Origin of the sequence: Silvimonas iriomotensis (genome assembly GCF_014645535.1) — a bacterium.
GTDB lineage: Bacteria > Pseudomonadota > Gammaproteobacteria > Burkholderiales > Chitinibacteraceae > Silvimonas > Silvimonas iriomotensis.
In genome coordinates, this window is the sequence record NZ_BMLX01000004.1 from 171,472 (window position 1) to 228,546 (window position 57,075).

50 protein-coding genes, 1 tRNA gene and 5 riboswitches (2 of these 56 cut by a window edge) are annotated in these 57,075 nt (G+C 60.5%); of the genes, 11 read left to right on the plus strand and 40 right to left on the minus strand.

All coding sequences use genetic code 11. From position 1 onward, the window contains the following. Positions 1–44: the end of a hypothetical protein gene (locus IEX57_RS15300; RefSeq protein WP_188705221.1), read on the plus strand. It extends 499 nt beyond the left edge of the window; 44 of the gene's 543 nt are visible here — the last part of the coding sequence; its start codon lies beyond the left edge, outside the window; it ends in the stop codon at positions 42–44. 3 nt (positions 45–47) lie between these two features. Here the strand turns inward: IEX57_RS15300 and IEX57_RS15305 are convergent, their stop codons facing one another. The 10 genes from IEX57_RS15305 to IEX57_RS15350 all read right to left on the minus strand — a co-directional run bounded on the left by IEX57_RS15305 (position 48) and on the right by IEX57_RS15350 (position 8,118). Continuing rightward, positions 48–1,118, minus strand: coding sequence for a CobW family GTP-binding protein (locus IEX57_RS15305; protein ID WP_188705222.1), 1,071 nt, complete (start codon positions 1,116–1,118; stop codon positions 48–50). Continuing rightward, the gene (locus IEX57_RS15310; protein ID WP_188705223.1) at positions 1,085–1,735 is read right to left on the minus strand and encodes a nucleotide-binding protein; all 651 of its coding nucleotides are present in this window, start codon (positions 1,733–1,735) and stop codon (positions 1,085–1,087) included. The genes IEX57_RS15305 and IEX57_RS15310 overlap by 34 nt, the downstream gene beginning before the upstream one ends. Continuing rightward, positions 1,732–2,340, minus strand: a complete 609-nt coding sequence (gene pth, locus IEX57_RS15315) for an aminoacyl-tRNA hydrolase (RefSeq protein ID WP_188705224.1) — start codon at positions 2,338–2,340, stop codon at positions 1,732–1,734. The genes IEX57_RS15310 and pth overlap by 4 nt, the downstream gene beginning before the upstream one ends. A gap of 83 nt (positions 2,341–2,423) precedes the next feature. Beyond that, entirely contained in the window at positions 2,424–3,017 is a 594-nt protein-coding gene (locus IEX57_RS15320) for a hypothetical protein (RefSeq protein ID WP_188705225.1), read from the minus strand. Positions 3,018–3,177: 160 nt separating this feature from the next. Beyond that, positions 3,178–3,756, minus strand: coding sequence for a 50S ribosomal protein L25/general stress protein Ctc (locus IEX57_RS15325; RefSeq protein ID WP_188705226.1), 579 nt, complete (start codon positions 3,754–3,756; stop codon positions 3,178–3,180). A 148-nt stretch (positions 3,757–3,904) separates the two neighbouring features. After that, positions 3,905–4,855, minus strand: a complete 951-nt coding sequence (locus IEX57_RS15330; RefSeq protein ID WP_188705227.1) for a ribose-phosphate pyrophosphokinase — start codon at positions 4,853–4,855, stop codon at positions 3,905–3,907. A gap of 63 nt (positions 4,856–4,918) precedes the next feature. Further along, positions 4,919–4,995 (minus strand) — tRNA-Gln (locus IEX57_RS15335). A gap of 26 nt (positions 4,996–5,021) precedes the next feature. Then, complete coding sequence (ispE, locus tag IEX57_RS15340) at positions 5,022–5,921, minus strand: 4-(cytidine 5'-diphospho)-2-C-methyl-D-erythritol kinase (protein WP_188705228.1); 900 nt, start codon at positions 5,919–5,921, stop codon at positions 5,022–5,024. After that, complete coding sequence (gene lolB, locus IEX57_RS15345) at positions 5,909–6,466, minus strand: lipoprotein insertase outer membrane protein LolB (RefSeq protein WP_188705229.1); 558 nt, start codon at positions 6,464–6,466, stop codon at positions 5,909–5,911. Before lolB ends, ispE begins: the two co-directional genes overlap by 13 nt. Further along, positions 6,463–8,118, minus strand: coding sequence for a tetratricopeptide repeat protein (locus tag IEX57_RS15350; protein ID WP_188705230.1), 1,656 nt, complete (start codon positions 8,116–8,118; stop codon positions 6,463–6,465). Before IEX57_RS15350 ends, lolB begins: the two co-directional genes overlap by 4 nt. A 338-nt stretch (positions 8,119–8,456) precedes the next feature. On the opposite strand from IEX57_RS15350, the gene mutM reads away from it, so the two are divergent. From mutM to IEX57_RS21200, 4 genes are all read left to right on the plus strand, one after another. Then, positions 8,457–9,272, plus strand: a complete 816-nt coding sequence (gene mutM / locus IEX57_RS15355; protein ID WP_188705231.1) for a bifunctional DNA-formamidopyrimidine glycosylase/DNA-(apurinic or apyrimidinic site) lyase — start codon at positions 8,457–8,459, stop codon at positions 9,270–9,272. 113 nt (positions 9,273–9,385) lie between these two features. Beyond that, positions 9,386–11,395 carry a dynamin family protein gene (locus IEX57_RS15360; protein ID WP_188705232.1) on the plus strand — a complete coding sequence of 670 codons (2,010 nt, stop codon included), beginning with the start codon at positions 9,386–9,388 and terminating at the stop codon, positions 11,393–11,395. A gap of 125 nt (positions 11,396–11,520) precedes the next feature. Beyond that, the gene (locus IEX57_RS15365; protein ID WP_188705233.1) at positions 11,521–12,279 is read left to right on the plus strand and encodes a copper homeostasis protein CutC; all 759 of its coding nucleotides are present in this window, start codon (positions 11,521–11,523) and stop codon (positions 12,277–12,279) included. Between the two features lie 266 nt (positions 12,280–12,545). Next, complete coding sequence (locus IEX57_RS21200) at positions 12,546–13,217, plus strand: hypothetical protein (protein WP_229709050.1); 672 nt, start codon at positions 12,546–12,548, stop codon at positions 13,215–13,217. Between the two features lie 63 nt (positions 13,218–13,280). Here IEX57_RS21200 and IEX57_RS15375 read toward each other — a convergent pair whose 3' ends face one another. From IEX57_RS15375 to IEX57_RS15385, 3 genes are all read right to left on the minus strand, one after another. Next, a complete protein-coding gene (locus IEX57_RS15375; RefSeq protein WP_188705234.1) occupies positions 13,281–13,763 on the minus strand; it encodes a GNAT family N-acetyltransferase in 483 nt (160 codons plus the stop codon). A gap of 108 nt (positions 13,764–13,871) precedes the next feature. Then, the gene (gene ahcY / locus IEX57_RS15380; protein ID WP_188705235.1) at positions 13,872–15,338 is read right to left on the minus strand and encodes an adenosylhomocysteinase; all 1,467 of its coding nucleotides are present in this window, start codon (positions 15,336–15,338) and stop codon (positions 13,872–13,874) included. A gap of 65 nt (positions 15,339–15,403) precedes the next feature. Continuing rightward, a riboswitch (S-adenosyl-L-homocysteine riboswitch) is annotated at positions 15,404–15,472 on the minus strand. Between the two features lie 81 nt (positions 15,473–15,553). Continuing rightward, on the minus strand, positions 15,554–16,327 hold the full coding sequence (locus tag IEX57_RS15385) for a hypothetical protein (protein WP_188705236.1): 774 nt from the start codon (positions 16,325–16,327) through the stop codon (positions 15,554–15,556). Between the two features lie 270 nt (positions 16,328–16,597). Further along, positions 16,598–16,694: riboswitch (glycine riboswitch) on the plus strand. A gap of 35 nt (positions 16,695–16,729) precedes the next feature. Continuing rightward, a riboswitch (glycine riboswitch) is annotated at positions 16,730–16,842 on the plus strand. A gap of 48 nt (positions 16,843–16,890) precedes the next feature. On the opposite strand from IEX57_RS15385, the gene gcvT reads away from it, so the two are divergent. The 3 genes from gcvT (at position 16,891) to gcvP (ending at position 21,640) form a co-directional block, all read left to right on the plus strand. Continuing rightward, positions 16,891–17,994, plus strand: a complete 1,104-nt coding sequence (gene gcvT / locus IEX57_RS15390) for a glycine cleavage system aminomethyltransferase GcvT (protein ID WP_188705237.1) — start codon at positions 16,891–16,893, stop codon at positions 17,992–17,994. Between the two features lie 172 nt (positions 17,995–18,166). Further along, positions 18,167–18,553 carry a glycine cleavage system protein GcvH gene (gcvH, locus tag IEX57_RS15395; RefSeq protein WP_188705238.1) on the plus strand — a complete coding sequence of 129 codons (387 nt, stop codon included), beginning with the start codon at positions 18,167–18,169 and terminating at the stop codon, positions 18,551–18,553. Positions 18,554–18,781: 228 nt separating this feature from the next. After that, entirely contained in the window at positions 18,782–21,640 is a 2,859-nt protein-coding gene (gene gcvP / locus IEX57_RS15400; RefSeq protein ID WP_188705239.1) for an aminomethyl-transferring glycine dehydrogenase, read from the plus strand. Between the two features lie 67 nt (positions 21,641–21,707). Here gcvP and IEX57_RS15405 read toward each other — a convergent pair whose 3' ends face one another. Together IEX57_RS15405 and IEX57_RS15410 are read right to left on the minus strand one after the other, a co-directional pair. Next, a complete protein-coding gene (locus IEX57_RS15405) occupies positions 21,708–21,962 on the minus strand; it encodes a Txe/YoeB family addiction module toxin (RefSeq protein ID WP_188705240.1) in 255 nt (84 codons plus the stop codon). Beyond that, the gene (locus IEX57_RS15410) at positions 21,946–22,212 is read right to left on the minus strand and encodes a type II toxin-antitoxin system prevent-host-death family antitoxin (RefSeq protein WP_188705241.1); all 267 of its coding nucleotides are present in this window, start codon (positions 22,210–22,212) and stop codon (positions 21,946–21,948) included. Before IEX57_RS15410 ends, IEX57_RS15405 begins: the two co-directional genes overlap by 17 nt. A 243-nt stretch (positions 22,213–22,455) precedes the next feature. Between IEX57_RS15410 and IEX57_RS15415 the strand changes: the two genes are divergently transcribed. Next, positions 22,456–22,923 (plus strand): DUF1203 domain-containing protein, encoded by a 468-nt coding sequence (locus tag IEX57_RS15415; RefSeq protein WP_188705242.1) that lies wholly within the window; start codon positions 22,456–22,458, stop codon positions 22,921–22,923. Positions 22,924–23,010: 87 nt separating this feature from the next. Here IEX57_RS15415 and IEX57_RS15420 read toward each other — a convergent pair whose 3' ends face one another. From IEX57_RS15420 to IEX57_RS15480, 13 genes are all read right to left on the minus strand, one after another. After that, positions 23,011–24,105, minus strand: a complete 1,095-nt coding sequence (locus IEX57_RS15420) for a sulfate/molybdate ABC transporter ATP-binding protein (protein WP_188705243.1) — start codon at positions 24,103–24,105, stop codon at positions 23,011–23,013. A gap of 54 nt (positions 24,106–24,159) precedes the next feature. Continuing rightward, positions 24,160–25,026, minus strand: coding sequence for a sulfate ABC transporter permease subunit CysW (gene cysW / locus IEX57_RS15425; RefSeq protein WP_188705244.1), 867 nt, complete (start codon positions 25,024–25,026; stop codon positions 24,160–24,162). Between the two features lie 3 nt (positions 25,027–25,029). After that, on the minus strand, positions 25,030–25,863 hold the full coding sequence (gene cysT, locus IEX57_RS15430) for a sulfate ABC transporter permease subunit CysT (RefSeq protein ID WP_188705245.1): 834 nt from the start codon (positions 25,861–25,863) through the stop codon (positions 25,030–25,032). 207 nt (positions 25,864–26,070) lie between these two features. Continuing rightward, positions 26,071–27,081, minus strand: coding sequence for a sulfate ABC transporter substrate-binding protein (locus tag IEX57_RS15435; RefSeq protein ID WP_188705246.1), 1,011 nt, complete (start codon positions 27,079–27,081; stop codon positions 26,071–26,073). Positions 27,082–27,281: 200 nt separating this feature from the next. Further along, positions 27,282–27,497 carry a TOBE domain-containing protein gene (locus IEX57_RS15440; protein WP_184101788.1) on the minus strand — a complete coding sequence of 72 codons (216 nt, stop codon included), beginning with the start codon at positions 27,495–27,497 and terminating at the stop codon, positions 27,282–27,284. Between the two features lie 129 nt (positions 27,498–27,626). Continuing rightward, the gene (locus IEX57_RS15445; protein WP_188705247.1) at positions 27,627–28,430 is read right to left on the minus strand and encodes an ATP-binding cassette domain-containing protein; all 804 of its coding nucleotides are present in this window, start codon (positions 28,428–28,430) and stop codon (positions 27,627–27,629) included. A gap of 18 nt (positions 28,431–28,448) precedes the next feature. Then, positions 28,449–29,228, minus strand: a complete 780-nt coding sequence (gene ssuC / locus IEX57_RS15450; protein ID WP_188705248.1) for an aliphatic sulfonate ABC transporter permease SsuC — start codon at positions 29,226–29,228, stop codon at positions 28,449–28,451. Positions 29,229–30,379: 1,151 nt separating this feature from the next. Further along, complete coding sequence (gene ssuD / locus IEX57_RS15455) at positions 30,380–31,537, minus strand: FMNH2-dependent alkanesulfonate monooxygenase (protein ID WP_229709051.1); 1,158 nt, start codon at positions 31,535–31,537, stop codon at positions 30,380–30,382. Between the two features lie 32 nt (positions 31,538–31,569). Then, positions 31,570–32,502, minus strand: a complete 933-nt coding sequence (locus IEX57_RS15460) for a sulfonate ABC transporter substrate-binding protein (protein ID WP_229709052.1) — start codon at positions 32,500–32,502, stop codon at positions 31,570–31,572. A 9-nt stretch (positions 32,503–32,511) separates the two neighbouring features. Next, on the minus strand, positions 32,512–33,444 hold the full coding sequence (locus IEX57_RS15465) for a sulfonate ABC transporter substrate-binding protein (protein ID WP_188705249.1): 933 nt from the start codon (positions 33,442–33,444) through the stop codon (positions 32,512–32,514). Between the two features lie 45 nt (positions 33,445–33,489). Continuing rightward, positions 33,490–34,083, minus strand: coding sequence for an NADPH-dependent FMN reductase (ssuE, locus tag IEX57_RS15470; protein ID WP_188705250.1), 594 nt, complete (start codon positions 34,081–34,083; stop codon positions 33,490–33,492). 237 nt (positions 34,084–34,320) lie between these two features. Then, complete coding sequence (locus IEX57_RS15475) at positions 34,321–35,601, minus strand: voltage-gated chloride channel family protein (RefSeq protein ID WP_188705251.1); 1,281 nt, start codon at positions 35,599–35,601, stop codon at positions 34,321–34,323. 72 nt (positions 35,602–35,673) lie between these two features. Further along, a riboswitch (Fluoride riboswitch) is annotated at positions 35,674–35,746 on the minus strand. A gap of 27 nt (positions 35,747–35,773) precedes the next feature. Then, positions 35,774–36,694 carry a LysR family transcriptional regulator gene (locus tag IEX57_RS15480; RefSeq protein WP_188705252.1) on the minus strand — a complete coding sequence of 307 codons (921 nt, stop codon included), beginning with the start codon at positions 36,692–36,694 and terminating at the stop codon, positions 35,774–35,776. A gap of 109 nt (positions 36,695–36,803) precedes the next feature. Here IEX57_RS15480 and IEX57_RS15485 point away from each other — a divergent pair, with 109 nt between their 5' ends. Beyond that, positions 36,804–37,820 (plus strand): bile acid:sodium symporter family protein, encoded by a 1,017-nt coding sequence (locus IEX57_RS15485; protein WP_188705253.1) that lies wholly within the window; start codon positions 36,804–36,806, stop codon positions 37,818–37,820. A 6-nt stretch (positions 37,821–37,826) separates the two neighbouring features. Here IEX57_RS15485 and IEX57_RS15490 read toward each other — a convergent pair whose 3' ends face one another. From IEX57_RS15490 to IEX57_RS15520, 7 genes are all read right to left on the minus strand, one after another. Continuing rightward, positions 37,827–38,972, minus strand: a complete 1,146-nt coding sequence (locus IEX57_RS15490) for a Gfo/Idh/MocA family protein (RefSeq protein ID WP_188705254.1) — start codon at positions 38,970–38,972, stop codon at positions 37,827–37,829. Continuing rightward, complete coding sequence (locus tag IEX57_RS15495) at positions 38,969–40,039, minus strand: sugar phosphate isomerase/epimerase family protein (RefSeq protein WP_188705255.1); 1,071 nt, start codon at positions 40,037–40,039, stop codon at positions 38,969–38,971. Before IEX57_RS15495 ends, IEX57_RS15490 begins: the two co-directional genes overlap by 4 nt. Positions 40,040–40,109: 70 nt before the next feature. After that, positions 40,110–41,072, minus strand: coding sequence for a substrate-binding domain-containing protein (locus IEX57_RS15500; protein ID WP_188705256.1), 963 nt, complete (start codon positions 41,070–41,072; stop codon positions 40,110–40,112). 90 nt (positions 41,073–41,162) lie between these two features. Further along, the gene (locus IEX57_RS15505; RefSeq protein WP_188705257.1) at positions 41,163–42,164 is read right to left on the minus strand and encodes an ABC transporter permease; all 1,002 of its coding nucleotides are present in this window, start codon (positions 42,162–42,164) and stop codon (positions 41,163–41,165) included. Further along, positions 42,145–43,632 carry a sugar ABC transporter ATP-binding protein gene (locus IEX57_RS15510; RefSeq protein WP_188705258.1) on the minus strand — a complete coding sequence of 496 codons (1,488 nt, stop codon included), beginning with the start codon at positions 43,630–43,632 and terminating at the stop codon, positions 42,145–42,147. The genes IEX57_RS15505 and IEX57_RS15510 overlap by 20 nt, the downstream gene beginning before the upstream one ends. 33 nt (positions 43,633–43,665) lie before the next feature. Beyond that, on the minus strand, positions 43,666–44,691 hold the full coding sequence (locus tag IEX57_RS15515; RefSeq protein WP_188705259.1) for a LacI family DNA-binding transcriptional regulator: 1,026 nt from the start codon (positions 44,689–44,691) through the stop codon (positions 43,666–43,668). 1,290 nt (positions 44,692–45,981) lie between these two features. Continuing rightward, complete coding sequence (locus IEX57_RS15520) at positions 45,982–46,980, minus strand: sodium:calcium antiporter (RefSeq protein WP_188705260.1); 999 nt, start codon at positions 46,978–46,980, stop codon at positions 45,982–45,984. A 2-nt stretch (positions 46,981–46,982) separates the two neighbouring features. Beyond that, a riboswitch (yybP-ykoY riboswitch) is annotated at positions 46,983–47,202 on the minus strand. A 107-nt stretch (positions 47,203–47,309) separates the two neighbouring features. Here IEX57_RS15520 and IEX57_RS15525 point away from each other — a divergent pair. Further along, positions 47,310–48,440, plus strand: a complete 1,131-nt coding sequence (locus IEX57_RS15525) for a Card1-like endonuclease domain-containing protein (protein ID WP_188705261.1) — start codon at positions 47,310–47,312, stop codon at positions 48,438–48,440. 9 nt (positions 48,441–48,449) lie between these two features. Here the strand turns inward: IEX57_RS15525 and IEX57_RS15530 are convergent, their stop codons facing one another. The 5 genes from IEX57_RS15530 to IEX57_RS15550 form a co-directional block, all read right to left on the minus strand. Then, positions 48,450–49,346 carry a DUF4434 domain-containing protein gene (locus IEX57_RS15530; RefSeq protein WP_188705262.1) on the minus strand — a complete coding sequence of 299 codons (897 nt, stop codon included), beginning with the start codon at positions 49,344–49,346 and terminating at the stop codon, positions 48,450–48,452. Then, complete coding sequence (locus IEX57_RS15535; RefSeq protein ID WP_188705263.1) at positions 49,346–52,354, minus strand: NfrA family protein; 3,009 nt, start codon at positions 52,352–52,354, stop codon at positions 49,346–49,348. Before IEX57_RS15535 ends, IEX57_RS15530 begins: the two co-directional genes overlap by 1 nt. Then, positions 52,351–54,588, minus strand: a complete 2,238-nt coding sequence (gene nfrB, locus IEX57_RS15540) for a cyclic di-3',5'-guanylate-activated glycosyltransferase NfrB (RefSeq protein ID WP_188705264.1) — start codon at positions 54,586–54,588, stop codon at positions 52,351–52,353. Before nfrB ends, IEX57_RS15535 begins: the two co-directional genes overlap by 4 nt. 15 nt (positions 54,589–54,603) lie before the next feature. Next, positions 54,604–55,686 (minus strand): non-hydrolyzing UDP-N-acetylglucosamine 2-epimerase, encoded by a 1,083-nt coding sequence (wecB, locus tag IEX57_RS15545; protein WP_188705265.1) that lies wholly within the window; start codon positions 55,684–55,686, stop codon positions 54,604–54,606. 382 nt (positions 55,687–56,068) lie between these two features. Then, positions 56,069–57,075: the 3' portion of an OmpA family protein gene (locus IEX57_RS15550; RefSeq protein ID WP_188705266.1), read on the minus strand. The gene runs 46 nt beyond the window's last position; the window shows 1,007 of its 1,053 coding nt (coding positions 47–1,053); its start codon lies off the right edge, out of view — the gene reads right to left on this strand; it ends in the stop codon at positions 56,069–56,071.

Below are 57,075 nucleotides of genomic sequence, written 5' to 3' on the forward strand. Positions count from 1 at the left end.
CCGCGCAGACCTATCTGGCTCAGATCCGCACGGTTGTTCGCTAACGCTTATGTCGTACTTTGCTGGCTGCCTGGCGCAATGCGGGCGGCCAGCAAACGCGCCTCCACTGCAGACCAGTCAGGTGCTGCGTCTGCTTCCACAATGATTTCAAAACGGCTGTCGCGACGGTAGGCCGAGATATTGGCACTGGGATAAGCATCGACCCAGTCAAAGCGGTACCAGTCACGCTCTGTATGAAACACCCCCTTGGCCCGGGATAGCCCCTGCACGCCCAGTGTTTGCGCTTGCTGGAACGCCTGGAACAGATCGGCAATGGCGCCGCTGTCAAACAGCGTTTCCGGGCTGAACACCCAACCGCAGGCATGCGAGCCCAGACTGGATTGCGCCTTGCGTACCGGCTCGGCACCTTGCGGTGTGGCGATGGCTGGCGTGGTTTCGATCTTGCGGCGTGGCGCCAGCGGGTTGTGCGTGCCGGCGGCGTGCGGCGCATCTTGCCAGCGTTCGGCATTGAGCGGCGCATCCAGCAGTCCGGCGTCAAACAGGCCGTTCTGGACCTGCACCACCGCCAGCTTGGGCGGGAAGGCGGCGCGCGCCATGGCCAGCGCGGCATCCAGTTGTGCGGCGTCGGCCAGATCGGTCTTGTTGATCACCAGCACATCGGCCAGTTCGATCTGGTCCCGCCAGGTTTCGTTGCGGGTATAGCGGGCGTCTTCCAGATGGCGCGCATCCATCAGCGTGACCACACCGCGTACCTCAAACGTGGTGCTCATGAACGGGTCGCGCAGCAGGTCGATGATGCCGGCCGGGTGACCCAGGCCAGAGGGTTCGATCAGGATGCGATCCGGCCGCTTGCCCTGGACCAGCTTGTTCAGATTCACCCGCAGCATGGGGCTGGTGGTGCAGCAGATACAGCCGCCCGGAACTTCAGCCACTTGCAGGCCTTCGCCGGCAGAGGAGAGCGTCGCGCCATCAATGCCGACTTCCCCGAACTCATTGACCACCACGGCCCAGAACTCGTCCGCCGGCTTGCTGGCCAGCAGATGGGTGATCGCGGTGGTTTTGCCGACCCCGAGAAAACCGGTGATCAGATTGACGGGGATGCGGGGTTGCGAAGCCACTTGAGAATTGCCTGCCATTGTTCCAGATCACGCTCGAACCGCCGGCCCGGCAGGTCGAACAGCGTGAGTCCTTTGGGTTGAAGTTGCACGTACAACTGCGTGTTGCGCAGCCAGCTAAGCACCGGAAAGCCATAGCCTGCCAGAAAGTGCTCAAGCTGTTGCGCGGCATGGGTGCGCGGGTCTACGCGCATGCCGACGATACCGATATCCACCTGTTTCTTGCGGACGGCTTTTTCTTCGGCCAGCTGGGCAAAGAAGCCTTCCAGCGCCCACATATCAAATGAGGATGGCACCACCGGCACCAGCACGCGGCTGACGGCCTTGAGCGCGCCTTCCAGCTTTTTGCCATGCAGGCCGGCGGGACTGTCCAGCACGGCAACGGTGGCGTTTTTGGGGGCGTGCGGCGTGTCCTCGCCAGCGGCATCCCATTCATTGATGCGCGGATATTGTTCCGGGCGGCGCGTTAACCAGTAGCGCGCGCTTTGCTGCCGGTCCAGATCGCCCAGCGCTACTTTGTCGCCCTGCCAGGCAAAGTGGCCGGCCAGATTGGTAGCGAGGGTGGATTTGCCACTGCCCCCTTTGGGGTTGGCGATCAGGATGGACAGCGGTGTGGTCATGGCGCGGGTTTATGCGGTCTTTGTTTTGATTCGTCGGTATGCAACTGCTGCATGGCGATGTTCATCTCGCCCTTGAGCATGCGCGGCAACAGGTTCTGCGCGCGCAGCATGGCGGCATCGATCAGTTCTTGTTCTTCACGGCGCGGCGGCTTGAGCACAAAGCTCACGACTTCGGCCCGGTCGCCCGGATGGCCCACGCCCAGGCGCAAGCGCCAGAAATTGGGCGTAGACAGATGCGACTGGATGTCCTTGAGCCCATTGTGGCCGCCATTACCGCCGCCTTGCTTGAGCTTGACCTGGCCGGCCGGAATATCCATCTCGTCATGCACCACCAGAATCTGGTCGGGCAGGATTTTGTAGAACTGGGCCAGGGCCACAACAGACAGACCGCTGCGGTTCATGAAAGTTTGCGGCTGCAGCAACCAGACTTCTTCGCCATGCAGACGGGCCTTGCCGGCAAGGCCGTGAAACTTGCTGTCATGGCGCAAGGTGGCACCGCCTTCACGGGCCAGTTCATCGACAAACCAGAAACCGGCGTTATGGCGGGTGGCGGCATATTCAGCCCCGGGGTTACCGAGGCCGACAATCAATTTGATGGTGGACATGAATACATGGCCGGATGCATGTGGCACGCATCCGGCAAAGAAAGACAAAAACCGATGATAAAGGCTGGCGCTGCGGGCCGCTACTAACGGGGCGGCATAAACGGAATATGCCGGATCACGCGCGGCTCGCCGCCCAGGGTCAGATACAGGGCGCTGTCACTGTAGATTTGCGGCGAATTGATCGATACCCGCCAGCCACCACACCAGGCCCAGCCGCTATCTTGCTGCGAGAAGCGCCAGTCGCCGGCATACGGGTTGCGATCAAAACGCTGTATCCACATTAAATTGCCCTCTTTGTCCTTGAGGGAAATATCGTAGAAGGCCACACCACCGTCATGCTGTTCGACCCGCCAGCCAGGCCAGTTGCCAACAAGGTTAAGGGTAACGGCAGACAGCAGTTTTTCATGCGGCAGCGCATTGGTGACGACGCCACCGACATCAGTGAAATAGGGGCGGTAATCAAGGCCATCCTGGCGGGAATGAAAAGGCGACACGCCCCAGCGCGGCCCTACCCAGTAGGCCACCAGCAATACAGCACAGGCCATGAAGAAACCACGCAACCACGGCCGGAAGCGCCGCGGCGTAACGGGCATGCTGGCCAGCCAGTCCAGCGGGCTGGTACGGTAGCGCCGATAGTAATCAACGGTGGAATCAGATTCCTGCTCGCTGTGATACATCGCTCTCTCCATATACATTATTTGCCTTATAAGTAAGTCAAACAATAGCAGTAGAAAAGGTCTGTGCCAGCTAAAACAGATTGGAACTGACGTGATAGATACAAAAAAGCCGGCAGGGAAACCCGCCGGCTTTTTGACAACGCAGATGAAGCCTGGCGAATTATTCGCCCTTCTTCGCGTTGAAGGTTGCAACGGCCAGATCTTCGCCGCGAACCAGGGACTTGAGCTCAACACCTTCCGGCAGCTTGAGGTCGGAGAGGTGGACGGATGCGTTGGTCGCACCGATCTCGCTCAGATCAACTTCAATGAATTCCGGCAGCTTGGTGGCGGCGCAACGCACAACCACTTCGTTCAGGATGTAGCCGATGGTACCGCCATCCAGCTTCACGCCCGGAGCGACATCAGCGTTCTTGAAGTGCAGCGGCACTTTCAGTTCAACGGTGGTGGTGTCGTCAACGCGCTGGAAATCAACGTGCAGGATCAGTTGCTTGAACGGGTGGTATTGCACCGAACGCAGCAGAACCTGTTCAGTAGCGCCTTCAACGACTACATTGACGATAGCGGTATGGAAAGCTTCGTCTTTCAGGGTGTACCACATGCTGTTGTGGTCAAACTCAACGGCGATCGGGGCCTTGGTGCCACCGTAAATGATGCCGGGGAGCTTGCCGCTGTTACGCAGGCGGCGGCTCGCACCAGTACCTTGCGCAGCACGGGCTTGTGCTTGAATTTCGAAAGTCATGGTTGTTACTCCATTTCAGTTAAACACTTCGCCACCCGCGACCAGGACTGGCAAAGGACTCGGGGGACCATTCCCCCAAATAACGCAAACGGTGAAGAGGGGCTTGCCCGCTTCACCGTCTTGTAAATCTTGTTGCTACGTCGTGCGATCAGTCCACAAACAAGGAAGAGACCGACTCTTCGTTGTTGATGCGGCGCATGGTCTCTGCCAGCAAGCCGGCGATCGAGACAATGCGGATGCGTTCGCACTGACGGGCAGCTTCCGACAACGGAATCGTGTCGGTCACTACCACTTCATCCAGTTCAGACTGGACGATGCGTTCAACGGCAGCGCCGGAGAACACGGCGTGGGTTGCATAGGCAATCACACGCGCTGCGCCGTGGGCCTTCAGGGCCTGGGCGGCTTTGACCAGCGTATTGGCAGTATCGATCATGTCATCGATGATCACGCAGGTACGGCCCGATACATCGCCGATGATGTGCATGACTTCTGCCACGTTCGCCTTGGGGCGACGCTTGTCGATAATGGCCATGTCCACGTTCAGTTGCTTGGCCATGGCGCGGGCACGCAGTACACCGCCTACGTCCGGGCTGACGACCATGAGCTGATCATGGTTCTTGGCGCGGATATCAGCCAGCAGTACCGGTGTGGAGTAGATGTTGTCGACCGGGATATCAAAGAAACCCTGAATCTGGTCGGCGTGGACATCTACCGTCAGGACACGGTCAACACCTGCAACTTGCAGCATGTTGGCAATGACCTTGGCCGAAATCGGCACACGGGCAGAGCGCGGACGACGATCCTGGCGGGCGTAACCGAAATACGGAATCGCCGCAGTAATGCGACCGGCCGATGCGCGTTTGAGCGCGTCGACCATCAGCATGACTTCCATGATATTGTCGTTGGTCGGAACGCAGGTCGATTGCAGGACGAACACGTCGCGACCGCGAACGTTCTCCAGCAATTCAACTGTCACCTCACCGTCCGAGAAGCGACCAACCGTGGCGCGACCCAGAGAAATGTCGAGGTGATTGACGACGCTTTCGGCAAGCTTGGGGTTAGCATTGCCGGTAAATACCATGAGGCTGTCGTAAGCCATTTTCTGTGCCCTGGAAAAACGAAAAGCGTGTAACTGGTGTACACGCTTTTCTGTCTTTAGAAGTGGCAGGGGAAGAAGGATTCGAACCTTCGCATGTCGGAATCAAAATCCGATGCCTTAACCAACTTGGCGACTCCCCTATCGAAACTGCTGAACTTGAAAACTGCTAATCAGCAAATTCGCTTAACTCGTGCTTTTGGAGTGACCTTGCAACAAAACCGGTCATCTCTTCAGGAACCAGCGATACTACACGATCCGCTTCGCTTTGTGAAGCACATATTGTGAACACGCAGCTTCCTGATCCAGTCATCCGCGCCGGTCCAAACTGGCTTAGCCATTCCAGACTTTCAGCGATGCGCGGCTGCTGACTCACCGCTACTGGCTGCAAATCATTTCGCGTCGCAGCAACGTTGAGGCCGCGCATTTTGATGGAGGGCGTATCTCTTGTCAAGCGCTCATCTTTAAAAATTGCAGGCGTAGAAACATGTACCTGCGGATGCAGCACGGCAAACCAGCAATCGGGCGTGTCGTAGGCGGTCATGATTTCGCCCACGCCTTCGACAAAGGCATTGCGGCCGAAAATAAAGAACGGGACATCGGCGCCCAGCTTCAAACCCAGCTCCATCAACGACTTGCGCGACAAGTTCACGTTCCACAGACGGTTGAGCGCCAGCAGCACCGTCGCGGCGTCCGAACTGCCGCCACCCATGCCACCGCCCATGGGTATGCGTTTGGTCACGCGGATATCCACACCGCAAGTGATCGGCGCAAACGGCTGCAACAGACGTGCGGCGCGCACCGTCAGGTCGTCTTCCGGGTTCACGCCGGGCAGGGGGTTGTGATGCTCGATGCCGTCATCATCACGCAGCCGCAGTTCAATGGTGTCTTTCAGATCAACCAGCTGGAACACGGATTGCAGCAAGTGATAGCCATCAGCCCGGCGTCCGATGACATGCAAAAACAGATTGAGCTTGGCCGGGGCCGGAAAACTGCGCCAGCCCTGGGGCGTGGCGGGGAAGTGATCCAGCGCGGATGCAGCAAGAACAGAATGTGTTACGGAAGCCATTGCCAGTCAGACACCACAATTTTCAGATCAAGCCCGTTCTGGGCGGCGTGAATACGCCAGGGTAATTTGCCTTCGCGGCCGGCATCGCGCAGATCAGTCGCGTCGATTTCCCAGCCGTTCTGCGAGATATGAATACCTTCTGCAGTGGGCGTGACCACTGCCGGCGTCGCCGGATCAGGTTTGCCGCGCAGCCACCAGCGCATGCCTTGTACCGGCAGTTGCCAGCCGGTGCGTTTTTGCAGCAAGGCTTCCGGGCTGGGCGCAACCGTATCGGTGCCGCTGGAATCCTTCAGCCGCGCGCCTTGCGCATCAAAAGTCAGGCGGGCGACGGTCTGGCCCAGCGGGGTTCCCAGATCCAGCGCGGCTTCATTACCGTCATCGCGCCAGGTGAAATTGGCAATTTGCGAGTCATTGGGCAAACGCAACGCCACGCGGCCCGTGGCCACCAGCTCGCCAGAGCGCGTCGGCGGGGCGGGCGGCGTGGCGCAACCGGCCAGCCACAAAGCGGCCAGCAACAGCCAGAAACCGGTTAACCAGCGCTTCACGGTTTGCCGATTTCCTGGCCGATGGCGATCACCGATTCGTTATCCGGGTCCAGCCTTTGCGCTTCTGCCAGCACTTTGTGGGCGTCGCTCTTTTCGCCCAGCTTGTACAGCGTGGCAGCCAGGTGGGCGCCGACTTCCGGATTGGGCATGGCCTTATACGCTTTGGTCAGCAGGTCACGCGCTTCCGGCAGGCGATTTTGCTTGTAACGCAACCAGCCAAGGCTATCGAGGATGACCGGGTTGTCCGGGTCCAGCGTGTTGGCTTTTTCCAGATAACCGTTGGCTTCATCGTAGCGATCGGTACGGTTGGCCAGGGTGTAACCCAGCGCGTTCAGGCCCTGGGCGCTGTCCGGTTGCAGTTCCAGATACTTGTGCAGGTCCGCTTCTGCGGCCGGCACGTTGTGCTGCAGGTCGGCAATCAGCGAGCGCTCGTACAGCAGATCGGCGTTTTTCGGATCTTTACTCAGCGCTTCGGTCAGCACGAACCAGGCTTTGTCGTAGTTTTTGGCTTCACGCCAGACGCTGGACTCCAACAGGGTCTGCCGGGTTTGCTGTTCGGTGGTCAGCGCCACGTTCTGATGGATCAGGTCAATGGCCTTTTGCGGCTGACCTGTGCGTGCGTACAGATGGATCAAGCGCTCGATTGCGGCGTCATGCATGTCGCCTTCCACGCTTTGATACCAGCCAATGGCGTCCTGGTTCTGCCCGCGGATTTCAGCAATCTGGCCCAGATACAGCCGCAGATTGTTGGTGTTGCGCGGGTTTCTTTGCACGGCCGCGCCAAGGCGTTGCTGGGCGGTATCGAAATCACGCAGTTCCATGGAAACCAGACCGGAGCCAACCAGCGCTTCCAGGTTATCCGGCTGGATTTTCAGAATGCCGTTGTATTCGTCCAGCGCGTCTTTCATCTGTTTGTTGATGACCAGCTCACGCGCCAGCGCATTGCGGATCGGCAAGGAGTCCGGGTTTTTGCGCAGGGCGGTGTGCAGGTAATCGATACGTTCCTGGCTTGGGCGATCCGACATCAGCTGGATGCGGTACAGCACGGCCGGTTCCCAGCCTGGACGCAACGCTTCAGCGGCGTCGACTTCCTTGATGGCGTCGGGAACGCGGTTGGTATTGGCATAGGCCACCGCGCGGGCGAAGTGCGCCTCTGGCAGATTCAGATACGGCGCGGTCACATCTTCAGTGAGCTTGGCCGCCGCATTGCGGTCGGTGTTTTTATCCCACAGCGTATGCATGCGCAGGAAGAAAGAGGGCGCGTCTTGCGGCTTGGCTTTAAGCAAGGCCTCAAGGTGCGGCTTGGCTTCATCCAGCCGGTTGGCGCGCAACAACAGGCTGAGCATCACCTGCTGCGGGCCCACCGCGTTGGGCGAGGCGTCGATCCATTGTTTGGCCGAATCCATGGCCAGATTCAGCTGGCCTGCACCAATGGCGACTTCGGTCGCGCGTTTGGCCACGCGCGGATCATGCGTGCGCCTGGCCAGATCATTCCAGGTTTGTGCACCCAGCGTGGCCTGGCCACGTTGCAGGGCGATATCACCCACCAGGAAGCGCAGCACCAGTTCGTCCGTCAACTCTTCATTGGGGAGCGGGCCGTCAGCGATCGCGGGGTCTTGCGCGTTGTCATCTGCCGCGGGCGCACTCGCCACGGGTGCTTTGCCTGTCGCTGCGGGTTGTCCAACCGTGGCACAACCGGCAAGGACCGTCAGGCTCAGGCACACAAGAGTCAGGAGAGGTTTCCGGGAAAACGGAAAAGGCATGGCAAAGTCCGGCGGGTGGTGGAGTGTTGTGTCGCGAGCATTGACTGCCGCTGCGGCATTTTTAGCACTGGATTACATACAGACCCGTGCTGCTTCATATTAAGGTAAATTCCGTCGCGAAGTCCAAGCCGTGAGGTGACGGGCCTTGCGCAACTTTTAACGGCATTGTGTTATGACGAGCGAATGACAATTTATGTTCCGTCTGCCTTTCATTGTCTGGTTGGATCATGCCTGAATTACCCGAAGTCGAAACGACGCGTCGCGGCATTGCCGATATCCTCACCGGTAACACGGTAGCCCAGGTCACCGTGCGTGATCCGCGCCTGCGCTGGCCGGTGCCCGATACCCTGCACACCCTGCTGCAGGGGCAGCGCATTGTCTCGGTCGAGCGGCGTGCCAAATATCTGCTGATCGGCTTTGCCCACGGCACGCTGATTGTCCACCTTGGCATGAGCGGCACCTTGCGGGTGGTGACGGCTGCGCGTCCGGTTGAAAAACACGATCATATTGATCTGATGCTCGAAGACGGCCGCATCCTGCGTTACCGCGATCCGCGCCGCTTTGGCTGCATGCTCTGGCATGAGGCCGCACCGGCCACGCACCCCTTGCTGGCAGCGCTGGGACCGGAGCCTTTGTCTGACGCCTTTGACGCCAGCTATCTGCAGCAACAGCTCGCCCGTCGGCAGGCCGCGATCAAGCTTGTCATCATGGATCAACATGTCGTGGTTGGCGTGGGCAACATCTATGCATCCGAAGCGTTGTTCCGTGCGCGGATACACCCGGAACGGCCCGCGGCCACACTGAAGAAACGTGAAATTGACGCCCTGGTTGACGCAATCAAGGCCACTTTGTCGGACGCGATCCGCGCGGGGGGCACCACGCTGCGCGACTATGTCGATTCAAGCGGCAACACGGGTTATTTCCAGCTGCAGACCTACGCCTATGACCGGGCCGCAGAGCCGTGCCGGGTCTGCGCGAAGCCGATTGTGGAAATCCGCCAGGGTCAACGCGCAACATTCTTCTGCCCGAACTGCCAGAAATAATTGATTCCATTATCATTAGTGTCCGGAATGTGCGATAACGCCGTCCGAACACATGCAGGCGCCGCGCGCGCGGCCTGCGCTAAAGAGAGCCCGTACAGGGCGTGAGGACCGAGATGAGCACCGACTACCTCCATCGTGACGAGATAGCCGCCAACGATGTGGACAGCAACGACCGCCTTGCCGGCGACTTCCAGGCCTACAGCGCCTGGCGCGGCCAGTTGTCGCAACGCGTGGCGCAATTGTCGCGCTGGCTGTCCGAGCAAGACCTGGACGATGCCCAGACTCAGCTGCGCATCCAGACACTGCTGGAAAAACTCAAGGACGACAAACTCAATATCGCGTTTGTGGCCGAGTTCTCCCGCGGCAAGTCTGAACTGATCAATGCGATTTTCTTTGCGCACTATGGCAAACGCGTGCTGCCCTCGTCGGCTGGCCGCACCACCATGTGCCCGACGGAAATCCTGTTTGACCCGTCGCGCCCGCCGTCGATCCAGTTGCTGCCGATCGAAACCCGCGCACAGAACGTGACCACCAGCGAATACCGCCGCTACACCGAAGAGTGGGCCACGACCGAACTGGAAGTCGACAACGCTGATGCCATGCTGGCCGCGCTGGGCCAGGTGGGCCACACCAAGCGCGTATCGATTGAAGTCGCCAAGAGCTTTGGCCTGTTTGATGAAGATGATCCTGATCAGGTGATCATGGTCGGCGCCGATGGCACGGTGGAAATCCCGGCCTGGCGTCACGCCGTGATCAATTTCCCGCATCCGTTGCTGGAACAGGGCCTGGTCATTCTGGATACCCCGGGCCTGAACGCGATCGGTACCGAACCGGAACTGACGCTGAACCTGCTGCCCAACGCGCACGCCATTCTGTTTATCTTGTCTGCCGACACCGGCGTGACCAAGAGCGACATCGATGTGTGGCGCAACCACATTGGCAAGGCGCAAGCCGGCTCGCGCGGGCGCCTGGTGGTGCTCAACAAGATTGACGGCCTGTGGGATGAACTGAAGACCCCGGCACAGATCGAAGCCGAGATCGATCGCCAGGTGGTGACCACGGCCAGTCTGCTGGGCGTGAACCCCAACCACGTGTTCCCGGTATCGGCGCAAAAAGCGCTGGTCGCCAAGGTGCAGCACGATGAAGCCTTGCTGCAACGCGCGCACTTGATGGATCTGGAAGCCGCGCTGTCTGGCGAATTGTTGCCGGCCAAGCAGGATATCGTGCGCGACAGCACGATCACCGAAGTCGAAGACATTGTGCTGGCCACCCGCAATCTGCTGGGGACGCGTCGCACCAGTCTGCTGGAACAACTGGACGAACTGGCCCGCTTGCGTGGCAAGAACCAGGACGTGGTCATGCAGATGATGGACAAGGTCCAGACCGACAAGCGTCATTTCGAGCAAGGTCTGGTGCGCTTCCAGGCGCTGCGCAGCATTTTCAGCCAGCAGACCAACCAGTTGCTGACGCTGCTGGGCATGGATTCGCTCAAGGCCGAGATCGCCCGTATCCGCGACGAAATGGAACGCAGCTGGTTCTCGTTTGGCGAAGGCGGCCTGCGCGCCACCATGGAGCGCTTCTTCAAGGACACCAACGCCAATATCGCCAGCTCTGCCGAACAGGTGGCAGAAATCCAGGCCATGATGGCGGCCATGTACAAGAAGTTCAGCGAAGAACACGGCCTGGGTCAGGTGACACCGCCGCCGTTCTCCACGCTCAAGTACCACAAGGAAATCGCCCGCCTGGAGAAATCCTTCCGCGAGCACTTCAATACCGTGGGCCGTTTGCTGACCACCAGCCAGAGCCGCATTACCCGCAAGTTCTTCGAAACCGTCGCCAGCCGTGTGGTGTACGTGTTTGAAGTGGCCAACCGCGACGTGGAAAACTGGCTCAAGGCCGTGATGGCACCGATGGAAACCCAGGTGCGCGAACACCAGCTGCAACTGCGTCGCCGTCTGGAAAGCATCAAGCGCATCCACAAGGCCACCGATACGCTGGAAGGCCGTATTGAAGAACTGGAAGACATGGATCGCCAGCTCACCAGCCAGATGGACGACCTGGATCAGTGTCACCGCCAGGTGCTGGCTGCGCTCAACAGCGAGATCTCGCGCCTGGCCGCGTAATCTGGCCTGGTTTGAGTCTTTTGCAAAAAACGCCCGCCTTGAACGCGGGCGTTTTTTTCTAGCCTGATTTGAGCGTGACGCGCGATTCGTTTACGCTTGCCCGACAACATAACGGAGCAACCGCCATGGCCCACCAAGACATCCTGCTGGAAATCTGCGCGGGCTCTGTGACTTCTTGCCTGGCCGCCCAGGAAGGTGGCGCCAGCCGCGTGGAATTCTGCGACAACCTGCTCGAAGGGGGCACCACGCCTTCTCATGGCGCCATTGCCGCGGCGCGTGACCGGCTGTGGATTACCCTCAATGTCATCATCCGCCCGCGCGGCGGCGACTTTCTGTATTCGGATGTCGAGTTCGAAGTAATGCAGCGCGATATCCTGGCCTGCAAGAAACTGGGCGTGGATGGCGTGGTGATCGGCCTGTTGACGGCCGATGGCGATATTGACGTGCCGCGCACCAAGCAACTGGTCGAACTGGCCATGCCCATGCAGGTGACATTCCACCGCGCATTTGATGTGGCGCGTGATCCGGTACAGGCACTGAAAGCGGTGATCAGCACGGGTTGTAACCGCTTGCTGACCTCTGGCCAGGCGCCGACCGCACCGGAAGGCGCCGAACTGATCCGCCAGTTGCGTGAACAGGCCGGCAACAAGCTGGTGGTCATGCCAGGCGCCGGCGTGCGGGTGAACAATATTGCAGAACTGGTGCGTGCCACCGGCTGCCGCGAGTTCCATACCTCTGGCCGGGCGCCGTTTCCCAGCGGCATGAACTACCGCAACGAACGCGTGAAAATGGGCGCGCCCGGGCAGGATGAATACGCCATTGTCGAAACCTCTGCGCCGCTGGTGCAAGAGATTCTGGCCAATGCGCGCAGTGCACTGGGCTAACGCGCCAGCGCCAGAAACAGCAAACCCGCCAGGATGGCGGGTTTTTTATTGCCTGACAGGGCACGGCCCGTTGTCAGATCACACGGACACGATCACGCACAACGGGATAATTCTGAAATGGTTGACACCATTACCAATTGTTTCTCCTGCAAAACACGTCCTCACATACAAGCGGCGCGCGCAGTGTAATTCTGTGATCGTGGACGGGCCACTCAACAAACCCGGCCCGAGCCCGACGACAAGTTTGACCCTTAGGAGAAACACCCATGAAAGCCCTGATCGCACTCGCTACTGCTGCTGGCCTGCTGTTTGGTACCCCGGTTTTTGCCGCTGACGCCAGCGCCCCGGCGAAAGCTGCAACGGCTACTCATCACAAGAGCACGAAGCACCACGCCAAGAAGGCCACTGCTTCGAGCACCGAACAAAAAGCGCAAGCCAAGAAACACAAAAAGGCTTCCGCTGCTTCGACCGTAGCCCAGAAGGCTCAGGCCAAGAAGCACAAGGCATCCGCCGCTTCGGCCGCACAAAAGGCCCAGGCCAAGAAGCACAAGAAGGCATCCGCTGCTTCGACCGCACAAAAGGCCCAGGCCAAGAAGCACAAGAAGGCATCCGCAGCTTCGACCGCTCAAAAGGCACAAGCCAAGAAGCACAAGAAGGCATCCGCAGCTTCGACCGCTCAAAAGGCACAAGCCAAGAAGCACAAGAAGGCATCCGCCGCTTCGACCGCACAAAAGGCCCAAGCCAAGAAGCACAAGAAGGCATCCGCTGCTTCGACCGCTCAGAAGGCCCAGGCCAAGAAGCACAAGAAGGCATCCGCTGCTTCGACCGCTCAGAAGGCCCAAGCCAAGAAGCACAAGAAGGCATCCGCTGCTTCCGCTGCACAAAAGGCACAAGCCAAAAAGCATCACAGCAAGAAGCACGCTGCCAAGAAGGCCTGATTTTTCACAAGGCCAAGGCACCCGCCAACCCCCTCACATGAGGGGGTTTTTTTTATTGGGCGTTCACAACGGCGTGTTCATGAACACGGACTGCACGGTGAGGCCGTGTTTTTCATAAAAGCGGATGGCGCTTTCGTTGAAGCTGAAAACCTGCAGGTACAGCGTGACTGCGCCTTGTGCTTTCGCCCACGCGCGTGCTGCCCCCAATAATTGTTCGCCAACGCCCTGACGGCGGTGGCTGGCGGCGACTACGATGGTCCCGATACGCGCTTCGCGACGGGCGCGAATAAACGGCGGGACCGGAGGTTCGGTCACCTTGGCAGAAATAAAGCCACAAACCTGATCGCCGTGCTGCGCCACCAGCACCACGCTGTCTGATGCGCTCATCGCGCTATGCCACCAGGCCTGGGTCGCTTCATCGCCAGGCTGGCTGAGTACAAACACATCTGGCGCACCGGCGTGATGCTCATGGTTGATTTCATCTGAAAGCCGGCAGAGGGCGGGAAGGTCTTGCGTGAGGGCGGCGCGGATCACTACTGGGGTCATGGGCAGGCAAGGCAAAGACAAAAGCGCAGACCTTATCACGCGTGCACCGCCCATAAAAAAACCGGCCTCGAAAGGCCGGTTTTTTGTTGCAAGCGCGTATGCGACTGCTTAGTAGCGGTAGTGCGCCGGCTTGTACGGGCCGTTTTTCGGCACGCCAATGTAAGCGGCTTGTTCGTCCGACAGTTCGGTCAGGTTGGCGCCGATCTTGGCCAGATGCAGGCGGGCAACCTTCTCGTCCAGATGCTTGGGCAGCACGTACACGCCGACCGGATACTGGGCCTGCTTGGTGAAGAGTTCGATCTGTGCCAGCACCTGGTTGGCAAACGAGTTGGACATCACGAACGACGGGTGGCCAGTGGCGCAACCCAGGTTCACCAGACGACCTTCGGCCAGCAAGATGATGCGCTTGCCGTCCGGGAAAATGATGTGATCGACTTGCGGCTTGATGTTTTCCCACTGGTACTGACGCAGCGAGGCGACTTCGATTTCGCTGTCAAAGTGACCGATGTTGCAAACGATGGCGTTGTTGCGCATGGCTTTCAGGTGATCGTGCGCAATCACGCCGACGTTGCCGGTGGTGGTCACGAAGATATCGGCCTGGCCGGCGACGTCATCCATACGCACGACGCGGTAGCCTTCCATGGCGGCTTGCAGGGCGCAGATCGGGTCGATTTCAGTGACCCACACGGTGGCGCCCAGGCCACGCAGCGATTGCGCGCAACCCTTGCCCACATCGCCATAACCCAGCACCACAGCCACTTTACCGGCGATCATCACGTCGGTAGCGCGCTTGATACCGTCAACCAGCGATTCACGGCAGCCGTACAGATTGTCGAACTTGGACTTGGTTACCGAGTCGTTCACGTTGATCGCCGGGAAAGCCAGACGACCTTGTTCGTGCATCTGGTACAGACGATGCACACCGGTGGTGGTTTCTTCGGTCACGCCCTTGATGTGGGCCAGACGCGTGGAGTACCAGCTGCCGTCTTTGGCGATCTGCGCCTTGATGGCGGCGTACAGCACGGTTTCTTCTTCGTTGGTCGGGTTGCCCACAAGGCTGATGTCTTTCTCGGCGCGCGCGCCCAGATGCAGCAGCAAGGTGGCGTCGCCGCCGTCATCCAGAATCATGTTGGCGAACTCGCCGTTCGGCCATTCGAAGATCTGGTGGGTGAACTGCCAGTATTCTTCCAGCGACTCGCCTTTGAACGCGAACACCGGCGTGCCCTTGCCCTCGAAACCGTTGGCGGCGATACCGGCAGCGGCGTGGTCTTGCGTCGAGAAGATATTGCATGACGCCCAGCGCACATCGGCACCCAGTTCTTGCAGGGTTTCGATCAGCACGGCGGTCTGGATGGTCATGTGCAGCGAACCGGCAATGCGCGCGCCCTTGAGCGGCTGGTTGGCACGGCCTTCTTCGCGCACGGCCATCAGACCCGGCATTTCGGTTTCGGCAATGCGGATTTCCTTGCGGCCCCAGTCGGCCAGCGAGAGATCAGCAACTTTGAAATCGGTGAAATTTTCAGCCACAGCGATACGTCCTTTACGTGTGGCCGGAAGAGGGGCGGGGTGATTCATCACCTGAAAACCTGCGCGCATGATGATCGATCATTGGCAGGTTAAGCCCGTGTCCGGCACGGTTGATCAGGTGAGCGCCGTTGAGACTCCGGGCCTGGGATTGTGGTGATGCAACCTCGCAGCGCTCCCCGGAAGTGGGCGGATTATAGCCAAAACCAGGCGCGAATGCGTGATGTATAAGCCGGGTGGCAGAGCCACCCGGCCTTGCTGGTTACTCAGGAAGCGCTGAAGTTGGTGATCTTGAGCGAGCTATTGCTGTAACCGTTACGCGTGGCAGTGAGTACGTAAACGCCATATTGACGCAGGTAAGCCAGTTCGGAAACGTCGGTGGCAATGTCCTGACCATTGGGGTAGTACCCGCACGAGACCTTGATTGCCTGGCCCTTCAACGCAGGAGACAGCGTACTGGCTTCAAAGTCTGTACCCGTGGCTTTGCAAATGGATTTGGACTGGATGAAGTTCACGATCTGCGGTTCATTCCCGGTCGTGACATCAATGACATATTCGCCACCCGGTTGCGGATTGGCCAGACCACCGTCAATTTTGGTGATGTGTTTGACCTCACGAATCAAGGACGCGTTGGCTCGTTCCAGTACCACTTCTTGCCAGCGAGCCTGCACTACGTTCAGGTAAGTGAGCACATAACGTTGCATGTATTCGACGTCATTGCGCGAGAACCGGGCAACCACTCGCCACATCCCGTTCTCATCGTGTGTCAGGTACTGAGTGAAGTGATAAGGCTTGTCGGCGGTATCAGTACCGTGCGAGATGCCGTCAAAGCCAATCTCGATGTGGTTATACGCTGTGGCCGGGGCCGGCAGTGCTTTCAGACTGGCCGCGATCCCGGACCCAACGGTTGAAGTGTTGAAATGGTCTTTCGAATAGCCGTCACGATTGGCCTGCACGTCTTTGACGTTGGCAGTGGCACAGCCCGTCAGGGCAATGACCGTCAACAGACCAGTGGCCACGCTTTTTGGATACAAACGCATAAATATCACCTACCCCTTTCAAACATTGGATTGATTATTTTTTTAAATCCGGACGAGCCCGGATATTTCCTGGATACATAAAGAAACGTGGGGAATTTTCTTAAGGCGACAGGCTGTTGTCAAAAATAATCAAATCCATGTTGATTTTGAGGCTCAACCCCCATTGCGTCTCAATGAGCAAGAACTGGTGAGGGGTTTTCCGCGGTGTGGCTGTCTAGTGGCAGTTGCACGAACGGCAGTTGCCAACTCCCCACCCCATCCGCATAATCGCGCCGTCATGCAGGAGAGCGTCTTACCCGCAACGGGAAGACCGCCGAAGGCGCAAGCGCACCCGCAATCGCTCAGGCAAAAGGACTGCGTGACCTTTGAGTACAGAGCACGGTTCCAACCCGGGGCTCGAGTACGAAAAACTCTGGAGAGCTGTGCCGCACAAGGCACACACCGAAGGGGCTAAGGGCTGCGTCGCACAACGACGCCAGCCTGAAAATCTCAGGTGCCGGGACAGAGGGGTGTGGTACCCGCAAGTACGCCGTACTTGTAATCCACGCACCTGGAAATGCCCGATGACGCACGCCCTCAAGCAAACACCGCTGTACCAGTCCCACGTCGATGCCGGCGCGAAAATGGTTGATTTCGCTGGCTGGTCCATGCCGATCCATTACGGCTCCCAACTCAAGGAACACGAAGCCGTACGCGCCGATGCCGGGGTGTTTGATGTCTCGCACATGGTCGTGCTCGATATCGCGGGTGGCGATGCCAAGGCCTGGTTGCAGCACATTCTGGCCAACGACGTCGCCAGGCTGGGGTTTGTCGGCAAGGCGCTGTACTCGGGCATGCTGACGGAACAGGGCACGGTCATCGACGATCTGATCGTCTATCTGTCTGAAACCGGCTATCGCATGGTGGTCAACGCCGGCACGCGTGAGAAAGATCTGGCCTGGCTGACCCGGACCAGTGCCGGTCGTGATGTGCAACTCAATGTGCGCGACGATCTGGCCATGCTGGCCATTCAAGGCCCTAATGCCATCGAGAAAGTCTGCGCCATCATGCCGCAATGGGCCGAGGCGATTCGTGCTCTCAAGGTGTTCCAGGGTTTGCCCATGGGTTCGCAAACCGGTGGCGAGTGGTTTGTGGCCCGCACCGGCTATACCGGCGAAGACGGCCTTGAAATCATGCTGCCCGCCACGGATGCACCGGTGTTCTTTGCTGAACTGATCAAAGGCGGCGTCGCCCCGATCGGCCTTGGCGCGCGCGATACCTTGCGGCTGGAAGCCGGCATGAATCTGTACGGCCACGATATGGATGAAACCATCAGCCCGCTGCAGGCCGGCATGGGCTGGACCATTGCCTGGCAGCCGGCAGAACGTGATTTCATCGGCCGGGCTGCGCTGGAAGCCGAGAAAAACGCAGGCGTTGCCATGAAGCAAGTTGGCCTTGTGCTGACCGACCGCGGCGTATTGCGCGAAGGCATGCGCGTGGTCACCCCGCATGGTGATGGCGTGATTACCAGCGGCACGTTTTCCCCCACGCTCAAGCATTCCATTGCCATTGCCCGCGTACCGGCAAGCACTGACAGCTCCGCAGAGGTCGATCTGCGTGGCACACTCACGCCTGTGCGCGTGGTCAAGCTGCCCTTTGTGCGCAACGGCAAGCGGCAATACGAGTAAAGATTTAAACACTGCTGGCGGCGGGCAAAGCCCGCCTTTATGCCGGCAAAAGCGGTGCATCGCCGCTTCGTTTTATTGAATTGCACCCTCCCCACGCCCGCCCGCCGGCGGGAGTGCCTCGCCACTGGCGAGTGGGGGCTCCATTTACCGAACTTTGAGAGAGAGAACCAACATGCTGGATATCCCTGCAGAACTGAAATACGCCGCCAGCCACGAGTGGATGCGTCTGGAAGCCGACGGCACCGTGACCGTAGGCATTACCCATCACGCGCAAGAGTTGCTGGGCGACCTGGTGTTTGTAGAGCTGCCCAAGGTGGGCGCAACGCTGGCCAAGGATGAACAAGCTGGCGTGGTGGAGTCGGTCAAGGCGGCGTCTGATGTATACGCCCCGATCGCCGGCGAAATCGTCGCCATCAACACCGAGCTGGAAAGCGCGCCGGAAATCGCCAATACCGAGCCGTACGCCGATGGCTGGTTCTTCCGCCTGAAGCCGGCCAACGTGGCTGATCTGGATTCGATGCTCAGCGCTGAAGACTACGCCCGCGAACTGGGCGCGTAATCCGGGCTGCTGTGTGATCGCAGATTGAACTACCGGCGGTGTTCAATCTGCGAACGCGCGCTACGCCCTTGAAATCGGTGGATACGTGGTGGACTGGTCCTGATCCGCCGCGGATATCACCGGCAGTACCGCTTGCACTTGCCCGACTCACAGCTTGACTGAAAATGGCCGCTCACCCTGACGCACTGTTGCCGCAGTGCCTTGCGGTGAGCGGCGATGGAACGCACGATGACGCTCTCTGAACTGTTTCACCACGGCGATTTTATCGATCGCCATATCGGCATTGATACCACCGATGCCGCCGCCATGCTGGCAACGCTCGGCCTGAAATCAAAGGCTGAACTGGTCGACCAGACCGTGCCTGCCGGTATCCGCTTCAACCAGAAGCTGGCGCTGCCCGATGCCCTCTCTGAAACCGAGGCGCTGATCCGCCTGAAAGAGATTGCCGGCAAGAACCGCGTCAACAAATCGTATATTGGCCTGGGTTACTTCCCCACACGGCTGCCCAATGTCATTTTGCGCAACGTGCTGGAGAACCCCGGCTGGTACACCGCGTATACGCCATATCAGGCCGAGATCGCGCAAGGGCGCCTTGAAGCGCTGCTGAACTACCAGCAAGTCATTATCGACCTCACCGGTCTGGAACTGGCTAACGCCTCTTTGCTGGATGAGGCCACTGCCGCTGCCGAAGCCATGGCCATGGCGCGCCGTGTGTCCAAAGCCGCGTCGAACCGCTTCTTTGTCGATGAACGCGTCCTGCCGCAAACGCTGGATGTGCTGAAAACCCGCGCGACGTATTTCGGTTTTGAGCTGGTCAGCGGCCACCCGGAAGCGGCCGGTGCCGATGACTACTTCGGCGCGCTGTTCCAGTATCCGGGCGAGAACGGTCAGCTGATCGACCTGACCCCGCATATCGCCGCAGCCAAGGCCAAGGGCGCGGTGGCGATTGTTGCCGCCGACATGATGGCGATGGTGGCGCTGAAATCGCCGGCCGAAATGGGCGCCGATGTCGCCGTCGGCAACACGCAACGCTTTGGCGTGCCGATGGGCTTTGGTGGCCCGCACGCCGCGTATTTTGCGTTCAAGGATGAGATGAAGCGCTCGGCACCGGGCCGCATCATCGGCGTGTCGGTGGATGCTGCCGGCAAGCCGGCGCTGCGCATGGCGCTGCAAACGCGCGAACAACATATCCGCCGCGAAAAGGCGAACTCCAACATTTGTACATCGCAGGTGCTGCTGGCCAATATCGCCGGCATGTACGCCGTGTACCACGGCCCGGTGGGCGTGAAGCGCATCGCGGCGCGCATTCACCGGATCGCCGCCCTGTTTGCGGCCGGGGTGAAGCAGACTGGTGGCAAGCTGGTGTTCGAGTCCTTCTACGATACCGTGCAGGTCGATCTGGGCAGCAAGGCCGATGCCGTGTACGAAGCCGCGCTGGGTGCCGGCATCAACCTGCGCCGCGTGGGCAATGGCGTGCTGGGCGTGGCCTTCCACGAAAAAGCCACCGAGCGTGACCTGGAAACGCTGCTGGGCCTGTTCACCGGCAAGGTGTTTGATGTGGCCGAACTGGATGCCGCGGTGAAGGAAGACTTCATTCCCGCCGGTCTGGCACGGCAGTCGGCCATCCTGACCCACCCGGTGTTCAACACCCACCATAGCGAGCACGAGATGCTGCGCTATCTGAAAAAACTGGAAAACAAAGACCTGGCGCTGAATCACTCGATGATTTCGCTGGGCTCTTGCACCATGAAGCTCAACGCCACCAGTGAGATGATCCCCATCACCTGGCCGGAGTTTGCCGAGCTGCACCCGTTTGCTCCGGTCGATCAAACCCGTGGTTATCTGGAAATGATTGACGGCCTTGCTGAACAACTCAAAGCCATCACCGGTTTTGATGCGATCAGCATGCAGCCGAATTCCGGCGCGCAGGGCGAATACGCCGGCCTTTTGGCGATCAGCCGCTATCACGAAAGCCGTGGCGACATGCAACGCAAGGTGTGCCTGATCCCGCGTTCCGCCCACGGTACCAACCCCGCCACCGCGCAGATGATGGGCATGGAAGTGGTGGTGGTCGATTGCGACGAGCAAGGCAATATCGACGTCGCTGACCTGAAGAAAAAGACCGAAGAGCACGCCGCCGATCTGGCCGCACTGATGCTGACCTACCCGTCGACCCACGGGGTGTTTGAAGAAGCGGTGAAGGAAGTGTGCGATCTGGTGCACGCCCACGGCGGCCAGGTATACATGGATGGCGCCAACCTCAACGCCCAGGTTGGCCTGTGCCGCCCGGCCGATATCGGCGCTGATGTTTCGCACATGAACCTGCACAAGACTTTCTGCATTCCGCACGGTGGCGGCGGCCCCGGCATGGGCCCGATCGGCCTGAAAGCGCATCTGGCCCCGTTCATGGCCAGCCACGTCGTTATGCCGGTTCCTGGCGCACAAGCCGGCCAGAGCGCCGTCAGCGCTGCGCCGTTTGGCAGTGCCAGCATCCTGCCGATTTCCTGGATGTACGTGACCATGATGGGCGCCGATGGCCTGCGCCAGGCGACCGAAGCGGCCCTCTTGAACGCCAACTACATCGCCACCCGCCTGGCGGGTCACTACCCGGTGCTGTACACCGGTAGCCATGGCCGTGTGGCACACGAGTGCATTATCGACCTGCGCCCGCTCAAGGCTGCCAGCGGCGTGACGGAAGTGGACATCGCCAAGCGCCTGATGGACTACGGCTTCCACGCCCCGACCATGAGTTTCCCGGTGGCCGGTACGTTGATGATCGAGCCGACCGAGTCTGAATCCAAAGCCGAACTCGACCGCTTTATCGACGCCATGATCGCCATCCGTGCCGAGGCCGACAAAGTGCAGAACGGTGTCTGGCCGAAGGAAGACAACCCGCTGCGCAATGCCCCGCACACGCAAGCCGACGTGACCGGCGAATGGGCCCACCCGTACAGCCGCCAGGAAGCCGTGTTCCCGCTGGCCTACGTGGCAGAGAACAAGTTCTGGCCGACGGTGAAGCGCATCGACGACGTATTTGGCGACCGCAACCTGGTGTGCAGCTGCCCGAGTACGGATAACTACGGTTGAGTTGACGGTAGTGATGCAACAAAAAGGCCACCGCTACGGTGGCCTTTTTTTATGGCGTCAGGAGGGCTTAATAGTGATCGCGACACTGGGCAATCAATAGCGTATCGCCATCCGCCGCGTAAACCAGCCGATGGCGATCATCAATCCGCCGTGACCAGAATCCGGATAGCTGATGTTTGAGCTGTTCAGGTTTGCCGATGCCGGCAAAGGGCTCCCTGCTGGTGGCCACAATAAACTGGTTGATACGCTTGAGTATCGCCCGGTCTGTCGCCTGCCAGTGCAGGTAGTCTTCCCATGCGGATTCATCAAACTTGATCTGCATCGCCCAGCAACTCGCGCACTTCACCCTGACCTGCCCGCAAACGCTCGACCGAATTCATCAGCCGTTTGGCGTTTTTGGGATTGCGCAGCAGATAAGCGGTTTCCTCCAGCGCCTGATAGTCGTCCAGCGACATGATCACAACGGGCTTGCCGCGCTGGGTGGTGACCACAACCGGGCTGCGGTCGTCGTTCACTTTACGCATGACTTCGGCCAGGTTCTGGCGAGTGTAGGTGTAGGTCAGGGCATCCATCGCGCATTCTCCGTACAGAACATCGTACATTCTATAACCCTTCTGAAAGCATGGATAGTGCTTTGCCGATCGGTGAGATCTGGATATCAGCAGAGTGCGTCAGCCCAGGTCATGACGCAGAGCAACCCGGCTGCCGGAGATCGTTTGCTTTAGCGCAGACTGAGAAAATTCAAAAGCAACAAGCAGATATCCGGGCAGCGCCGGCCGCGCAAGAATCTCCTCACCCATCCTGAGGAGCCCACCATGGCCTACCGCATCACCGGCGTTGATCCCGCCCCGTTCATGCATCTGTATGGTTTGTCTGATGCCGCGTTGAAAGAACACAAAGCCTTGCGCCGTATTGCCACCGGGCCATCCGGTTTTCCAGAGCGCACGCAAATGCGTGATGCGGTGGTGGGGGAGCCTTTGCTGCTGGTGAACTTTCAACATCAGCCGGCCAACAGCCCGTATCAGTCCAGCCACGCAATCTTCATTCTGGAAGGCGCAGAAACGACGGTGTCAGTGCACAACCAGGTGCCGGAGTACCTGAGCAAGCGGCTGATTTCGTTGCGGGCGTTTGATGGCGATGATCTGATCGCGGCGGCGGACATTGCATCCGGCCATGATCTGACGGTGCTGATCGAACGCTATCTGGCCATGCCCAATGTGCGTTATCTGCATGCGCATTTCGCCAGATATGGCTGCTTTGCGGCGCGGGTGGAGCGGGCATGAAAAAGGCCACCGGGAGGTGGCCTTTTTTTTGAAAACCGCAGGGTGGATTGCCGCTTTGGTCCGGATCCGCCCTGCAAGATGATTTTCCTAGATACCGCCGCCCGAACTCCATTCGGTGCTCGCCGTCGGTGCGCGGTGTTCCGGGATATACACGCGCGCTTCACGCGGTTGCAGGTAGACCGATTCACCCACTTGCCATGCGCCTGCCTGTTGCTGTTCGCGGGTCAGTTCCACCTCAACCGCATCCTGGTCGGCCACGTCCAGCTCCAGTCGCACGGTCGCGCCCAGCAGGCGGATGTGCTGGATGGTGCCTTGCAGCGCGCCGGGGCCAGCTTCGCGGACGAGGTCGATCTCGTGCGGGCGCACATACACCACGGCTTTGTCGCCTGTGCTTTCCGGCGCGGCAAAGCGCGTATCGCCCACTTGTGCCCAGCCTTCATGCACCCGGGAATGGAACAGGTTCACGTCGCCCAGGAACTGGTACACAAACGGCGTGGCCGGTTTGTCGTAGACCTCGGTTGGCGAGCCCAGTTGTTCGATCTTGCCCTTGTTCATGACCACTACGCGGTCGGCCACTTCCAGCGCTTCTTCCTGGTCGTGCGTCACAAACACGCTGGTGATGTGCATTTCGTCGTGCAGGCGGCGCAACCAGCGGCGCAGTTCTTTACGCACCTTGGTATCGAGCGCGCCAAAGGGTTCATCCAGCAGCAGCACTTTGGGCTCAACCGCCAGCGCACGCGCCAGGGCAATACGCTGGCGCTGGCCGCCGGACAGTTGTGCCGGGTAGCGGTCTGCCAGCCAGTCCAGCTGCACCAGGTTCAGGAGTTCATGCACCTTCTTCTTGATCTCTTCGTCGGACGGACGCTGGTTGCGCGGACGTACACGCAGGCCGAAAGCGACGTTCTCGAACACGGTCATGTGGCGGAACAGCGCGTAATGCTGGAACACGAAACCCACATTGCGTTCGCGCACGTGTTTTTCTGTGGTGTCTTCGCCATGAAACAGGATCTGGCCCTCATCCGGCGTTTCCAGACCGGCAATGATGCGCAACAGCGTGGTCTTGCCGCAGCCGGACGGGCCCAGCAAGGCCAGCAGTTCACCGGTTTTGACTTCCAGGTTGATGTTGTCCAGCGCCGTGAAGTTGCCAAAGCGCTTGGCGATATTACGAATCTCGATACTCATGGTGTGTTACCTGTGAGGTGTGAGGGAAGAGGAGTGAGGTGGGAACCCAGCCCCTCAGCCGTCTACCGCATTGGCACGATCACGTGCCGCAAGTTGTTCTGTCCGCCATTCCACCCAGCTTTTCACCGCCAGGGTCACAAGGGCCAGCAAGGCCAGAATGGAAGCGCAGGCAAAGGCGCCGACAAAGTTGTACTCGTTGTACAGAATCTCGACATGCAGCGGGATGGTGTTGGTCTCGCCGCGGATATGGCCCGACACCACCGACACCGCGCCGAACTCGCCCATGGCACGCGCGTTGGCCAGGATCACGCCGTACAGCAGACCCCATTTGATATTGGGCAGCGTTACGCGCCAGAACGTTTGCCAGCCCGACGCGCCCAGGCTCAGCGCGGCCTGTTCTTCTTCCGAACCTTGCGCTTCCATCAGCGGGATGAGTTCACGCGCCACAAACGGGAAGGTGACAAACACCGTCGCCAGCACAATACCCGGCACGGCAAACACCACCTTGAGGTTATGGTCAGACAACCACGGCCCCAGCCAGCCTTGCGCGCCAAACATCAGCATGTAGATCAGACCGGCCACCACGGGCGAGACCGAGAACGGCAGGTCAATCAGCGTGACGAGAACGCTCTTGCCCTTGAAGTCGAACTTGGCAATCGCCCAGGCCGCGGCTACGCCAAAGGTCAGGTTCAGTGGCACGGAAATCGCGGCGGCGATCAGGGTCAGCTTGATGGCCGACCAGGCATCCGGCTCTTTGAGCGCTTCAAAGTACAGATCAAAGCCCTTGCGCAGCGCTTCGGTAAACACCGACACCAGTGGCAGCGCCAGGAACAGCGCAATGAACAACAAGGCCAGCGTGGTCAGCAACCAGCGCACGGGTTTTGATTCAGTGGTGACGACAGAACGGGGACTTTGCGCCATGGCTTATTTCCTCCGCCCGAGTCGTTTGGCGGCCCACCATTGCAGGCCGTTGATGACCAGCAACAAGGCAAACGACACCGCCAGCATCACCACGGCAATCGCCGTTGCGCCCACGTAATCGTATTGTTCCAGTTTGGAGATGATCATCAGCGGGGTGATCTCGGATACAAACGGCATATTGCCGGCAATAAAGATCACCGAGCCGTACTCGCCAATGGCGCGGGCAAACGCCAGCGCAAAACCGGTCAGCAGCGCGGGCAGCAATGTCGGCAGGATGACCTTGCCAAACACCTGCCAGCGTGTGGCACCCAGGCTGGCAGCGGCTTCTTCCAGTTCTTTTTCCAGGTCTTCCAGCACTGGCTGCACCGTGCGCACCACAAACGGCAGCGTCACAAAGGTCAGCGCGATCACCACGCCGATGCGGGTGAAGGCAATCTTGATATCAAACGGCGCAAACAACTGGCCCACCCAGCCGTTCGGGGCGTAGATGGTCGCCAGAGAGATACCGGCCACGGCGGTGGGCAGCGCAAACGGCAAGTCGACCATGGCATCGATAAAGCGTTTGCCAAAGAACTGGTAACGCACCAGCACCCAGGCAATCAGCAAACCGCCAAACAGGTTCAGCAAGGCCGCAATCAGCGACGCGCCAAAAGTCAGCTGGTACGACGCCACCACGCGCGGGTCGGAAATGGTGTGCCAGAACTGCGCCACCGGCATTTGCGTGCTTTTTAAAATCAGCGCTGCCAGCGGGATCAGTACGATCACCGATAAGTAGAGCAGCGTGTAGCCCAGCGCCAGGTTAAAGCCCGGCAGCACGCTGTGTTGTTTGAAAGCCATGGTGTTCCTGTGAGGGGAGAGCAGTGAGGGTGAGGTGTAAACACAACCCGGCCACTTCTTCCATGTAGGGTGGATTCGCGGAGCAATCCACCCTGGCGATGGTGGATTGCCGCTAACGCGCCGAATCCACCCAACGATCTGCAACGATCTGGTGAAACTGGCGTTCAGTAGAGGGGTTGTTCCCCCTCACACCTCACGCCTTGCGCCTTACCGCTTGGCCACCGATGCGGCGATCTTGTCGTACACACCGCCATCGGCAAAGTACTTGGCCTGGGCCGCTTGCCAGCCGCCGAAGTCGTTGATGCCAAACAGTTTGACGTTGGGGAACTGGCTGGCGTGCTTGGCAAACACGGCCTTGTCACGCGGGCGCAGATAGTTTTGCGCGGCAATGTCTTGCGCTTCCGGGCTCCACAGCCAGCTCAGATATTCCTGCGCGGCTTTACGCGTGCCCTTCTTGTCGACCACCTTGTCCACCAGCGCCACCGGCGGTTCGGCTTCGATCGACACCGACGGGTACACCACATCAAAGTTACCGCGGCCAAACTCGCGGGCGATCATTTCGGCCTCGTTCTCGAACGTCACCAGCACGTCGCCAATCCCGCGCTGCATGAAGGTGGTGGTGGCGCCACGGCCACCGGCTTCCAGCACCGGCACGTTTTTCAGGATGGACGCTTCAAAATCAGCGGCCTTTTGCTCGTTACCACCCGGCTGGCGCAGCGCATAACCCCACGCCGCCAGGAAGGTATAACGGCCGTTACCCGAGGTCTTGGGGTTGGGGAAAATCACCTGCACGCCCGGACGGGCCAGATCGTTCCAGTCCTTGATGCCCTTGGGGTTGCCCTTCTTGACGATCAGCACCTGCAACGACGTAAACGGCGCGGAATTATCCGGCAGGCGCTTGGCCCAGTCTGGCGGCAACAGCTTGGCCTTGTCGGCAATCGCATCGATATCGTTATGCTGGTTCATGGTCACCACATCGGCTTCCAGACCGTCGATCACCGAACGCGCCTGCTTGCTGGAAGCGCCATGCGACATCTGGATGGTGGCCTTTTCCTTGAACTTGTCCTGATAGTGCTTCTGGAACGCCGGGTTGTAATCCTTGTAGAAGTCACGCATCACGTCATAAGAGACATTAAGCAAAGTGACATCGGCAAAGGCCGGTACGGCAACGGCCACAGCAACGGCGGCAACGATCAGGCGGGTGACAAGGCGGGACATGAAAAACCTCTGGGTATGATATTTGAGAAGAATTCTCGCTGATTCTTATATTCCCACAAAGGCTGATTTGCTACTTGTATATATCTGGTTGCGTAAAAGCCAACAGTGGCGCGGGTCCGGCGGTTTTTCAGGCGGTCTGGCGCCAAAACAAACAGGGCGCAAAATGCGCCCTGTTTGTGTGCTCAAGCCGGATTATCGAATTACAGCGTGGCAATCGACACCTCGGTCGACTTCACGAAAGCGATCACTTCGCTACCTGGCTTCAGGCCCAGTTCCTTGACGGAGCGGGTGGTGATCACGCTGGTGACGATGCCGGACGGGGTGGTGACGTCGACTTCAGACAGCACCGGGCCTTCGATGATTTCCTTGATGGTGCCGCGGAACTGGTTACGAACGTTGATCTGTTGAATGGCCATGATGTAGTTCTCCAATGAAATGATGTATGCCGGTGGGCCGGGGTGTTCCGGGTGTTGACAAACTCAGCGTATCAGCACCTTTTTATACATCAAAGTAATTTGATATTTATTTTATATTCTTTTTGGAAATTAAAGAGCCCACCGTAATGCAGCCGGAACGATTGGTTCTTTAGGCGTGTCGGGTGGCGTACCGGTATCGGGCAGGGCGAGCACGCGGTTCAGAATGCGTTCTTCCAGCGCGGCAAAAGCGGCTGTGCCACGGGCGCGCGGGCGCGGCAGATCGACCGCCTGATCAAGGCCGATGCGGCCCTCTTCAATCAGGATGACCCGGTCAGCCAGAGACACTGCCTCTTGCACGTCATGCGTGACCAGCAACACGGTAAAGCCGTGGTGCTGCCACAAACGCTCGATCAATTGATGCATCTCGATCCGCGTCAGGGCATCGAGCGCACCCAGCGGTTCATCCAGCAACAACAGCCGTGGGCGATGAATAAGCGCGCGGGCCAGCGCCACACGCTGGCGCTGGCCGCCGGAGAGCTGCGCCGGCCATTTGTGGGCGTGTTCAGCCAGGCCGACTTCGGCCAGCGCGGCTGCGGCGTGTTCGTGCCAGTCACCGCTCAGGCCCAGCCCCACGTTCTGCAGGACGGTTTTCCAGGGCAACAGACGCGCGTCCTGGAACATCAGCCGGGTCTCGTTTCTGGCGGTGATATGCGGTTTGCCATCGGCCTCGATCAACCCGGCGCTGGCCTGATCCAGCCCCGCCACAAGGCGCAACAAGGTGGATTTGCCGCAACCAGAGCGCCCGACCAGCGCGACGAACTCGCCAGCGCGCAAGGTCAGGTCCAGTTCATGCAAAACCACTTTGCGATCAAACTGTTTGCCGACGCCGGTGAGTTGCAGCGCGACGCCATTCACAGAAAAAGGGGCATTCATCAGTGTGCTCCGATCCATTTATTGATACGCCGGATGCCAGCGCAGCCAGCGGCGTTCCAGCACACGGGCCGCCGCATCGCTGGCCTTGCCCAGCAGGGCATACAGCAAGATCGACAGCACCACGACATCCGTCTGCAAAAACTCGCGCGCGTTGGTGGCCAGATACCCGATGCCGGAACTGGCCGAGATCGTCTCTGCCACGATCAGCAAGATCCACGCAAAACCCAGCGCAAAGCGCACGCCCACCAGAATCGACGGCAGTGCGCCGGGCAGGATCACATCGCGAAACAGCGGCCAGCCTTTCAGGCCGTAGCTGCGCGCCATTTCCACAAGGCCGTTATCGACCGAACGGATGCCGTGGTAGGTGTTGATGTACACCGGAAACAAGGTGCCAAAGGCCACGAGGAAGAGCTTGGCGGTTTCGTCGATGCCAAACCACAGAATGACCAGCGGGATCAGCGCCAGCGGCGGGATGGTGCGGATCATCTGCACGGTGCTGTCCAGCAGCAACTCGCCCCGTTTTGACAGACCGGTGATCAGCCCCAGCGCCAGGCCAATGCCGCCGCCCACCGCAAAACCGATCATGGCGCGGATGAAGCTGATTTTCAGATGCAGCCAGAGTTGACCCGAGAGCGCCAGATCCTTGCCAGCCTTAAGCACGGCCAGCGGCGAGGGCATGACGCGGTTGTCGATCTCGCCGGCGCTGGCTGCCAGCTGCCAGGCGACGATGATGAGGACCGGGACGAGCCAGGGGAGGAGGGTTTTGGCCAGGCCGTGATGGGCTGGATGGGCTGACATGGGGTGGTGCTCCGGTATGGTTTGTTTTTAGCGCCTGACGGCGCAGGGGTTTTACATGTCGGGGGTTGCCCGACAGCAAGTGGCTTTCTTATTGGGGCGTTAGCGATAATCTGCCTTGGCTGTCTTTAAAACCTTGAACTGCTGTTAGCGCCTTGCGGCGCGGTGTTTTGGGTGTCGGGGGTTGCCCGACAGCAAGTGCCTTTCTTTTGGGTCGCCAAAAGAAAGGCACCAAAGAAAAGGCGACCCCTGCGACTGCGCCCACTACGTGGGTTCCCTGTGCTTCTCGCAAGGCGCGGCTGGCTCCAGGGAACTCGGGCTAAAGCCCTCAAACACCCTTACGCCGAAACCCCGCACCTTGCTGCGATGCTCGGCGCAGTCAAGGGGAGGTAGGTCAAAAGCAACCCCAACCCCAACCCCAACCCCAACCCCGAAAATCAACGACAACGGCAACGGCAACGGCAACGGCAACCAAAACCAGGTCATCTGTGTGCAGGTTTTGTAGGGTGGATTCGGAGCGAAGCGACAATCCACCATCGCAACGGTGGATGGCTTCGCGAATCCACCCTACGCCACGGCCGGCAAGAATGATTGGCTTGCCCTACCACTTCGTCACTCCGGACCTCGGCGGCCACCTTGAGCCGGAATCCAGCTGCGATGCATGCAAGTGCCACAGGATCAGCACAAGACGGCAGCGGTAGGCCACCGAAAGCAGCCTGTCGGGCTGCGGACTGGATTCCGGCCAAGGGGGCCGCCGAGGTCCGGAATGACGAGTCAGTGGGGTGCGTGTTGGATTTACCATTTCCACTGCCACTGCCACTGCCACTGCCACTGCCACTGCCGTGGTTAGGGTTTCACCGTTGCCGTTGCCGTTGCCGCTGCTGTTGGTGTTGGTTTGGGGTTGCAGTTGTCTTTGATTTTCCTCCCCCATTAAAGCCAAGCGCCGATGGAGCGGAGGGAGACCCCAGGCTCCCGACCGACTGAGGGAAGCCCGGAGGGCCGCCAGGCTGGGGTCGCCTTTCTTTGCCTACTTTCTTTGGGGCCGCCGAGGTGGCGAAGCAAAGAAAGTAGGGTGGGCCCGGCACCCCGGGTATCAAAACGCCTTTAAGCCCGCACCGAAGGTGCTAAGCCCTCAGCGCACCTGGCAAACCACATCAGCTGGCAGCTGCTGCCCTCACCGCCGGCGGCAAATCATTCCCCACAATCTCCCCAAACGGCCCCGTCAAATTCGCCTTCGCCGGCGCACGGGTCTGCTCAGACAAAGGCAACAAGGGGAACACCAGTTCGGCAAACCGGTAAGCCTCTTCCAGGTGCGGATAGCCGCTGAAAATAAAGCTTTCGATCCCCAGATCTGCGTATTCCTTGATCCGTGCCGCCACTTCTTCCGGGCTACCGACCAGTGCAGTACCGGCGCCGCCGCGCACGAGGCCTACGCCTGCCCACAGGTTGGGCGAGACTTCCAGCTTGTCGCGGCGGCCGCCGTGCAGTGCGGCCATGCGTTGCTGGCCAACGGAATCGAAGCGGCTGAATGCTTTTTGTGCGGCGGCAATGGTGTCGTCGGTGACGTGGCTGATCAGTTCGTCTGCGGCGGCCCAGGCGGCCTCGGCGGTTTCGCGCACGATGACGTGCAAGCGGATGCCGAACTTGACCTTGCGGCCCAGTTTTTCGGCTTTTTCGCGCACGACGGTGATTTTCTCGGCCACGGCGGCGGGTGGTTCGCCCCAGGTCAGGTAGACATCGACTTGCTCGGCGGCCAGGTCAACGGCCGCATCGGACGAGCCGCCAAAGTACAGCGGTGGGTAGGGCGTTTGCACTGGCGGGTACAGCGTTTTGGCGCCTTTGACTTTCAGGTGCTTGCCTTCAAAATCCACCGATTCGCCTTCCAGCACACCGCGCCAGATTTTCAGGAACTCGTCGGTGACTTCATAGCGCTCGTTGTGATCCAGCCAGATGCCATCGCCGGCTTGTTCGTCCGGATCGCCACCGGTGACCACGTTGATCAGCACGCGGCCGTTGGAGATTCGGTCCAGCGTGGCAGCCATGCGGGCCGAGACGGTGGGCGAGACGATGCCGGGGCGGATGGCGACGAGGTAGCGCAGGCGTTCGGTCAGCGGTGCCAGGCTGCTGGCCACTACCCAGGCGTCTTCGCAAGAACGGCCGGTCGGGATCAGTACGCCGTAGTAACCCAGTTCATCGGCGGCCTGGGCAATCTGTTTAAGGTAATGGTGGTTGACGCTGCGGGCGCCGTGGCCGGTGCCCAGATAGCGGCCGTCGCCGTGGGTGGGCAGAAACCAGAAAACGTTCAGACTCATGATGTATTCCTTGTGGGTATCCGGGGCGGGGCTTAGTGGCGCACCACGATGTCGGCCACGGTGACGGGGTGGGGAATCAGCCCTTCGCTGGCAAAGCGGTCGGCCAGTTTTTGTTGTTCGGCAATGGTTTTGTCGTCCAGCCAGCGCACGCGGTAATCCGGGTGGCGCGCGAGGACCTGTTCAAAGGTGGCTTGATCCAGCCCGACATAGGCCGACAACAAGCGTGCGGCGTCGGCGTTGTGCTGTTCGATGTATTCGCTGTTGCGGGTTAGCGCCTCAAACACGGTGTCGAGCAGGGCTTTGTTCTTTTGCGCAAAGTCGCGGCTGGCCAGGTAAAAGGTCTGGTTGCTGGTCAGGCCTTCACCGCTGGCCAGTACGCGCACTGCGCCGGTTTTTTCGGCGGCGGCAAAGTACGGGTCCCAGATCGCCCAGGCGTCGACCGCGCCGCGTTCAAACGCCGCGCGGGCATCGGCCGGGGCCAGATAAGCGGGCTGGATGTCATCCCATTTCAGGCCCGCTTTATCCAGCGCCCGCAAGACCAGCGCATGAGAGCTGGAACCCTTTTGCAGGGCGATGCGCCGGCCTTTGAGGTCTGCCAGTTGTTTGATGCCCGATGCCTTGAGCACAAGAATCGCCGCGGCCTGGGGCTTGGCGGGCTCGTAACCCACGTACACCAGCTTGCTGCCGCTGGCTTGCGAGAACAGCGGCGGGGTGTCGCCGGTCATGCCAAAGTCCACCGAGCCGGCGTTGAGCGCTTCAAGCAGTTGCGGGCCGGCGGGGAACTCCACCCACTTCACGGTCAGGCCCGGTTTTTGTTCCAGCACGCCACGGCTTTTGAGCACGATCAGGTTGAATGAGCTTTTCTGGTAGCCAATGCGCAACTCCTGCGCCCAGGCCGGCAAAGTGGCGACGAGGGCGAGGGTTGCAATGGCCAGCCAGCGGCCCGGTTTGGTCAGTCGCATCATCGTCGGCACTTACTTGATCAACGCGTCTTGTACTTTCACGGCCACCGGGATCAAACCCAGATCGTGGAAAGTGTCAGCGATTTTCTGCTGCTGGCCTGCCACTTGCGGCGTGATTGGCTGCAGACCCATGGTGTTGCGCGGCAGCGTGGCGTTGACCACGTCCAGCGGCAGACCAATCTGTTGCGACAGTTCTTTGGCGGCCTCAGCGTTATTGGCATTGGCCCATTGATCGGTGGCTTGCAGTTCACCCAGCAGCGTTTTGGCGACGGCAGGCTGAGTGGTGATGAACTTGCGGGCGGCCAGGATGAACTGATAGTTGTTCACCAGACCCTTGCCATCACGCAGGGTGCGTACCGGCAACTGGGCTTCGGCGGCGGCCAGGTAGGGGTCCCAGATTACCCAGGCATCGACTGCGCCTTTGGCAAAGGCGGCGCGGGCATCGGCCGGCGGCAGGTACACGGTCTGGATATCCGACGGCTTGAGGCCAGCCTCTTCCAGCGCGCGCACCAACAGGTAATGTACGTTGGAGCCCTTGTTCAGCGCCACTTTCTTGCCCTTCAGGTCTTTCACCGATTTGATCGGTGAATCCTTGGCCACAAGGATGGCTTCAGCCGACGGGGCCGGCGGTTCAAATGCCACGTACACCAGTTGCGCGCCGGCAGCCTGGGCAAACACCGGCGGGGCCTCGCCCGTCAGGCCGAAATCCACCGCGCCGACGTTCAGCGCTTCAAGCAGTTGCGGGCCGCCGGGGAACTCGGTCCAGGTTACTTTCCAGCCCTGGCTTTCCAGTTTTTTCTCCAGCGTGCCGCGCGCTTTCAAGAGCGTGAAGACGCCGTATTTCTGATAGCCAATGCGCAAGGTCTGGTCGGCGGCTTGTGCCGGGGTGGTCAGCGCCAGGCCCAGTACCAGCGGGGCGAGGGCGGCAAAAAGTTTGCGTAGCATGGATGTCTCCGGAGCGGTCAATGTATTGGTTTTGGTCTGGATCAATTACAGGCTGACTTTGCCCAGGCGCAGTTGCGCGTGCAGGGTGTCAGGGTCGAGCTGGACATGGCCGGGGTTGGGCAAGTGGGCAATGAAGCGGGCCAGTGCCACATGCAGGCGATCGTCGATCTCGGGCGAGAGCTGCAGGATGTCGCCCTCCCAGGTCAGCTCTTTGTCGGTGGCATAGATGCCGCCCAGCACGTGGCGGGCCTTGAGTGCGGTCAGCACCGGCTGCAGGGCGTAATCCACCGCCAGCATGTGCGCCGGGCTGCCGCCGGTGGCCAGCGGCAAGACCACGTGATGCGCCAGCGCACGCTCTGGGAGCACATCAAGCACGACTTTGAGCGCACCGCTGTACGCTGCCTTGTAGACCGGGGTACTCACCAGCACGCCATCAGCGCTGGAAATGGCGTCTTGCAGACGGGCAATGGCGGGGTGATCAAACTGCGCGTAGAGCAGCGCATCCGCCGGGAAATCAGCCAGCGAAAAAGACTGGATGGTGATGCCTTGCTGCACCAGCACCTGCGCGGCGCGGTTCAACAGCCCCTGAGAGCGGGAACGCGCACTGGGACTACCGGAAAGAGTCACGACCACGGGCATTTAAATTCCTTTTCGAGCTATCAGGTTGGTTTGATGTGTCGATTCGGGAATTTAAAGCGCTATCCTTATTTCTACAAAGACTTTCGGATGTTCTTTTTATTCTATATTGAGATATAGAAGAATGTGGTTATAAGGAAATCGCATCAAGCGGTGATAGGGCGATACGCGAATGCAGACATAAAAAAACCGGCCGCTGCGCCATGGCAGCTGGCCGGTTGTATCCGGTACGCAGGGTGGTCAGTCTTTAGGATCGGCATCCGGCGCTGGCAAAGTGTGCCGGTGCCGCCACTTGCCATCGCCCTGGCGTTGGGCTTTGTAAATACCGGTGTTGCCAGAGAACAACCAGCTCATGACACACGCCGCTGCCGCGTATACGCCGATCTCGCCGCCGAACAGTTCGACTGCCATCACCGCAGAGGCAATCGGCGTATTGGCCGCACCGGCAAATACCGCCACCAGCCCGAGCGCGGCGAACAGGCCAATCGGCATGTGCATGAGCGGGGCCAGCACGTTGCCCAGCGTGGCACCGACAAAGAACAGCGGTGTGACTTCGCCGCCCTTGAAGCCACTGGCCAGCGACCAGACGGTGGCGGCGCCTTTGGCCAGAAAATCCCACGGCAGGATCGGGTGCTGGAAGGATTCAACAATCACCGGTACGCCCAGACCCAGATAGCGGTCGGCGTGGGTGGCCCACATGACCAGCGCGAACGTGGCGCCGCCGGCCAGGGCGCGCATGGGCGAGTAGGGGAAAACGTGTTTCAGTGCTGCAGTCAGCGCATGCGTGCTGCGCGCAAAGGCCATGCCTGCCAGGCCAAACAGCGCCCCGGCAATCAAGGTGGCAGTCAGTGTCCACACCGACAGCGCCGGGATGACGCCCGCGACGTAATGGGTATGGTGCGCGCCCCACAACAGGCACACCTGGTCGGCGGCAACGGCGGCAATCAGGCAGGGGAACAAGGCTTCATAGCGCAAGCGGCCGATGGCTAGTACTTCCAGCCCGAACAGTGCGCCGGCCAGCGGCACGCCAAAAATAGAGGCAAAACCCGCCGACAAGCCACTCATCAACAAGATGCGGCGGTTTTCCTGGGTGAGCCTGAACACGCGGGTGAGCTGGTCGGCCAGTGCGCCGCCCATTTGCACCGCCGTGCCTTCACGCCCTACTGATGCGCCAAACAAGTGAGAGACCAGCGTGCCGCCCAGCACAAAGGGCGCCATGCGCAGCGGAATCATCTTCTTTGGGTCGTGGATCTCGTCGATCAGCAGGTTATTGCCCGCTTCCACGCTGGTGCCGTACTTCAGGTAAATCCAGGCCACCGCAAAACCGGCGAGGGGCAACAAAGCCAGCAACCAGGGGTGGGCCAGGCGGGTGTTGGTGCATTGATCCAGTGCCCACAAAAAGAAGGCAGAGGCGCTGCCACTGAGTGCGCCAACCACGATGGCCAGCACAATCCAGCTGGCGCAATAAAACAGCAAGCCGCGCAGCTCAAGGGCAAAGTGTTTGAAAAGATGGGGTTTCATCTGGGAATCCGGACTCATATTGTTCTAGCTATGTCCCGGATGGATAGGCGTGCCTGTCTTGGTCCTCCCGGGACTCCAACAGGCATCATCAGCCCCGCAGCGACGGCCGGGCGGTTCAGGGAGGCATGCCATCTCCCGTGGGGGCCAGTATAACGAGCACACCGTCATTTCTTCAACGCCCGGCCTGGTTTTCCTGCGCCGGATACAACGCGCTGGCCATCTGCCGGACCAATTGCCACACCACCTGCGCAGCGGGCGAGAGCGAGCGGTTGCGCCGTCTGGCCAGCATGATCTGGCGCGTGACTTGCGGCACCAGCGGCCGCACAGCCAGGCCGGAATCCGCCGGCAGCGGCAGGGCCAGCCGCGGCATCACGGCAATGCCGATGCCGGTTTGCAGCATATGAAACACCGTGGTCGGGTGGCCCAGTTCCTGCACCACTTCGCAGGTCACGTCTTGCCGCGCCAGTGCCTGATCGATCAGCGGGCGGCTACCCGAGGCGTAATCCAGCAGCACCAGCTTTTGCCGTTCCAGGTCTTGCCAGTGCACGCTGGTGCGGGCCGCCAGCGGGTGGTTCTGCGGCAGGATCAGGCAGAACGGGTCTTCCATGATGGATTCGGTATGCAATTCATCGACCTGCTGCGGTTCGACAATCACGCCAAAATCCACGTCGCCATTGAGCACGCTGATGATGTTGGCCCGTTGCACCTGGTCGTGCAGCACCAGCGAAATTTGCGGATAACGCTGCAGTGACTCGGCCACGCAGGCCGGCATCAGGTTGGCAGAAATCGTCGGGCTGCTGGCCACGCGCACGCGGCCACGGCGTTGTTCACCGACATTGCGGGCCGCTTGCAACGTGGTTTCCAGCTCGTCGAGCAGCCGGCCCACTTCACCCACAAGGCTGGCCCCTTCTGCGGTGAGCTGGACTTCCCGCGTGGTGCGATCGAGCAAACGGATGCCGATCTCGCTTTCCAGCTCGCGGATGCAGCGGCTGACCGCGGGTTGGGTCAGGCCGATCACATCGCCCGCCCGGCTGAAATTGCGGTGTTCCGCGACGGCCAGAAAAACGCGCAACTGGCGCAAAGAAACATTCATACGTTCAAATCATGAATTGATCAGATAAATGAATTTGTAGTGTAACGGTCTTTTTGATTCAATGGCTTCACGATGTCTGATGACTAATGCATAACCTCTGGACCGCATCATGAAACGCCCGCGCTTTTTGCCCGACAACTTCACCCTGGCGCTGATCGCCACCGTGACCCTGGCCAGCTTTTTGCCGGTGCAGGGACACACGGCCGTGGTATTTGGCTGGGTCACCAATTTTGCGATCGGGCTGTTGTTCTTTTTGCACGGCGCCAAACTCTCGCGAGAGGCCGTGATTGCCGGGGCCACGCATTGGCGTTTGCATGCCGTGGTCATGCTCTCGACCTTTGTCATGTTCCCGCTCATTGGCGTGGCGCTCAAACCGCTGCTCTCGCCGCTGGTCACGCCTGATCTGTATCTGGGCATTCTGTTCTTGTGCGCGCTGCCCTCCACCGTGCAATCGTCGATTGCGTTTACCTCCATGGCGCGCGGCAACGTGCCGGCGGCCATTTGCAGCGCTTCGGCATCCAATCTGTTTGGTATTTTCCTCACGCCGGTGATTGTCGGGCTGATGATCAGCGGCACGGGCAAGGCGGGGTTTTCGTTTGATTCGGTGCTGAGCATTGTCGAGCAATTGCTGGTGCCGTTTGTGGCCGGCCAGATCGCCCGCAAGTGGATTGGCAACTGGGTGGACAAGCACAAGGCCATGCTCAAGTACGTGGATCAGGGCTCGATCTTGCTGGTGGTGTACTCCGCGTTCAGCGAGGCCGTGGTGCAAGGCCTGTGGCACAACACGCCTGTGTCTGCGCTGGCGGCGATTGTGGTGATCAATATCGCTCTCCTGGCCGTGGTGCTGTTCCTCACCACCTGGGGCAGCCGCACGCTGGGTTTCAACAAGGAAGACGAAATCACCATCGTGTTCTGCGGCTCTAAAAAGAGCCTGGCCAGCGGGGTGCCGATTGCCAATGTGCTGTTTGCCGGCCATGCGGTCGGGGCCATCGTGCTGCCGCTGATGCTGTTCCACCAGATTCAATTGATGACCTGCGCGGTGCTGGCGCAGCGCTATGCCCGGCGCAAAAGCGACCATGCCGCGCGGCCTGACGGCGCACCGGCTCCGGCACCCGCAACCAGATAAGCCGCGCTAGATCTCCGTCCACTGGCCGTTGGCCTGGCTGCTGGCCAGTACGGCCGCAATAAAACGCATGCCGGCCACGCCGTCATCGACCGTCGTCAGCAACTGGCTGACTTTGGGGACGGGCTGGCTGTTGTTCATGGCGTTGATTTGCAGCGCGGCATCCAGATACAGCTGGGCGAACGCTTCCAGATACCCTTCCGGGTGACCGGGCGGAACGCGGGTGGCATGGCGGGCTTCTTCACTCTCTACCCGGCCGCGCGTTAACTGCTGGGTTGCCCCGCCCAGCGGCGTGTACTCCAGGAAATTGGGGTTTTGCTGGTCAAACGCGATGCCGGCCCGGGTGCCGTAAATGCGCAGGCGCAGCGCGTTTTCTTCGCCCGCCGCCACCTGGCTGGCCCACAACATGCCGCGGGCGCCATTGGCGTAACGCAGCATGGCTTGTACGTGGTCATCCAGTTTGCGGCCAGCGACAAAGGTATGCGCCTCGGCACTCAGGCTGGCCGGGGTCATGCCGCTGACATAGGCCGCCAGGTGATACGCGTGCGTGCCGATATCGCCCAGACAACCTGCCGGCCCCGCGCGCGAAGGGTCGGCCCGCCACAGCGCCTGTTTGTTGTCGGTCAGCTCCAGTGGCTCTGACAACCAGTCTTGCGCGTACTCCACCTGCACCACACGGATATCGCCCAGCGCGCCGCTGGCCACCAGTTGCCGGGCGTGGCGCACCATGGGGTAGCCGGAATACGTATGCGTGAGCGCAAACAGGCGATTTTGCTGGCGGGACAAGGTTTGCAGTGCCAGTGCTTCATCCAGCGAGACCGACAACGGTTTGTCGCAGATCACGTGAATGCCGGCATTGAGAAACGCCGTGGCAACCGGCGCATGCAAATGATTGGGCGTGACGATGGCGACGACGTCGATCCCGTCTTCACGGGCTGCCTCGGCCGTGGCCATGTGCTGGAAATCGGTATAGCTGCGCGCCGGGTCCAGCCCCAGGCTGGTGGCGCTTTGCGTGGCGCGGTCAGGGTCGGATGAGAGCGCACCGGCCACCAGCGTATAACAGTCATCCAGCCGCGCGGCCATGCGGTGTACGGCACCGATGAACGCGCCGTTGCCGCCGCCCACCATGCCCAGTTTCAAACGTGCTTGTGTCATGGGGTGCGTCCTTTGGCAGAGAGCCCCAGCAGGGTATCGAGTTGGGCCTGATCGACGCCGCTGCCGGCAAAGTCGTCAAAAGCGCGGTCGGCCACGCGGATGATGTGCTCGCGGATAAACGCCGCGCCTTCGCGTGCGCCCACTTCCGGGTGCTTCAGGCAGCATTCCCACTCCAGCACCGCCCAGCCGGGGAAGTCGTATTGCGCCATTTTTGAAAAGAGCGCGGTGAAGTCGATCTGCCCGTCGCCCAGTGACCGGAAACGCCCGGCGCGTTCTACCCAGCCGTTGTAACCGCCATAGACGCCCTGGCGGCCATCGGGGCGGAACTCGGCGTCTTTCACATGAAACGCCTTGATGCGCTGGTGATAGATATCCACAAACGCCAGGTAATCGAGCTGTTGCAGCACCATATGGCTGGGGTCGTACAGAATGCTGGCGCGCGGGTGCTGGCCCACGGCATCCAGAAAGCGCTCAAAGGTCACGCCGTCGTGCAGGTCTTCGCCAGGGTGCAGCTCATAGCAGACGTCCACGCCGGCATCGGCAAAGGCATCCAGAATAGGCCGCCAGCGCCGGGCGAGTTCAGCAAACGCGGTTTCCACCAGACCTGCCGGGCGCTGCGGCCACGGGTAAAAATACGGCCAGGCCAGAGCGCCAGAGAACGTCACATGCGCGTTCAGGCCCAGCCGCTGCGAGGCTTTGGCCGCCAGCTTGAGTTGTTCGATTGCCCATTCGGTACGGGCAGCCGGATGACCGCGGACGTGTGCCGCGGCAAAGCCATCAAACAAGGCGTCATAGGCCGGGTGCACGGCGACCAGCTGCCCTTGCAGATGGGTAGAAAGTTCTGAAATCCGGATGCCGTAACCGGCCAGCATGCCGATCATGTCATCGCAATAGGTCTGGCTGGTGGCGGCGGTGGCAAGGTCAATCAGGCGCGGGTCTGCCGGTACCTGAATGGCCTCGTAACCCAGGCTGGACGCCCAGTGCGCCAGGCGCGGCAAGGTATCAAACGGCGCCGCGTCGCCCATGAATTGCGCCAGAAAAATCGCCGGGCCCTTGATGGTTTTCATGATTGGCTGTCCTGAAAATTCAAGAAGGCGCGGGGCCGGCTGGCACCCCGCGCTGCCTGCATCGCCCCGCTCAGAACGGCGAGTTGGGGAAATAGAACTGCTTGGCGTTTTCCTTGGTGATCAGCACCGACGGAATAATGGTGGTGGCCGGCAACCCTTCGCCCTTCAGCCGCGCTTCGGCCGTGAGTTTGACCGCGTCATAGATGAACTTGGGCGAGTACGAGACATCTGCCTGGATCAGCTTGTTGCTGTCGTCCAGAATCGTCTTGACCATGCCTTTGGAGCCCGCACCGCCAAACACGATCTTGATATCGGTGCGCTTGGCCTGGTCGATGGCCTTGAGCACGCCGACGGCCATGTCGTCATCGGCGGCCCAGATGGCGTCGATATTCTTGAAGCGCGTCAGGTAATCCTGGGTGACCTTGAAGGCGTCATCGCGATTCCAGTTGGCGTATTTGGCATCCAGAATCTTGATGTCCGGATACGCCTTGAGCACGCCGCTGAACGCATCAAAGCGCTCGTTATCCAGCGTGGTGGGGATACCGCGCAGTGCCACGACATTGCCCTTGCCATTCAGTTTTTTGGCAATGTACTCGGCCGGCAGTTTGCCAAATGCGGTGTTATCGCCGGCCACGTAGGCATCTTGCGCGCTGGTATCCGTCAGGCCGCGATCAACCACGGTCACGTACACGCCTTTTTTCTTCACCTGCGCCACAGGCTGGGTGAGCGAGGCCGATTCATACGGGAAGATCACCAGCGCATTGATCTTGTTGACCGTCACCAGGTCTTGCAACTGGTTGGCCTGCTCCGGCGCGTTGGCGGCGGTTTTGACGATGATCTTCAAGCCCGGATGCGCTTTCTCAAGGTCTTTTTTGGCCTCATTGGCCCACCACACAATGCCGCCGGTAAAGCCGTGGTCGGCCGTCGGAATGGAAACACCCAGCGTGACCGGGTCCGCCGCGCGGGCCGGAGACGTTATCAAGGTGGCCAGCGCCAGGACACCGGCGCTCAATCCCAGGGTAAAGCGTTTCATGGTGCAGTTACTCCTCATCGCTGGCGCGCGAATGCGCCTTGTTGTCTTGCACAGAGTCGCCATTGCGGCCGGCTTGCGGGCCCTGGCGCGTTAGTCGTTGCGGCGCCCTCTTTGCAGGAACGCCACCACGATAATCACCGCGCCCTGAACAGCCGCATTCAGGTACACGCTGATGATGCTGGTGAGATTGAGAATGTTGTTGATGACCGACAGCAGAATCGCCCCGATCACAGTGCCGATCACCCGGCCCTCGCCGCCCTTGAGCGCGGTGCCGCCGACCACCACTGCGGCAATGGCTTCCAGCTCCCACAACAGGCCCGTGGTGGGGGTGGCCGAGCCCAGGCGCGGCACGTACAGCACGGTGGCGACGCCCACGCACAGACCCAGAAAAATGTAAGTGACGATCTTGACCACATCGACCCGGATGGCGGCGTAGCGCGCCACTTGCTCGTTGGAGCCAATGGCCTGCACATGGCGGCCAAAGGCCGTGCGGTTCAGGATCAGCGCGCCGCCGGCGGCCATGATCAGAAACACCCAGATCGGCACCGGCACGCCCAGCAGGCTGGCGTAGTACACCGGGCCGTACAGATTGTTGAGCGAGTCATCCAGCGTCAGCGCACCGCCATCGGCCAGCCAGGTCAGCACGGCGCGGAAGATGCCCAGCGTGCCCAGCGTGACAATAAAGGGCTCGATCCGCCCCTTGGTGATCAGCAAACCATGCATCAACCCGAACAGCGCGCCCAGGATCAGGGCCAGCACGATTCCCAGCATGACAATCAGCAAGGGCGCCATGCCGCTGCCGGCCAGCTTGTTCATCAGCACGATCATGCTGCCGGCAATCAGCGCCGCCATCGACCCCACCGAAAGATCAATCCCGCCCGAGATGATCACAAACGTCATGCCGACCGCGATGATGCCGATGAACGCCGTGCGCGTGAGCACGTTCATCATGTTGTCGACAGTGGCGAAATCGCGGTTGAGCAGTGTGCCCGCCACGCACAGCAAGATCAGCCCGATCAGCGGCCCGACCGCCTGCAAGCGGGCCAGCCAGCGGGTGGAGCGGCGCGGGGTGTCAGTGAGTGCCGGTTGCATGGGCGATCAGTTCCTCTTCGGTCAGCTGGTCCATCCCCAGCGTGGTTTGCAGCTTGCCCGCGCGCATGACGGCCACGCGGTGACACAGCCCGATCAGCTCAATCAGTTCACTGGAAATCACGATCACGGCACGGCCGGCCTGCGCCAGCGCATGAATCTGGAAGTAAATGTCCCGCTTGGCGCCGACATCCACGCCGCGCGTGGGCTCATCCAGAATGATCACGCGCGGGTCAGGGTGCAGAAACTTGGCCAGCGCCAGTTTTTGCTGGTTGCCGCCCGACAGCGCCCGGGCGCGGGCGTCCAGGTTGCCGGTGCGGATGCCGAACTCGTCTTTGGCGCGCGCCATGGCAGCACGCTCGGCGTTCAGGTCCAGCAAGGGATGCGCGTAATGGTCCAGCATCAGCAGGGTCAGGTTCTGTGCCAGTCCCATGCTCACGTGCAGCCCTTTGCCCTTGCGGTCTTCGCTTAGATAGGTGACACCCAGTTTGACCGCCTGTTGCGGCGTGTTGAGGGTGACGGCCTGGCCGTTCATGTGCACCATCCCGCCCGCACGTTTGCGCAGCCCCAGCAAGCCTTCAAAGGTCTCGGTACGGCCCGCGCCGACCAGCCCCGCAAAGCCCAGAATCTCTCCCGCCCGAACCTGGAACGAGATGTCCTCAGACCAGCCCGGCACGCTCAGGCCGCTCACCGCCAGCGCAACCGGTGCATCGGCTGCCGGCGGGGTTTTGTCGGGGAACATGTCAGACAGCTCGCGTCCGACCATCAGGTTGGCCATTTGCTGGCGGTTCAGACTCTCGGTCGGCGCGCGGGTAATAAAGCGGCCGTCGCGCATCACCACAATCTCATCGGTGATGGCCTCAATCTCATCGAGCTTGTGCGAGATATACACCAGCGTGACGCCATCGGCCTTCAGTTGCCGCATCAAGCCAAACAAGCGCTGCGTCTCCGTCGGCGTGAGCGTGGCGGTGGGTTCATCCATGATCAACACGCGGGCCTGGCGAGAGAGCGCGCGGGCAATTTCCACCAGTTGTTTCTCGGCCACGATCAGATTGCGCACCGGCGTATCGGGGTTGATCACCAGCCCCACTTGCTTGAGGTAATGCGCAGCTTCCTGGCGCATGGCCCGGTCATCAAGCAACCAGCCTTTGCGCTTTTCATGGCCCAGGAAAATATTCTGGGCCACGGTCAGGTGCTCGGCCAGGTTGAACTCCTGGTGGATCAGCACCACGCCTTCACCCTCGGCCTGGCGCGATGATCTGAAATTGACCAGCCGGTCATCAAGGCGGATCTCGCCGGCGCTGGCGTGCTCGTAACCGGAAAGGATCTTCATCAGCGTGGATTTACCCGCGCCGTTCTCGCCCAGCACGCCATAAATGCCCCCCGGCGGCAGCTCAAAGCTCACGCCGTGCAACACCCGTACCGGGCCGAAATCCTTGTAAATGTCATCAAACCGCACCGAAACACTCATGATCGAGCCCGTTCTGGTTGATCTGCGCCGTGACTAGGCCTGACTGCTTTGCCGCACCACCAACTGATGATCCAGCAATAAACCGGGTACTTTCTGCGCTGGCCGGGCCAGCCGCTGCAACAACAGCCGTGCCGCAGTCATGCCCAGTTCACGCATGGGCTGGGCGATGGTGGTAAGCGCCGGCTCCACCTGCGCGGCCAGCGCGATATTGTCGAACCCCACCACGGCCACATCATGCGGCACCCGTTTGCCCGCCGCCCGCAACCCGGCCAGCACCCCGATAGCCAGCGTGTCGGACACCGCAAAAATGGCCGTCGGCGGCGTTGCCCGCTGCATCAACGCCTGGGCCGCGCGGTTGCCGGTGTCGTAATCCAGCCCGGCAACGTTGACGCACCAATCGGCCGCCGGTGTGATGCCTGCGGCGGTCAGGGCATCCAGCCAGCCTTGTTTGCGTTGCCGTGCATACAGCCAGGTTTCATCTGAATTGAGCAGCGCCACGTGGCGGTGGCCCTGCGCCAGCAAATGCGTCACCGCGTCATACGCCGCGCGGCGGTTATCAATACCGACATAAGGCACCGCCACACCGGGATCGAATTCGCAACACGCCACCCAGGGCAGCCCCGGCGAAGCCTTGATCAACGCGTGCTGCACGGTGTCCGGGTCCAGGCAGATGGCGCCATCCGCCCGCCGCCGTTCCAGCAACTCAAAGTAACTTTGCTCCCGGCCGCTATCGGCGCCGGTATCGCACAGCAACACAAAGTAGTTATGCTCCCGCGCCACACTATCGATACCGCGCACGATCTCGGCATAAAACGGGTTGCCGACATCCGGCACCAGGGTCAGCAACAAGCGGCTTTCAGCCGTGCGCAGATTGCGCGCCAGTTCGTTGACGCGATAACCCAGCGCATTGACCGACGCCATCACCTTGTCACGCGTGGCCGGTTTGACGACGGCCTGCCCGTTGAGCACCCGCGATACCGTGGCAACGGATACACCCGCGTGATTTGCCACGGCAGAGATGGAGACGGTCCGGGGCGCATCTGGCGTACGCGGGGGCATGGATTTTTCTGTTGAATGTAATCGATTACATTTCTAGAAGGCGTGGTTGCCGGATACAAGAAGTTTCGATGGTGCGGTGCAAGGGGGAGGGTGTTTTTTTGGGGGGGGCGGGGAGTGGTTTGGATCAGGAGGCTGGTGGCGATTTGCTTGTGACTGCTGCTAAAAACTGAACCTTTGTTAGCGCCTGCGGCGCGGTGTTTTGATACCGGGGGTGCCCGGAGCACGGTACTTTTCTTTGGATCGCCAAAGAAAAGTACCCAAAAGAAAGGCGACCCCTGCGACGGCGCCCTTCGGGTTCCCTGTGCTTCTCGCGAAGTCCGGCTGGCTACGGGAACTCGCTTCGCTCAAACACCCCTCCGCCGCAACCCCGGACTTCGCTGCGATGCTCGGCGCAGTCAAGGGGAGGTACGTCAAAAGCAACCCCAACCCCAACCCCAACCCCAACCCCAACCCCAACCCCAACCCCAACCCCGAAAAGCAACAGCAACAGCCACAGCAAAGGCAAGGGCAAAGGCAAAGGCAAAGGCGGAGTCTACGTGGCGTGCGTTCCGCTGACCCGCCATTCCCGACTTTGGCGTCCCCCTTTTGCGGGCAAGGACGTGAGCGCCAGACGTAGGGTGGAATCGGAGCAGAGCGACAGTCCACTATCGCAGCGGCAGATTGCTTCGCGAATCCACCCTACGCCACGGCCAGCAAGAATGATTGGCTTGCCCTACCACTTCGTTATTCCGGACCTCGGCGGCCCCCTTGGCCGGAATCCAGCTGCGATGCATGCAAGCACCACGGAATCAGCACAAGACGGCAGTGGTAGGCCACCGAAAGCAGCCCGTTGGGCTGCGAACTGGATTCCGGCCTCCGCCGGAATGACGAGTCAGTGGGGTGCGAGTTGGATTTACCGTTGCCGCTACCACTGCCATTTCCGCCACTACTACTGACACCGGGCCTTCGCCAGTGCAGTTGCCGTTGCTTTGGTTTTTGGGGTTTTGCAGTTGCAGGTGGTTTTTGGGGTTGCAGTTGCCTTTGATTTTCCTCCCCCATTAAAGCCAAGCGCCGAAGGAGTGGAGGGAGACCCCAAGCTCCCGACCGACTGAGGGAAGCCCGGAGGGCCGCCAGGCTGGGGTCGCCTTTCTTTGCCTACTTTCTTTGGCGAAGCAAAGAAAGTAGGGTGGGCCCGGCACCCCGGGTATCAAAATGCCTTCAAACCCGCGCCGAAGGCGCTAACAAGCTGTTCAAGGTTTTCTAGCCCAGCCAGTGATGCAACTGGCCTCCCACCCGCCAGCACCCTCACCCTCACCCATAAAAATGCACCCCCACATACACCGCAAACGCCAGATATAACCCCCCCACCATCACCAGCCGGCTGCAATCCACCTGCCCGCGCCGGAAGATGTTCCACAAGAACACAATCGCCGCCGCAGTAATCAGCCCGGATACCAGCAAGGGCGCATCAAACATCCACGGTGTGAAAAAGATCCCCAGCGCGCTGGGAATGGTGGCCTGGATCATCATGGCGCCAGAAATATTGGCCAGCGCCAGACGCTCTTTGCCCTGGCGCACCCAGATCAGTGTATTCATGATTTCCGGCAATTCGGTAGCCACCGGGCTGAGCAACAGCGCGACGATATGCGGGGCGATACCCAGGGCCATGCCGATGGTTTCCAGTTGCGCCACAAAGGTATGCGAGGCCACGGCAATCACGGCCAGCGCCATCAACGATTGCGTCGCCGCCCAGCCCATGCTGGCGTTGTGCGGACGAATCTTCAGTGGCTCCAGCTCTTCCTCTTCCGGTGCGGTGTCGGCGCTGCTGATTTCGCGCCAGACATACAGCGCATAAGCGGCGAGGAACAACACGCCCAGCCATGGCTTGATGGCAAAGGCGACCAGACCCAGCGCGACCTTGAACACAAAGATGGACAGGAACGAGAGCTGGTCGCCCGCCAGGCGCTTGCTGTCGACCTGCACGGTGCGATCCGGCCGGCCCAGGCGGCGGCGGTTCAGCCACAGTGCGCCACCGACCACGGCGTACGCCACGGTCGCCAGCACCAGCGGGCCGCCCATGGCAGCGCCTACGCCAATGTCCCTGGCTTTGTCGGTCTGGCCGAAAACAACAGCGGTAAAGGTCACGGCGCTTTCGGGCAAGGCGGTGCCGAAGGCGGCCAGCACGGTGCCGACGGCGGTGGCGCCCAGCTTCATGTGACGGCCGCACCACTCGATACCGTTCACGAAGTATTCACAGGCCAGATAAATGGCGAGCGCAGAGGCAAAAAACAGGATGATGGTGAGCAGCATGGGAACGAAGCACGGCCGGGCAAGCAAGATAAACCAATGGCGCAACGATACGGCTTGCCCGGCGTGGCAAAGCGCATCGTGGCCAAAGGTCTCGCCGGGCAAACAGGTTGGGCACCTGTTACTGATCACGCCATGAAGCGGGGGCTTCAAGTTTGTTGACGTGACCTCTTCTCAGACAGGCCAGAGCCTGCAGGAAGATGGCTACTCCCCAATGACAACGGAGCGGATTGTACATCGTTTGTCGTATCAGACAAGCCTGTAAGCGACATTCGCCTGATTTGCGATATATGCTACGGCAGCCCCGCAGCCTGCCAAGGACACCCTGCCCGATGCACCGCCATCTGATCGCATTTGCTGACGCGCCCGAACCCGATCTGATCACGCCCGCGCTGGATCAGCGTTTCAAGATCCGCAATGTCACGCTGCTGGCAGATGCCACGCACATTGAACGCGCCAACTACATGGCCAGCGTGTGCCGCGAGGCCAATCTGCATACCTCGGTCATGCCGATTCCGCACGGCTGGCATCCGGAGCCGATCCGCGTGCGGCTGAAGGAAATCATTGCCGGTGGCGAGTTGCCCTACGTGTTCAACCTGTCTGGTGCCAACCCCATCCACAGTGCCATTGCGCATGAAGTGGCTTTGGGCCATCAGGTGCCGGCGTTTGTGGTCAATCCTTCCAGCGACCAGATCCACTGGCTGGCGCACCCGCCGCATGACCTGCCCAGTGACGATGGCAATGTGGAAGACCGCCTCACGCTGGAAAGCTATTTTGCGGTGTACGGCATTGGCATTGTGTCGTGCAGCCGGCGCTTGCACCGGCCCAAGGCGCAGATGGATGCCGCGGCTGATGTGCTGGCGCATTTGTCGGTCGATCACCCGGAGCTGATCAACAAGCTCAACGGCGTGTGTTCCTTGCTGACGGCAGAACACGAAACCCGCTTGCCGATTCCCAACGAGCCCGCGCTGATCTCTGCCCTGCGTGCCACGGGTTTGTGCCAGATCTTGCCGGATTTGCGTTTGCGGCTGGATCAGTTTGATGCCCGCCAGTTTCTGGGCGGTGGCTGGTTTGAATGGTGGTTGCTGCGCCAGGTAGAAACGCTGGTGGGCGATCTGCCCATTCAGGACGCTGCCGCCAGCGTGCGGGTGAGTTTGCCCAACGGGGTATCCAACGAGTTCGATGTGGTCATTTTGTGCAACAACCACCTCTACGTGATTGAAGCCAAAACCATCAACGCCGGTATGGCCGACAAAGGGGTGGGGCTGACCACGCTGTTCAAGCTCGATAGCGTGTCGGGTCTGGGCGGGATGCGGGCAGAGGCCATGCTGGCCAGCCTGTCTTTGCCTACGCTGCGTGAAGCCAGCCGCGCCCAGGCGCAAGAGATCGCCATTGTGGCGGGGGACGAACTGACCAGCGTGCAGGCCCGCCTGCGTGACTGGCTCACGCAGACGGAGTCGTAAGCGGCCCGATCAGTGCGGTAGTGCCGGGTCAATCGACGGCAGATAGCGCAGCGAGAAAAACACGCTATCGCCCTGGCACGGCGCGCGCTGCTGCAACAGCGTGCGTACTTCATCGACCGAACGGCGCTCTGCGGTGAACGCCTCGTCCGTGCCGGTCTGGCGGAAAATCTCGTAAATCACGCCCCGGGCAGCCGGTTTGTCGCACTGGCCCAGCGCCTGCAGGTACACGCCGCGTTCAGCGGCATTGAGCTTGCCGGTGCCCGCGCCGTCCTGCACCCACACTTTCACGCCGCTTTGCTGCGCCACCTGGCCGATCATGGCGGCGAACTGCTGCGGCGCCATATGCCCGGCAAAAAAGCTGCTGGTGTACACCGGTTTGTCGGCCGCTTTGCGTACCTGGCCGGCAGACTGGCTTAGCCAGTGGCTCAGGCTGGTCAGTGCCTCGGCATCGCGCCAGCGCACGTCGTCAATTTCCAGTGGCAGATACCAGCCGCTGATGGCGTCAGCGCGCAGCCGCTTCACCCAGTACTGCGCCAGCTGGGCATCCGCGTGGCTGTGGCTGCGAAAATACGTCTCCAGAATGCGCAGCGGTTGTCGTTGGCGCACAAAAAAGTCCGGATCGCCATTGAGTCCGATCACCAGATTGAGCCCGGCCTTGCGGGCATCGGTCATGCGCTGGGCCAGCCAGTCTTTTTCCTGCGGCGTGGCAAAAGCCTCGCCATTTTGCGTCCATTGCACCACCAGCGTATCGAAACCGGCGTGTTTCACGCTGGCAAACAGGCCCGGCCAGGCCGCGTCCGGCACGCTGTTGTCGCGTGTTTGCGGCTGGTAAAACAAGGCTGTCATGGCGTGGGCCAGGGCCGGCAGACTCAGCAAGGCCAACAGGGCGAGTTTGGCGGCGCGCATCACCACAATCCTCCAAAGGTCAGAAACACGGTGTTGTCTTCGTTCAGATAGGTGTTGAAGGCGTGCTGGAACTCCAGGCCCACGCTGATCTTGCTGGGATAGGCGTCGTAGCGTTTCTCGCCGTACCAGTAGTTCCAGCGCACCCCGGCACCGGCGCGGACATCGCGGCTGTAGGCGTGCTGGTCGATCAGGTTGTACTGGATGTGCGTGTACGGTTCGATCGTCTGGCCGCGCTCGATCTTCTGGTGGTAGCTCACACGGTAGTCTGCGGTGGCGGCGGTGCGTTCCTGATGCAGGTAATACGCGGCATCCAGATACAGGTTCTGTGCCACCCAGCCAGTGCCGGATTCATGCCAGTCGTCGCTGTATTTGCCATCGTTGAAAAGCGAGGCGCTGGCGCGCAGCATGAAGTCAGACACCGTATCGCGGCCCCGATCCAGCGGCGTCTGGTATTCGGCGGCCAGGAAGAACGTCCAGTCGCGCAAGGGCTTCCAGCGGATACCGGTGCCCAGCATGGGCGAGTAGATCGGCAGCGCCTGGTAGCTGTCGTTGTCGTTGCCACTGCCGGCAAACACGCGGGCGTAGGCCTCCAGCGTCTTGCCATCGCGGATGGCCGGATCGCCCAGCCGGTAATCGGCCTCGACTTGCGAGTAACTGCGGTAGGCGTTGCCCGGTTCCGGCGCGTTGGCAATGGAACCGGCGTTGGTGCCGGCAAAGGCGCCAGCAGAGAAACTCCAGCGGCGGCCCAGGTCTTCATGCAGGCGCTTGAAGCCGAACTCCTGATCCAGCTCATCATCACTGCGATCGCCGTACGGAATGGTTTCGTACCAGTCGATCACGTCACGGGCATAGGCGCGCGCGGCGGTGTTATCGACCATGCGCTGGCTGCTGTAGACCAGTTGCTGGGTAATGCCGATATCGTCCGGGTAAGTGGCGCGGGCGTTTTCCAGCGCGACGCGTGAGCGCGGGGCGTCGCCGGCAAACCAGTACGCATAACCCAGCGTCGCTTGCAGGTCCGGGTCGTCCGGCGACAGGACTTCGGCTTTTTTGAGCGATGCCACGGCGTCCTGATATTGCTTGTCGGCACTTTGCAGCGTGGCAAGGCGAGCGTAGTACCGGGCGTCTTCACGGTAGGCAATGGCGCGGTTGAGGGCGTCGCGCTCCTCGGCCGGTGTGACGGCATCTTGCGCGCGCAGCCACCAGTATTCGTCATCAAACACCGCGCCCCGATCCTGGTATTCGTCCAGCCAGGCTTTGGCGGCGGCTTTGCCGTTGGCAGCCAGCGCTGTTGTGGTGGCAGAGATCAACTCTGCCGGCATCAGCTCTGCGGGTTTGATTGATTGCCAGGCCTGCAGGGCGGTGGGGTAATCCTGGCTGGCAAACGCGGCATAGGCCAGCGAACGCCGCGCGTAGACGTCGTCTTCCCGCGCGGCGGCTTGTTCATACGCATACTGCGCCAGGCCCGGTTGATCGGGCATGTAGCAGTTGCCAAGGCGCATCCAGTCGTCATGGTTGTAGCCGGATGAGAGATCGCCCAGCAGTTCATGCACCTTGGCGCAATCCTGCAAGCCGGCAAACACCGCCGCCTGGTGCCCGCGCTGGCCGGGCGTACCCAGCGGGCTGGACAGCGCCGCCCGATCCGATGCGCTGAGCAGCGCCGGGTTGTCATTGACGAGATCGGCCAGCCGTTTGAGCAAGCTACTGCGGCGGGCGGGCTGGGCGTTTTCAAACGGCCAGTTGCTGACCAGCACATGCACCGCTTGCGGTTGGCCGCCGGCGCTGATCAGCTGGTAACTCAGGCTATCGAGCAGAACGGGATCGTTATTGCGTTGATCCAGCAAAGCCAGCGCCTGTTGCTGCGCGATATCTAGCTGATTGGCCTTGATCGAGAGCGCGAAGCGTTCTTGCAACATCTGGTCAGCCGGAATCTGCTCCAGCAAACGCTGGGCGGCGTTGTCGTCGCCCTGGCTGAGTAAGACCGGGATCAGCACCTTGGCCTGTTCTTGCCGGTTGGCAGCATATGCCGGCTTGTAGTCTGCATAAAGACGGCTGTTGTCGGCACGTTGCAGCAGGTTCATCCATTGCCGTTCTTCTTCCAGGGTCTGGAATCTGGGCTGTTTGCCCCCCAGATAACGCGCCAGCGCCGCAGTATCGCCTTTTTGTGCCAGTGCCTGGGCATAGGCCAGTTGATCTCGCGGGCGAGCGGTGCCTGCTTGCGCCAGCAGTTTTTCTGCCTCGCTCAAACGGCCTTGTGCCAGCAGCAGGTTGATCCACTGGCTGCGTTCATTGACCGTGAGCTGTCCGCTGCTGTTCAGGATGGCCAACTGGGCGAGCGCGCGGTCGGTATCGCGCAGAAAAATGGCCCGCTGGACCAGCGCATGACGCAGCGAAATACCCTCTGGCGTGGCGGCAAAGTCGGTGTCATCCAGCTCTTTCTGGGCGTCAGCCAACTTGCCCAGGCGCAGCGCGGCGTTCCCGGCAATGGCTTTGCAGACGGCAGTCTGGTCGGCCTGGCAATCGCCGCCAGCAGGGGCGGGGACCAGCGCGGGTGCAGTCGCTTCTGCCGTGGCGGCCGGTTCAGGTTGGGCTTCGGGCTGGGCTGGCGCTGTTTCAGTCGGTGTTGCAGGGGCCGCCTGGACACCTTGCAGCACGGCCAGCGCTTCGACAATCCGCGCGTCTTGCGGTGCCGCCTGGCGGGCGGTGCGCAGCGTGGTCAAGGCCTGATCGGGCTGACCATTGCGCTCGTAGGCGTCGGCCAGATAAAGCGCCAATGTCGCGTTGTTGGGCGCCAGTTTCAGCGCGGCCTTGAATTCGCCAATGGCGCCAGTCATGTCGCCGCGTTGCTGCAGGCTGAAGGCTTTTTCAAGGTGCGGGTAAATGATGAAGCGGCGGTAGCCGGTGACCTCGCTACCCAGGTCGATACGCTGGGCCGCATCGGGTGCGGCCAGGGCAGGCGCGGCCAGGGCAAGGGCAATGAGGGCGGGTAGAAGTCTGGGTCTGGTTTTCATGCGGCGGCGGAACGGATCTGTTTAAGACTGGAAGCATCCACGCCGGACTCCACCAGCAAGGCGGGCATGGTTGATTGCAATTCATGTTGCAGGTGCAGGGCGTGCTGCAGAACCTCGGCGCTGATCACCCCCTGGCCGACCAGAAACTCGCCCAGGCTCTCTGAGGTGCGTTCGTGGCGCAGCAGCAGGGCTTTGAGTGCCGCTGCATCAATATGCCCCAGCGACATCAGGATCTCGGCAAACAGCACCTGCTGGTGAACATAGTGCTGCCACAGGCGCCGGGCCGGCTCTGCGGTGATCAGGCCCGCGCGCAACACGGCGTCGAGTAATCCGCGGGGGTCTTCCTGGTGATACGGTACGTACCAGTGGCGCAGGCCCACGGTGACTTCGCCGCGCAAGGCCACGACATAACGTACCGGCCGTGACAGCTTGCGCGACAAGGCGGCCAGCGACACCGGGTCGATGTCTGACTCGCTGGCTACGACCAGTTTCCTGCCTTCTTCGCGCAGCGGCAAAATGGCGTAATGCAAGGCCACGCTGGCGGGCACAAGCTTGATCAGCGCCGGTTTGAGTTGCCACGCATCAACCGACTCCACCGCGACATGGCTTTGTTCGGCCACGGCTTCGGCCAGTTGCTCTGCGCTGATCCAGCCGTGATGCACCAGCCAGCTTCCCAGCTTGAGCCCGTCTGCCCGGTGCCGTGGCAGGGCGTCAGCCAGTTGGGCCTCGGTAATGGCGCGCTGTTCAACCAGAATGCTGCCCAGCGGCCGGCGGGCGCGGTTTTCGCCACCCACGCTGGGGAAGTCATGCGTGGTTTTGTCCCAGGCCACGCGGCGCGGATCGCCCTGCGCAATGATCTGTGACAGTGCGCGCCAGTTGGCCAGGAAGTTGATGATGTTGCCCCAGAACAGGCGCGGGATCGCCATCAGCCCCTGGCCAATGCCGTAGTAGCCGGTCACAAAGATGATCCGCTGCAACATGCGGTTGGCCATCAGGAAGAAGTTGATCCACAGCAGCAGCACCAGCCAGCGGTCGCCCTCGAAAATAGAGAGAAAACGGTAGGCATCGGGCCAGTAATGCTGATACAGCCACAAGGCAGAGAGCTGGATCAGGATCAGTGAGGCCAGAAAGCTCACGAAGTTGCTGATGGCGCCCTTGCGGTCGCGCCACAGAAAGTAGTTGAGCGTCATGTTGCTGGTCCAGCCATGGGTCTTGAACCCCTGGTAGACAATGCCGATGATCCAGCGCGACTTTTGCCGCACGGCGGTTGCCAGCGTATCGGGAAAATACTCGCGCACGCAGATCACGGTGGATGAACTGGGCACCTGACCCAGCAAGCGCATGCCAAAGCTCGGCTTTTTGTCTTCCCGCAGCACCGGAAAGCGCACGAAGACTTCTTCCATACCCTTGGCCTTGAGCCGGAAGCCAATGTCGTAGTCTTCGGTCAGGCTCTGCACATCAAAAGCAATGCCGTCGCCTTCGGCCAGCAGGGCAATCACGGCGCGGCGGCTGAAGCAGGTGCCCACGCCAGCGCTGGGCACCTGGCCGGCCACGGCTTCCCGCACCGGCACATCCTTGCCGTGCAGTTCGGCAAATTCATCCAGGTACGAAAGACTGGTGAAGTTGGTCCAGCTGCGTTCAAACGGGTAAACCGGAATCTGGATCAGGTCTTTGCGGCCCACCAGATAATTGAACAGCCGCAATTCCATGTCAGAGATCACGTCTTCGGCGTCGTGCAGGATGAACCCGGCAAATTCAAAACTGGCACGGCGCTCAAACTGCAAGATGGCATCCAGCACGTTGTTCAGGCAGTCAGCCTTGCTGGTCGGGCCGGGCCGGGCGCACACCACTTTATGCACGTTGGGAAAGCGCGCGCAGACTTCGTCCACGTCGCGCTGGGTGTCCGGGTCATTGGGATATGTGCCAACAAAGATGTGGTAGTTCTCGTAATCGAGCGTGGTCGCGGCCAGTTCGGCCATCTTGCCGATCACGCCGGTCTCATGCCAGGCCGGCACCATGATGGCCAGCGGCTTTTCGTCTGGCTCATACAGCGCGGTGTAATCCAGCCGCTGGTGTTCCCGGTAGATGGTGACCCAGCGCCAGAAGCGCCGGCACCAGTAGACCACGTCGATAAACAGGTCATCGATGCCGCTGACCAGCATCATCACGGCCACGGTAATGGCGATCAGTTTCAGGCCGTACAGATACGTGGAAAAGATATCCAGCAATGACATGGTTTACCCCGGGGCTCAGGCCAGATCACGTTCCAGGGTGGCAATGATGCGTTCGCACGCCTTGCCGTCGCCAAACGGGTTGCCCGCGCGGGCCATGGCCTGCCAGGCCGCCGTGTCTTGCCACAGGGCTTCGACCGTCTCGATGACCTTGTCGCGGCGGGTCCCCACCAGCCTGGCGCAACCGGCTTCCAGCGCCTCGGGGCGTTCGGTTTCTTCCCGCAAGACCAGCACGGGCACGCCAAATGTGGGGGCTTCTTCCTGCAGGCCGCCAGAATCGGTCAGCACCAGCCAGGCGTCGGCCAGTGCCTGTTGCATCTCCAGATAGTCCAGCGGATTGATCAGTTTGACGTTGGGCACATGATCCAGGATGGCGTGCACCGGCTGTTGCACCACGGGGTTCAGATGCACCGGGAACACCACTTGCAGGTCCGGATGGCGCTGCGCAATCGTGGCAATGGCGTAGCAGATTTCGTTGATGTCGTGACCCCAGTTTTCGCGCCGGTGAGTGGTCACCAGCAAGTGGCCGCGGCCTTCAATCTTGCGGCCTATGCCACGGTTGTTGATCACCCAGTTCTGCGCATCAACCACGGTGTTGCCGGTCAGCGTGATGAGTTTGTCGGCAATGTTTTCTTTAAGCAGCGCCTCACGGGCGCGTTCGGTCGGCGGGAAATGAAAGCGCGCAATGCGACCAATCATCTGCCGCAGGATTTCCTCTGGAAACGGCCGCTCCGGGTTGTAGGTACGCAGGCCGGCTTCAACGTGCGCAACCGGTACGTGGTGATAGAACGCCGACAGCGCGCCCAGAAAAGCGCTTTCGGTATCACCCTGCACAATGGCCAGCGACCATGGCGTTTGCATGACTTGTTCCAGCTGGGCGCGACAACCAATGGAAAACTCGGCCAGCGTGCTGCCGCGGCGGGCCAGTTTGATATCAGGCTGGATATCAAAACAAGCCAGAATCTGATCCGCCATATCACCATGCTGACCGGTATGCAGCCATTGCACCCGGGTATCCGGGCGGGCACGCAGGGCATGGTAGAGGGGGGCGAGCTTGATGATTTCGGGGCGAGTGCCGGAGACAAGCAGCAGATTGCGCATGGCGGATTCCATAAGAAAAACCAGAAAAATATGAATGCCCTTATGAAACCGCTTTCCCTTATGACAACCAAGTTACTTTCTTGATATTTGACGAGGCAATTATCTTCTGTACATTTTTGATTATTAGTAGGCTGTGATGGAGCGGGTTCACGCAGGTCAGTCAGTATGCTGCAAGGTACGGCCGCGCTATGGGCATCAAGGTCAACTTCCCTGATGCATTGCTTGTGCGCAAATTACAAACTAGATGCGGGAATGCATTGCGGCAAGACGAAGCATTGACATCCGTTTTGGGTTGCCCCTTCTGGCACGGCTGATCACGCCGGAGACAGACGAAAAAAACCGGGCGCGTGGCCCGGTTTTCAACAATGTGGTGATCAGCAGATCACTTGCATTGCTGTGTGGTTTCGTTCTTGGTGAAACGGATTTCCACACGACGGTTTTGTGCGCGGCCAGCTTCGGTCGCGTTGGTGGCGACGGCCTGATCCGGGCCGTAACCATTGGTGGTAATGCGCGATGCATCCACGCCATGCGACACCAGGTATTGCTTGACGGCCAGCGCACGGTTTTCGGACAGGCGCTTGTTCAGGGCCAGGCTGCCACGGCTGTCGGTAAAGCCGGCCACTTCAAAGTGGATATCCGGACGGCTTTGCGCGCCCTTGACCACTTCGTTCAGCACCTTGATGTCGCTGTTCTTCAGCACCGACGAATTGGTGTTGAAGTTGGCGCCATCCAGACGAACCGGGGTGCTGGTGGTGACATCGGTACACTTCGGTTGCGGTGCGACAACCACCGGCTTGGGTTGCGGCAGGGCCGGCACCACGGCTGCGGCAGTGGCGACCACCGGGGCTGCGTTGCCACCAAAGTAGTAGTTCAGGTTCAGCGTGAAATTGTTGTTCTTCAGGCGCTGATTGTCGTTGTTCTTCACGCGCATGGTGGTCCACTCGCCGGCCAGACCCCAGTTGGGTGCCAGCTTGTATTCCACGCCCAGGCCTGCGTGCCAGTCGTTATGATCGGCATTCAGATCACCCTTGCCGTCCACATGGCCGTAACCGACTTTGGCGTACGGCAGGAACTTGTCGATCTGCTTGCCCAGCTTCAGATCAAGGCCGTAGTCCTGGCTGCCATATTTGGTCTGACGGCCCAGCACGTCGTTCTTGATGTCATGTTTGGCTTTGTCGTTGTAGTCATAGAAACCACTGACACCGACCAGCCAGTCATTGCGTTGCCAGTTGTAACCGGCTTCAACCCCTGCGGTGGCTGCGGTGGCTTTGTCCAGGTCAACATTGGTGCCGTTGCTGGTGGAGATACCTTCAGCATCAGACACGTTTGCACCCACTTTGCCGCCCACATACCAGCCGGCGAAATCATCGGCACAAATACCCTGCGCGC

Coding starts and splice junctions, on each gene's coding strand:
- gcvP (WP_188705239.1), top strand. CDS start 18,782: ATGACGCTCTCTGAACTGTTTCACCACGGCGATTTTATCGATCGCCAT.
- ssuC (WP_188705248.1), bottom strand. CDS start 29,228: ATGTCAGCCCATCCAGCCCATCACGGCCTGGCCAAAACCCTCCTCCCC.
- mutM (WP_188705231.1), top strand. CDS start 8,457: ATGCCTGAATTACCCGAAGTCGAAACGACGCGTCGCGGCATTGCCGAT.
- IEX57_RS15415 (WP_188705242.1), top strand. CDS start 22,456: ATGGCCTACCGCATCACCGGCGTTGATCCCGCCCCGTTCATGCATCTG.
- IEX57_RS15495 (WP_188705255.1), bottom strand. CDS start 40,039: ATGAAAACCATCAAGGGCCCGGCGATTTTTCTGGCGCAATTCATGGGC.
- IEX57_RS15320 (WP_188705225.1), bottom strand. CDS start 3,017: ATGTATCACAGCGAGCAGGAATCTGATTCCACCGTTGATTACTATCGG.
- IEX57_RS15505 (WP_188705257.1), bottom strand. CDS start 42,164: ATGCAACCGGCACTCACTGACACCCCGCGCCGCTCCACCCGCTGGCTG.
- ahcY (WP_188705235.1), bottom strand. CDS start 15,338: ATGAATCACCCCGCCCCTCTTCCGGCCACACGTAAAGGACGTATCGCT.
- IEX57_RS15445 (WP_188705247.1), bottom strand. CDS start 28,430: ATGAATGCCCCTTTTTCTGTGAATGGCGTCGCGCTGCAACTCACCGGC.
- pth (WP_188705224.1), bottom strand. CDS start 2,340: ATGTCCACCATCAAATTGATTGTCGGCCTCGGTAACCCCGGGGCTGAA.
- IEX57_RS21200 (WP_229709050.1), top strand. CDS start 12,546: ATGAAAGCCCTGATCGCACTCGCTACTGCTGCTGGCCTGCTGTTTGGT.
- IEX57_RS15385 (WP_188705236.1), bottom strand. CDS start 16,327: ATGCGTTTGTATCCAAAAAGCGTGGCCACTGGTCTGTTGACGGTCATT.
- IEX57_RS15330 (WP_188705227.1), bottom strand. CDS start 4,855: ATGGCTTACGACAGCCTCATGGTATTTACCGGCAATGCTAACCCCAAG.
- ssuD (WP_229709051.1), bottom strand. CDS start 31,537: ATGAGTCTGAACGTTTTCTGGTTTCTGCCCACCCACGGCGACGGCCGC.
- IEX57_RS15510 (WP_188705258.1), bottom strand. CDS start 43,632: ATGAGTGTTTCGGTGCGGTTTGATGACATTTACAAGGATTTCGGCCCG.
- ssuE (WP_188705250.1), bottom strand. CDS start 34,083: ATGCCCGTGGTCGTGACTCTTTCCGGTAGTCCCAGTGCGCGTTCCCGC.
- IEX57_RS15480 (WP_188705252.1), bottom strand. CDS start 36,694: ATGAATGTTTCTTTGCGCCAGTTGCGCGTTTTTCTGGCCGTCGCGGAA.
- IEX57_RS15465 (WP_188705249.1), bottom strand. CDS start 33,444: ATGCTACGCAAACTTTTTGCCGCCCTCGCCCCGCTGGTACTGGGCCTG.
- nfrB (WP_188705264.1), bottom strand. CDS start 54,588: ATGTCATTGCTGGATATCTTTTCCACGTATCTGTACGGCCTGAAACTG.
- IEX57_RS15485 (WP_188705253.1), top strand. CDS start 36,804: ATGAAACGCCCGCGCTTTTTGCCCGACAACTTCACCCTGGCGCTGATC.
- IEX57_RS15520 (WP_188705260.1), bottom strand. CDS start 46,980: ATGCTGCTCACCATCATCCTGTTTTTTGCCTCTGCGCTCGCCATTTAT.
- IEX57_RS15500 (WP_188705256.1), bottom strand. CDS start 41,072: ATGAAACGCTTTACCCTGGGATTGAGCGCCGGTGTCCTGGCGCTGGCC.
- IEX57_RS15490 (WP_188705254.1), bottom strand. CDS start 38,972: ATGACACAAGCACGTTTGAAACTGGGCATGGTGGGCGGCGGCAACGGC.
- IEX57_RS15530 (WP_188705262.1), bottom strand. CDS start 49,346: ATGCGCGCCGCCAAACTCGCCCTGTTGGCCTTGCTGAGTCTGCCGGCC.
- gcvT (WP_188705237.1), top strand. CDS start 16,891: ATGACGCACGCCCTCAAGCAAACACCGCTGTACCAGTCCCACGTCGAT.
- IEX57_RS15420 (WP_188705243.1), bottom strand. CDS start 24,105: ATGAGTATCGAGATTCGTAATATCGCCAAGCGCTTTGGCAACTTCACG.
- IEX57_RS15475 (WP_188705251.1), bottom strand. CDS start 35,601: ATGAAACCCCATCTTTTCAAACACTTTGCCCTTGAGCTGCGCGGCTTG.
- IEX57_RS15310 (WP_188705223.1), bottom strand. CDS start 1,735: ATGACCACACCGCTGTCCATCCTGATCGCCAACCCCAAAGGGGGCAGT.
- cysT (WP_188705245.1), bottom strand. CDS start 25,863: ATGGCTTTCAAACAACACAGCGTGCTGCCGGGCTTTAACCTGGCGCTG.
- IEX57_RS15410 (WP_188705241.1), bottom strand. CDS start 22,212: ATGGATGCCCTGACCTACACCTACACTCGCCAGAACCTGGCCGAAGTC.
- IEX57_RS15365 (WP_188705233.1), top strand. CDS start 11,521: ATGGCCCACCAAGACATCCTGCTGGAAATCTGCGCGGGCTCTGTGACT.
- IEX57_RS15360 (WP_188705232.1), top strand. CDS start 9,386: ATGAGCACCGACTACCTCCATCGTGACGAGATAGCCGCCAACGATGTG.
- IEX57_RS15405 (WP_188705240.1), bottom strand. CDS start 21,962: ATGCAGATCAAGTTTGATGAATCCGCATGGGAAGACTACCTGCACTGG.
- IEX57_RS15460 (WP_229709052.1), bottom strand. CDS start 32,502: ATGATGCGACTGACCAAACCGGGCCGCTGGCTGGCCATTGCAACCCTC.
- IEX57_RS15440 (WP_184101788.1), bottom strand. CDS start 27,497: ATGGCCATTCAACAGATCAACGTTCGTAACCAGTTCCGCGGCACCATC.
- IEX57_RS15525 (WP_188705261.1), top strand. CDS start 47,310: ATGCACCGCCATCTGATCGCATTTGCTGACGCGCCCGAACCCGATCTG.
- wecB (WP_188705265.1), bottom strand. CDS start 55,686: ATGCGCAATCTGCTGCTTGTCTCCGGCACTCGCCCCGAAATCATCAAG.
- IEX57_RS15435 (WP_188705246.1), bottom strand. CDS start 27,081: ATGTCCCGCCTTGTCACCCGCCTGATCGTTGCCGCCGTTGCTGTGGCC.
- IEX57_RS15325 (WP_188705226.1), bottom strand. CDS start 3,756: ATGACTTTCGAAATTCAAGCACAAGCCCGTGCTGCGCAAGGTACTGGT.
- cysW (WP_188705244.1), bottom strand. CDS start 25,026: ATGGCGCAAAGTCCCCGTTCTGTCGTCACCACTGAATCAAAACCCGTG.
- IEX57_RS15375 (WP_188705234.1), bottom strand. CDS start 13,763: ATGACCCCAGTAGTGATCCGCGCCGCCCTCACGCAAGACCTTCCCGCC.
- IEX57_RS15535 (WP_188705263.1), bottom strand. CDS start 52,354: ATGAAAACCAGACCCAGACTTCTACCCGCCCTCATTGCCCTTGCCCTG.
- IEX57_RS15515 (WP_188705259.1), bottom strand. CDS start 44,691: ATGCCCCCGCGTACGCCAGATGCGCCCCGGACCGTCTCCATCTCTGCC.
- ispE (WP_188705228.1), bottom strand. CDS start 5,921: ATGGCTTCCGTAACACATTCTGTTCTTGCTGCATCCGCGCTGGATCAC.
- gcvH (WP_188705238.1), top strand. CDS start 18,167: ATGCTGGATATCCCTGCAGAACTGAAATACGCCGCCAGCCACGAGTGG.